Source organism: Pseudomonas sp. PAMC 29040 (assembly GCF_003994535.1).
Taxonomy (GTDB): domain Bacteria; phylum Pseudomonadota; class Gammaproteobacteria; order Pseudomonadales; family Pseudomonadaceae; genus Aquipseudomonas; species Aquipseudomonas paraversuta.
Genome location: NZ_RZAA01000005.1, coordinates 56,195 through 113,865 on the forward strand (window position 1 = coordinate 56,195; position 57,671 = coordinate 113,865).

47 protein-coding genes (2 of these 47 running past the window's edge) are annotated in these 57,671 nt (G+C 58.9%); 23 read left to right on the forward strand and 24 right to left on the reverse strand.

The features are described from left to right. The 9 genes from pilW to WG29040_RS10295 form a co-directional block, all read left to right on the forward strand. On the forward strand, positions 1–21 hold the final stretch of the coding sequence (gene pilW, locus WG29040_RS10255; RefSeq protein WP_010655613.1) for a type IV pilus biogenesis/stability protein PilW. It extends 738 nt beyond the left edge of the window; only the last 21 of its 759 coding nucleotides appear in the window; its start codon lies beyond the left edge, outside the window; the stop codon is at positions 19–21. After that, positions 21–977, forward strand: a complete 957-nt coding sequence (locus WG29040_RS10260; protein ID WP_127196107.1) for a RodZ family helix-turn-helix domain-containing protein — start codon at positions 21–23, stop codon at positions 975–977. Before pilW ends, WG29040_RS10260 begins: the two co-directional genes overlap by 1 nt. 3 nt (positions 978–980) lie before the next feature. Then, the gene (gene ispG, locus WG29040_RS10265) at positions 981–2,090 is read left to right on the forward strand and encodes a flavodoxin-dependent (E)-4-hydroxy-3-methylbut-2-enyl-diphosphate synthase (RefSeq protein WP_003443351.1); all 1,110 of its coding nucleotides are present in this window, start codon (positions 981–983) and stop codon (positions 2,088–2,090) included. Positions 2,091–2,112: 22 nt separating this feature from the next. Beyond that, on the forward strand, positions 2,113–3,402 hold the full coding sequence (gene hisS / locus WG29040_RS10270) for a histidine--tRNA ligase (protein WP_003443349.1): 1,290 nt from the start codon (positions 2,113–2,115) through the stop codon (positions 3,400–3,402). Positions 3,403–3,442: 40 nt separating this feature from the next. After that, positions 3,443–4,084, forward strand: a complete 642-nt coding sequence (locus tag WG29040_RS10275; protein ID WP_003443347.1) for a tetratricopeptide repeat protein — start codon at positions 3,443–3,445, stop codon at positions 4,082–4,084. Beyond that, entirely contained in the window at positions 4,077–5,228 is a 1,152-nt protein-coding gene (bamB, locus tag WG29040_RS10280; protein ID WP_029612229.1) for an outer membrane protein assembly factor BamB, read from the forward strand. The genes WG29040_RS10275 and bamB overlap by 8 nt, the downstream gene beginning before the upstream one ends. Positions 5,229–5,366: 138 nt before the next feature. Next, positions 5,367–6,836, forward strand: coding sequence for a ribosome biogenesis GTPase Der (gene der / locus WG29040_RS10285; RefSeq protein WP_003443342.1), 1,470 nt, complete (start codon positions 5,367–5,369; stop codon positions 6,834–6,836). A 122-nt stretch (positions 6,837–6,958) separates the two neighbouring features. Then, positions 6,959–8,107 carry a pyridoxal phosphate-dependent aminotransferase gene (locus WG29040_RS10290; protein WP_010655615.1) on the forward strand — a complete coding sequence of 383 codons (1,149 nt, stop codon included), beginning with the start codon at positions 6,959–6,961 and terminating at the stop codon, positions 8,105–8,107. Next, a complete protein-coding gene (locus tag WG29040_RS10295) occupies positions 8,095–8,886 on the forward strand; it encodes an amidohydrolase (protein ID WP_003443339.1) in 792 nt (263 codons plus the stop codon). Before WG29040_RS10290 ends, WG29040_RS10295 begins: the two co-directional genes overlap by 13 nt. Positions 8,887–9,012: 126 nt before the next feature. Here the strand turns inward: WG29040_RS10295 and leuA are convergent, their stop codons facing one another. The 3 genes from leuA to xseA all read right to left on the reverse strand — a co-directional run bounded on the left by leuA (position 9,013) and on the right by xseA (position 13,245). Then, the gene (gene leuA / locus WG29040_RS10300; protein WP_003443338.1) at positions 9,013–10,692 is read right to left on the reverse strand and encodes a 2-isopropylmalate synthase; all 1,680 of its coding nucleotides are present in this window, start codon (positions 10,690–10,692) and stop codon (positions 9,013–9,015) included. A 345-nt stretch (positions 10,693–11,037) separates the two neighbouring features. After that, entirely contained in the window at positions 11,038–11,862 is an 825-nt protein-coding gene (locus WG29040_RS10310; protein ID WP_003443337.1) for a peptidoglycan DD-metalloendopeptidase family protein, read from the reverse strand. Between the two features lie 3 nt (positions 11,863–11,865). After that, positions 11,866–13,245 (reverse strand): exodeoxyribonuclease VII large subunit, encoded by a 1,380-nt coding sequence (xseA, locus tag WG29040_RS10315; protein WP_003443336.1) that lies wholly within the window; start codon positions 13,243–13,245, stop codon positions 11,866–11,868. Positions 13,246–13,324: 79 nt separating this feature from the next. Here xseA and WG29040_RS10320 point away from each other — a divergent pair, with 79 nt between their 5' ends. From WG29040_RS10320 to tadA, 6 genes are all read left to right on the forward strand, one after another. Further along, positions 13,325–14,071 carry a sulfite exporter TauE/SafE family protein gene (locus WG29040_RS10320; RefSeq protein WP_127196108.1) on the forward strand — a complete coding sequence of 249 codons (747 nt, stop codon included), beginning with the start codon at positions 13,325–13,327 and terminating at the stop codon, positions 14,069–14,071. A gap of 177 nt (positions 14,072–14,248) precedes the next feature. Continuing rightward, complete coding sequence (locus WG29040_RS10325) at positions 14,249–14,797, forward strand: hypothetical protein (RefSeq protein ID WP_003443334.1); 549 nt, start codon at positions 14,249–14,251, stop codon at positions 14,795–14,797. A gap of 240 nt (positions 14,798–15,037) precedes the next feature. Then, positions 15,038–16,507 (forward strand): IMP dehydrogenase, encoded by a 1,470-nt coding sequence (gene guaB / locus WG29040_RS10330; RefSeq protein WP_003443333.1) that lies wholly within the window; start codon positions 15,038–15,040, stop codon positions 16,505–16,507. A 103-nt stretch (positions 16,508–16,610) separates the two neighbouring features. Next, positions 16,611–18,188, forward strand: coding sequence for a glutamine-hydrolyzing GMP synthase (gene guaA / locus WG29040_RS10335; protein ID WP_003443331.1), 1,578 nt, complete (start codon positions 16,611–16,613; stop codon positions 18,186–18,188). 220 nt (positions 18,189–18,408) lie between these two features. After that, positions 18,409–19,785, forward strand: coding sequence for a multicopper oxidase family protein (locus WG29040_RS10340; RefSeq protein ID WP_003443290.1), 1,377 nt, complete (start codon positions 18,409–18,411; stop codon positions 19,783–19,785). After that, positions 19,785–20,273 carry a tRNA adenosine(34) deaminase TadA gene (gene tadA, locus WG29040_RS10345; protein WP_127196109.1) on the forward strand — a complete coding sequence of 163 codons (489 nt, stop codon included), beginning with the start codon at positions 19,785–19,787 and terminating at the stop codon, positions 20,271–20,273. Before WG29040_RS10340 ends, tadA begins: the two co-directional genes overlap by 1 nt. A 233-nt stretch (positions 20,274–20,506) precedes the next feature. Here the strand turns inward: tadA and cmoB are convergent, their stop codons facing one another. The 8 genes from cmoB to WG29040_RS10390 all read right to left on the reverse strand — a co-directional run bounded on the left by cmoB (position 20,507) and on the right by WG29040_RS10390 (position 33,393). After that, complete coding sequence (gene cmoB / locus WG29040_RS10350) at positions 20,507–21,463, reverse strand: tRNA 5-methoxyuridine(34)/uridine 5-oxyacetic acid(34) synthase CmoB (RefSeq protein ID WP_003443286.1); 957 nt, start codon at positions 21,461–21,463, stop codon at positions 20,507–20,509. Next, the gene (gene cmoA / locus WG29040_RS10355) at positions 21,460–22,203 is read right to left on the reverse strand and encodes a carboxy-S-adenosyl-L-methionine synthase CmoA (RefSeq protein WP_127196110.1); all 744 of its coding nucleotides are present in this window, start codon (positions 22,201–22,203) and stop codon (positions 21,460–21,462) included. The genes cmoB and cmoA overlap by 4 nt, the downstream gene beginning before the upstream one ends. Before the next feature lie 113 nt (positions 22,204–22,316). Then, complete coding sequence (locus WG29040_RS10360) at positions 22,317–22,958, reverse strand: lysoplasmalogenase (RefSeq protein WP_003443283.1); 642 nt, start codon at positions 22,956–22,958, stop codon at positions 22,317–22,319. Between the two features lies 1 nt (position 22,959). Next, positions 22,960–23,352, reverse strand: a complete 393-nt coding sequence (locus WG29040_RS10365) for a protease inhibitor I42 family protein (RefSeq protein WP_003443281.1) — start codon at positions 23,350–23,352, stop codon at positions 22,960–22,962. A gap of 235 nt (positions 23,353–23,587) precedes the next feature. Continuing rightward, positions 23,588–26,017, reverse strand: coding sequence for an endopeptidase La (gene lon / locus WG29040_RS10370; protein ID WP_127196111.1), 2,430 nt, complete (start codon positions 26,015–26,017; stop codon positions 23,588–23,590). Positions 26,018–26,216: 199 nt separating this feature from the next. Beyond that, complete coding sequence (locus WG29040_RS10375) at positions 26,217–28,634, reverse strand: glucose/quinate/shikimate family membrane-bound PQQ-dependent dehydrogenase (RefSeq protein WP_010655644.1); 2,418 nt, start codon at positions 28,632–28,634, stop codon at positions 26,217–26,219. 130 nt (positions 28,635–28,764) lie between these two features. Beyond that, positions 28,765–30,147 carry a carbohydrate porin gene (locus WG29040_RS10380; RefSeq protein WP_165878352.1) on the reverse strand — a complete coding sequence of 461 codons (1,383 nt, stop codon included), beginning with the start codon at positions 30,145–30,147 and terminating at the stop codon, positions 28,765–28,767. 1,212 nt (positions 30,148–31,359) lie between these two features. Beyond that, positions 31,360–33,393, reverse strand: coding sequence for a TonB-dependent receptor (locus WG29040_RS10390; protein ID WP_127196113.1), 2,034 nt, complete (start codon positions 33,391–33,393; stop codon positions 31,360–31,362). 221 nt (positions 33,394–33,614) lie between these two features. Between WG29040_RS10390 and WG29040_RS10395 the strand changes: the two genes are divergently transcribed. Next, on the forward strand, positions 33,615–33,845 hold the full coding sequence (locus WG29040_RS10395; protein ID WP_003443274.1) for a VF530 family DNA-binding protein: 231 nt from the start codon (positions 33,615–33,617) through the stop codon (positions 33,843–33,845). Positions 33,846–33,867: 22 nt separating this feature from the next. Continuing rightward, positions 33,868–34,521 (forward strand): Pr6Pr family membrane protein, encoded by a 654-nt coding sequence (locus WG29040_RS10400; RefSeq protein WP_127196203.1) that lies wholly within the window; start codon positions 33,868–33,870, stop codon positions 34,519–34,521. A gap of 50 nt (positions 34,522–34,571) precedes the next feature. On the opposite strand, the gene WG29040_RS10405 is transcribed toward WG29040_RS10400, so the two are convergent. The 3 genes from WG29040_RS10405 to WG29040_RS10415 form a co-directional block, all read right to left on the reverse strand. Further along, the gene (locus WG29040_RS10405; protein WP_127196114.1) at positions 34,572–35,354 is read right to left on the reverse strand and encodes a siderophore-interacting protein; all 783 of its coding nucleotides are present in this window, start codon (positions 35,352–35,354) and stop codon (positions 34,572–34,574) included. Beyond that, entirely contained in the window at positions 35,351–35,920 is a 570-nt protein-coding gene (locus tag WG29040_RS10410) for a PadR family transcriptional regulator (protein WP_003443267.1), read from the reverse strand. Before WG29040_RS10410 ends, WG29040_RS10405 begins: the two co-directional genes overlap by 4 nt. A 218-nt stretch (positions 35,921–36,138) precedes the next feature. After that, positions 36,139–39,243: a transglycosylase domain-containing protein gene (locus WG29040_RS10415; RefSeq protein WP_165439590.1), complete on the reverse strand. Its 3,105-nt coding sequence runs from the start codon at positions 39,241–39,243 to the stop codon at positions 36,139–36,141. Between the two features lie 369 nt (positions 39,244–39,612). Here WG29040_RS10415 and WG29040_RS10420 point away from each other — a divergent pair, with 369 nt between their 5' ends. Further along, the gene (locus WG29040_RS10420; RefSeq protein ID WP_003443263.1) at positions 39,613–41,028 is read left to right on the forward strand and encodes an amino acid permease; all 1,416 of its coding nucleotides are present in this window, start codon (positions 39,613–39,615) and stop codon (positions 41,026–41,028) included. 208 nt (positions 41,029–41,236) lie between these two features. Here WG29040_RS10420 and WG29040_RS10425 read toward each other — a convergent pair whose 3' ends face one another. The 3 genes from WG29040_RS10425 to WG29040_RS10435 form a co-directional block, all read right to left on the reverse strand. Continuing rightward, a complete protein-coding gene (locus tag WG29040_RS10425) occupies positions 41,237–42,346 on the reverse strand; it encodes an OpgC family protein (protein WP_127196116.1) in 1,110 nt (369 codons plus the stop codon). A 151-nt stretch (positions 42,347–42,497) separates the two neighbouring features. Beyond that, positions 42,498–42,782 carry a putative quinol monooxygenase gene (locus WG29040_RS10430; RefSeq protein WP_010655648.1) on the reverse strand — a complete coding sequence of 95 codons (285 nt, stop codon included), beginning with the start codon at positions 42,780–42,782 and terminating at the stop codon, positions 42,498–42,500. Between the two features lie 15 nt (positions 42,783–42,797). Further along, positions 42,798–44,417 carry an FMN-binding glutamate synthase family protein gene (locus tag WG29040_RS10435; RefSeq protein WP_010655649.1) on the reverse strand — a complete coding sequence of 540 codons (1,620 nt, stop codon included), beginning with the start codon at positions 44,415–44,417 and terminating at the stop codon, positions 42,798–42,800. Positions 44,418–44,687: 270 nt separating this feature from the next. On the opposite strand from WG29040_RS10435, the gene WG29040_RS10440 reads away from it, so the two are divergent. The 3 genes from WG29040_RS10440 to WG29040_RS10450 are packed head-to-tail and all read left to right on the forward strand — an operon-like array spanning position 44,688 to position 46,301. Continuing rightward, the gene (locus tag WG29040_RS10440; RefSeq protein ID WP_010655650.1) at positions 44,688–45,128 is read left to right on the forward strand and encodes an NUDIX domain-containing protein; all 441 of its coding nucleotides are present in this window, start codon (positions 44,688–44,690) and stop codon (positions 45,126–45,128) included. Between the two features lie 24 nt (positions 45,129–45,152). Next, a complete protein-coding gene (locus tag WG29040_RS10445; protein WP_003443253.1) occupies positions 45,153–45,791 on the forward strand; it encodes a LysE family translocator in 639 nt (212 codons plus the stop codon). A 12-nt stretch (positions 45,792–45,803) separates the two neighbouring features. Continuing rightward, on the forward strand, positions 45,804–46,301 hold the full coding sequence (locus WG29040_RS10450) for a GNAT family N-acetyltransferase (protein WP_010655651.1): 498 nt from the start codon (positions 45,804–45,806) through the stop codon (positions 46,299–46,301). A gap of 48 nt (positions 46,302–46,349) precedes the next feature. On the opposite strand, the gene metR is transcribed toward WG29040_RS10450, so the two are convergent. Further along, on the reverse strand, positions 46,350–47,267 hold the full coding sequence (metR, locus tag WG29040_RS10455) for a transcriptional regulator MetR (protein WP_003443249.1): 918 nt from the start codon (positions 47,265–47,267) through the stop codon (positions 46,350–46,352). A gap of 107 nt (positions 47,268–47,374) precedes the next feature. On the opposite strand from metR, the gene metE reads away from it, so the two are divergent. Then, entirely contained in the window at positions 47,375–49,684 is a 2,310-nt protein-coding gene (metE, locus tag WG29040_RS10460) for a 5-methyltetrahydropteroyltriglutamate--homocysteine S-methyltransferase (protein WP_127196117.1), read from the forward strand. 91 nt (positions 49,685–49,775) lie between these two features. Here metE and WG29040_RS10465 read toward each other — a convergent pair whose 3' ends face one another. The 6 genes from WG29040_RS10465 to WG29040_RS10490 are packed head-to-tail and all read right to left on the reverse strand — an operon-like array spanning position 49,776 to position 57,010. Further along, positions 49,776–51,167, reverse strand: a complete 1,392-nt coding sequence (locus WG29040_RS10465) for a sigma-54 dependent transcriptional regulator (protein WP_127196118.1) — start codon at positions 51,165–51,167, stop codon at positions 49,776–49,778. Then, positions 51,164–52,927 (reverse strand): HAMP domain-containing sensor histidine kinase, encoded by a 1,764-nt coding sequence (locus WG29040_RS10470; protein WP_127196119.1) that lies wholly within the window; start codon positions 52,925–52,927, stop codon positions 51,164–51,166. The genes WG29040_RS10465 and WG29040_RS10470 overlap by 4 nt, the downstream gene beginning before the upstream one ends. Next, positions 52,927–54,051, reverse strand: coding sequence for a GNAT family N-acetyltransferase (locus WG29040_RS10475; RefSeq protein ID WP_003443241.1), 1,125 nt, complete (start codon positions 54,049–54,051; stop codon positions 52,927–52,929). The genes WG29040_RS10470 and WG29040_RS10475 overlap by 1 nt, the downstream gene beginning before the upstream one ends. Before the next feature lie 13 nt (positions 54,052–54,064). Continuing rightward, on the reverse strand, positions 54,065–54,931 hold the full coding sequence (locus WG29040_RS10480; protein ID WP_010655653.1) for a carboxylesterase: 867 nt from the start codon (positions 54,929–54,931) through the stop codon (positions 54,065–54,067). Continuing rightward, entirely contained in the window at positions 54,928–56,322 is a 1,395-nt protein-coding gene (locus tag WG29040_RS10485) for an aspartate aminotransferase family protein (RefSeq protein ID WP_003443236.1), read from the reverse strand. Before WG29040_RS10485 ends, WG29040_RS10480 begins: the two co-directional genes overlap by 4 nt. After that, positions 56,315–57,010 carry an MtnX-like HAD-IB family phosphatase gene (locus tag WG29040_RS10490; RefSeq protein WP_003443234.1) on the reverse strand — a complete coding sequence of 232 codons (696 nt, stop codon included), beginning with the start codon at positions 57,008–57,010 and terminating at the stop codon, positions 56,315–56,317. The genes WG29040_RS10485 and WG29040_RS10490 overlap by 8 nt, the downstream gene beginning before the upstream one ends. Before the next feature lie 226 nt (positions 57,011–57,236). Between WG29040_RS10490 and WG29040_RS10495 the strand changes: the two genes are divergently transcribed. Next, a protein-coding gene (locus WG29040_RS10495) for a MipA/OmpV family protein (RefSeq protein ID WP_127196120.1) crosses the window boundary here: on the forward strand, positions 57,237–57,671 show its 5' portion. The gene runs 330 nt beyond the window's last position; only the first 435 of its 765 coding nucleotides appear in the window; it begins with the start codon at positions 57,237–57,239; its stop codon lies off the right edge, out of view.

Consider the following 57,671-nt stretch of genomic DNA (forward strand, 5'->3'; position numbering starts at 1 on the left):
CAATACCTGTCGGAGCAATGATGAAAGCGGCGCAACCCGAAGTTCTAGCAGCGACTCGTGTCAATCCCGGTGAGACTCTGCGTCAGGCCCGTGAAAACAATGGATGGACGTTGGCTGAAGTCGCCTTGAAACTCAATCTCACGGCCAGTTCCCTGAGCAACCTTGAGACCGGGGCGTTCGACAAGCTGCCAGGCCATACTTTTGCCCGCGGTTACATCCGTGCCTATGCCAAATTGCTTGGCATGGATCAGACCAGCCTGGTCCATGAGTTTGATTTGTACACAGGGACTGATGCCAATGGCAGCAACGTGCACAGTCTTGGCCGGATTGAAGAGCCTGTGCGGGTTTCCCACACCATTTTGCGTATTGTCAGCCTGCTGTTGCTGATCGCCGTGATAGGTGGCGGTTTCATCTGGTGGCAGGACCAGACGTCCATGCGCGCCAAGGACCTGATCGGTCTGGCTCCGGAACACGTCGAAGTTGAAGGTGCTGACGGTACGACCCGGATTCACCCGCTCGACGAGCCGGAAGACCAGGCAGTGGCAGAAGCCAAGGTCGAAGGCGAGACGCCTGTGGCGACTGATCCTGCTGCGCAGCAGGCCGGGACAGATGCGCCGGCATTGCCGGTTACGCCTGTAACGCCTGCCGCTACGCCAGCCCCTGTTGCCCCGACCCCGGTTGTGCCGGCACCTGTTGCAGTCCCTGATGCGGCGGCGCCCGCGGCACCGGTTGCAGGCACTGGCAAGGTCAATCTGCAATACACCGCCGATTGCTGGACTCAAGTCACCGATGGCACCGGCAAAGTGCTGTTTGGTGGTCTGAAGCGCAAGGGCGAGAATCTTGAAGTGAGCGGCAAGCCTCCACTGACCCTGCGTCTGGGCTATGCCCGTGGCGCACAGGTGACCTACAACGGTCAGGCTGTGGATGTGGCTCCTTTCACCAGTGGCGAGACTGCTCGCCTGAAGTTAGGTCAATAAGTCATGCACGGCGAATCACCAATCAAACGTCGCGAATCGCGAAAAATCTGGGTTGGCTCGGTGCCAGTAGGTGGCGATGCCCCTATTGCCGTACAGAGCATGACCAACAGTGACACCAATGACGTGGCTGCGACTGTTGCCCAGATCAACCGGCTGGAAGCCGCAGGCGTCGATATCGTGCGCATTTCCGTGCCCGATATGGATGCAGCCGAAGCTTTTGGTCGCATCAAGCAACTGGTCAAGGTGCCCCTGGTTGCCGATATCCACTTCGATTACCGGATCGCCTTGCGCGTGGCCGAACTGGGTGTGGACTGCCTGCGGATCAACCCGGGCAACATCGGTCGCGAAGACCGTGTGCGTGCAGTGGTTGATGCTGCCCGTGATCGCGGTATTCCGATCCGTATCGGGGTCAACGCCGGTTCGCTGGAAAAAGACCTGCAAAAGAAATACGGCGAGCCGACGCCTGCTGCTCTGGTTGAGTCGGCACTGCGTCACGTTGAGCACCTCGAACGCCTGAATTTCAGGGACTTCAAGGTCAGCGTAAAGGCCTCGGACGTATTCATGGCGGTTGAGGCCTATCGTTTGCTGGCCAAGGAAATCGTCCAGCCGCTGCATTTAGGTATCACCGAAGCCGGCGGTTTGCGTTCAGGCACAGTGAAATCTGCCGTGGGCCTAGGTATGCTGCTCGCCGAAGGGATTGGCGATACTATTCGCATCTCTCTGGCGGCAGACCCGGTCGAGGAAGTAAAAGTCGGTTACGACATCCTCAAGTCCCTGCACCTGCGCTCGCGTGGCATCAACTTTATTGCCTGTCCAAGCTGCTCGCGGCAGAACTTCGACGTGGTGAAAACCATGAACGAACTCGAAGTGCGGCTTGAAGACCTGCTGGTACCGCTGGATGTGGCGGTGATCGGTTGTGTGGTCAACGGCCCCGGCGAGGCGAAAGAAGCCCATGTGGGCTTGACCGGCGGTACACCGAACCTGATTTACATCGACGGCAAGCCGTCGCAGAAGTTGACGAATGAAAATCTGGTGGATGAGCTCGAAAGGCTGATCCGGCAGAAAGCGGCCGAAAAGGTCGAAGCTGACGCAGCAGTTATCGCGCGCGGCTAATCAAACGAATAAAGGATTTTCTGTGAGCAAGTCTTTGCAAGCCATTCGTGGCATGAACGACATCCTGCCTGAGCAGACGCCTCTATGGCGCTACTTTGAGAGCACGGTCTCGCGTTTGCTGGATAACTACGGTTACAAGCAAATCCGCATGCCAATCGTTGAATTCACCGAGCTGTTCAAGCGCTCGATCGGTGAAGTGACCGATATCGTCGAAAAAGAGATGTACACCTTCGAAGACCGCAACGGCGATTCGCTGACTTTGCGTCCCGAAGGTACGGCTGCCTGCGTACGTGCGGTGCTGGAACACGGCATTACCGGTGGCGGCCAGGTTCAAAAGCTGTGGTACATCGGCCCCATGTTCCGCCACGAGCGCCCGCAAAAAGGCCGCTATCGCCAGTTCCATCAAATCGGGGTTGAAGTATTCAACCTGGATGGTCCGGATATCGATGCCGAACTGATCGTGCTCACCTGGCGCCTGTGGGGCGAACTGGGTATCCGCGATGCGGTCACGCTTGAGCTCAACAGCCTGGGCACCAGCGAAGCCCGTGCACGTTATCGTGCCGCGCTGGTCGAATACCTGTCCTCGCGTCTGAGCGAGCTTGACGAAGACAGCCAGCGTCGCTTGAAATCCAACCCGCTGCGGGTGCTCGACAGCAAGAACGCCGATACCCAGGCGGTTCTGGTTGATGCCCCGAAGCTGGTGGATTACCTGGACGAAGAGTCCCGTGTGCACTTTGAGGGCCTCAAGGCGCGCCTGGATGCTGCCGGGATTCCTTACGTGATCAACCCCAAGCTGGTTCGCGGGCTCGATTACTACAGCAAAACCGTATTTGAGTGGGTCACTGACAAACTCGGTGCCCAGGGCACCGTGTGTGCCGGTGGTCGTTATGACGGTCTGGTCGAACAGATGGGTGGCAAGCCCACCACGGGCGTCGGTTTTGCAATGGGTATCGAGCGCTTGATCCTGCTGCTCGAAACCCTTGAGCAAGTCCCGGCAGAAATCGCACGTCAGGTTGATGTTTACCTGTGTGCTTTCGGTGAGGCTGCTGAACTGGCTGCCCTGACGTTGAGCGAAGGTGTTCGTGATCAACTGCCAAACCTGCGCTTGCAGATCAATGCCGGCGCTGGCAGCTTCAAAAGCCAGTTCAAGAAGGCCGACAAGAGCGGTGCGCTGTATGCACTGATCCTGGGTGACGACGAATTGGCCCAGCAAGTAGTAGGCGTCAAACCCCTGCGTGGCCAGGGCGAACAACAAACGATTGCCTGGGATGCTCTTGCCGAGCACTTGGCCACCTGCATCGTGCAGGGTTGAAGCTGTAAAACAGCCGAATTAGCGAATAAGGAGTGTTGGGGTGTCGAGTAACGATGATGATCAGCTGGGCGAGTTGAAAGACTGGTGGCAGCGTAACGGCAAACCCCTGGTTACTGGCGCCCTGCTGGCACTGGTGGTAGTGGCTGGCTGGCAGCTTTGGCACAAATATCAGAGCAATCAGTCGCAAGGCGCGTCGATGCTCTACCAGCAATTGCTTGAGGCCACCCTCACGCCTGACGGTCAGCCCGATGTGGCCCGTGTGGCGGATCTGGCCAGCAAGTTGAAAAACGAATACGCAGGTACGGCCTACGCACAGTTTGGCGGTCTTTTTGTGGCCAAGGTTGCAGTGGACAACGGCAAGCTTGATGACGCCGCCACCGAGCTGAAAATCATTGTCGACAAACCGGCGAATTCGACCCTGGGTGAAGTGGCGCGTCAGCGTCTGGCTCAGGTTCTGGCAGCCCAGGGCAAAGTTGACGATGCCCTGAAGTTGCTCGAAGTCGATTCCGACAAGGCATTCCTGGCCAGCCGTGAAGAGCTGAAGGGCGACTTGCTGGTTCAGCAGGGTCGCACTGACGACGCACGCAGCGCCTACGAAAAAGCCAAAGCAGCGCTCTCCGATGAAGCGGCTGTCGGTGGCTTACAAATCAAGCTCGACGACCTGGCCAAAGGAGATGCGTGAAGTGATGCGTTGGAAACATGCGGCATTGCTGGCTCTGGTCATTTTGGCCGCGGGTTGCAGCAGCAACAGCAAAAAAGAACTTCCGCCAGCCGAGCTGACTGACTTCAAAGAAGAAGTCGTTCTGCAAAAGCAGTGGGATCGCTCGATCGGTGACGGTCAGGGTAAGACCTACAACATGCTGGTTCCGGCTGTTGAAGGTAATACCATCTACGCGGCTGACGTGACCGGTGTAGTGATGTCCTTGGACCGCATGAACGGCGACGTTCAGTGGAAGAAAGACCTCGAACTGCCTGTTTCTGGCGCCGTAGGTGTTGGCTATGGCCTGGTGATGCTCGGTACCTTGCAAGGTGACGTAGTAGCCCTGGACGCCAGCACGGGTGAAGAAAAATGGCGCTCTCGTGTTAACAGCGAAGTGCTTGCTCCACCACAGACCAACGGTGACATCGTCGTGGTGCAAACCCAGGACGACCATCTGGTAGGTCTGGATGCTTCAACCGGTGACCAGCGCTGGATCTACGACAGCACGCCGGGTGTTCTGACCTTGCGTGGTACCGGTGCACCGCTGGTAACCAACCACCTGGCAATTGCCGGTCTTTCGACCGGTAAAATCGTTGCCCTTGATACTCGAAACGGCGTGCCGGTGTGGGAGCAACGGGTTGCCATCCCGCAAGGCCGTTCGGAACTCGAGCGTATCGTCGATATCGACGGTGGTCTGCTGCTGTCCGGTGGCACGCTGTATGTTGCCAGCTACCAGGGCCGCATGGCAGCACTGGAGATGGAATCCGGCCGCGTGCTCTGGCAGCGTGATGCTTCCAGTTATGCAGGTGTCGCACAAGGTTTTGGTAACGTCTACGTCAGTCTGGCGTCCGGTACTGTTGAAGCCATCGATGAACGTTCGACCACTGCACTATGGAGCAACGACGCTCTGGCCCGCCGTCAATTGTCGGCTCCGGAAGTCTTCTCCAGCTATGTGGCAGTCGGTGACATGGAAGGCTATCTGCACCTGCTAAGCCAGGTCGATGGTCGTTTCGTGGGCCGTACCCGCATAGACAGTGATGGTCTTCGGGCGCGTCCGCTGGTGGTCGGTGACATGATTTACGTGTTTGGTAACAGCGGCAAACTGGAAGCCCTGACCATTCGCTAAGGCGTCTATGCTTGAGGCTCTAGGGTCTCAGGCAGCCTTGCCCTGGCAAGGCTTGCGGCACATTTGTGCTGTTCCGAACTCTGGCCGCTGCCTTGCAGCGGCTTTTGTATTTTCTGAAATAACGAAGTGGAGAGCCGCATGGTTCCCGTAATCGCCCTGGTGGGCCGACCTAACGTCGGCAAGTCCACCTTGTTCAACCGCCTGACCAGGACTCGCGACGCCATCGTCGGCGACTTGTCCGGTCTGACCCGTGATCGCCAATACGGTGAGGCCAAGTGGCAAGGGCGTTCCTACATTCTGGTCGACACCGGCGGTATCTCCGGTGACGAGCACGGTATGGACGAAAAGATGGCCGAGCAGTCGCTGCTGGCTATCGAAGAAGCTGACGTCGTTCTGTTCCTGGTAGATGCAAAAGCGGGTTTCACAGCCGCTGACCAGATGATTGGCGAACACCTTCGCAAACGTAACAAGCGCTCGTATGTTGTCGCCAACAAGGTCGACAACATCGATCCTGAATTGGCGCGTGCAGAATTTGCCCCCTTGGGTATGGGCCATGCGATTCCGATCGCCGGTGCCCATGGTCGTGGTATCACCCAGATGCTGGAAATCGCCCTGAGCGACTTCCCGAAAGATCCGGAAGAGGAAGAAGAAGGCGAAGCCGAAGTCGTTCTTGAAGGTCAGGAAGCCAAGCGCATCCCGGGCCCGAGCGAAAAAGACGGGATCAAGATCGCCATCATCGGTCGGCCTAACGTTGGTAAATCAACGCTGGTCAACCGCATGCTGGGTGAAGACCGGGTTATCGTTTATGACGAGCCGGGCACCACGCGCGACAGTATCTACATCCCGTTCGAGCGTAACGACGAGAAGTACACGCTGATCGACACCGCGGGTGTGCGCAAGCGCGGCAAGATCCACGAAGAAGTAGAAAAATTCTCCGTGGTCAAAACCCTGCAGGCCATCAAAGACGCCAACGTGGTTATTTTTGTGATGGATGCCCGCGAAGGCGTGGTCGACCACGACCTCAACCTGTTGGGCTTTGCGCTGGAGGCCGGTCGGGCTCTGGTCATCGCGATCAACAAGTGGGACGGCATGACGCCGAGCGAGCGCGAGTTCGTCAAGGTCGAATTGACCCGTCGTCTGTTCTTTGTCGACTTCGCCGACATCCACTTCATCTCGGCGCTGCACGGCACGGGCGTAGGTAACCTGTACCAGTCGGTGCAGAACTCCTTCAAGTCAGCGGTTACCCGCTGGCCGACCAACCGTCTGACCCAGATCCTGGAAGACGCAGTTGGCGAGCACGCGCCGCCGATGGTCAACAACCGCCGGATCAAGTTGCGCTATGCCCACCTGGGTGGTGCCAACCCGCCGATTATTGTGATCCACGGTAACCAGGTCGAGAAGGTTCCAAAGTCTTACGTCCGTTATCTCGAAAACACCTACCGTCGTGTCTTGAAGCTGGTCGGTACGCCGATCCGCATCGAGTTCAAAGGTGGCGAGAACCCGTACGAAGCCAACAAGAACTCGCTGACCGACCGTCAGGTCAACAAGAAGCGCCGCATGATGTCGCACCACAAGAAAGCCGAGAAGAAGCGCAAAGACAAGCGCTGATCCGCAACCTCTTGTCGCAACGAAAAAGGGCCTTGATCGGCCCTTTTTCGTGTCTGGGGTTTGGGCTATCCTCGATGGGTCCTGTGCCGTAGTCAGAGCCGGGAACATCACAGGGAACGGCCATGATTACCAGCAAGTTGCCGAATGTCGGCACCACTATTTTCACGCGCATGTCGCAGCTCGCGACTGAAACCGGCGCGCTCAACCTGTCTCAGGGGTTTCCTGACTTCGATGGCCCGCAAGCCTTGCGCGATGCGGTGGGACATCACATCGCCAGTGGCCACAATCAATACTCGCCCATGACCGGCTTGCCTGCCTTGCGGGTGCAGGTCGCGGCGAAAATTGCCCGTAGTTACGCTGTGCAAGTCGATGCCGACAGCGAGGTAACCATCACCCCCGGTGCCACCCAGGCCATCTTCTGTGCGATTCAGGCGGTGATTCACCCCGGTGACGAGGTCATTGTGTTTGACCCGTGCTACGACAGCTACGAGCCTTCGGTCGAGCTGGCCGGTGGCCGTTGTGTCCATGTGCAACTGGGGCTGGCTGATTTCTCCATCGACTGGCAGAAGCTCGAAGACGCACTGACGCCCCGCACTCGCATGATCATCCTCAACAGCCCGCATAATCCTAGCGGCGCCTTGATCAGCCGGGCCGAGCTGGACCAGTTGGCTGCGCTGATTGCGGACCGCGATATCTACATCATCAGCGATGAGGTGTATGAGCATCTGGTGTTCGATGGCGTGCCCCATGTCAGTGTTTTGTCCCATCCCGAGCTGTACCATCGGGCCTTCGTTGTCAGTTCCTTCGGCAAGACCTATCACGTCACCGGCTGGAAAACTGGCTACGTGGTGGCGCCAGCGGCCCTGACGGCAGAGTTGCGCAAGGTCCATCAGTACGTCAGCTTCTGCGGAGTTACCCCTTTGCAGTACGCACTGGCCGACTTCATGGAGGCCCACCCCGAGCATGTTGAAGAACTGCCGGCGTTTTACCAGGCAAAGCGCGACCTGTTTTGTGATCTGTTAAGCCCGTCGCGCTTTACCTTTAAGCCGGTGGCCGGGACCTATTTCCAGTTGGTGGACTATTCCCTTATTCGTCCGGACCTCAATGACGTCGACATGGCCCTATGGCTGACCCGTGAACACGGGGTGGCGTCAATTCCGGTTTCGGTGTTCTACCAGACCCCGCCCCCAGGGCAACGTCTGGTCCGCCTGTGTTTTGCCAAACGCGAGGAGACGCTGCGTGCAGCAGCAGAAAAACTATGCGTGATCTAAGTGGGTTACCCGATTTAACCGTTGCCCTGGTGCAGACCACATTGGCCTGGCACGATCGCGAGGCCAATTTTGCGCACTTTGACGAGTTGCTCGAACAGGCGCGGGGGGCAGACCTGGTGGTCTTGCCCGAGATGTTCACAACCGGCTTCAGCATGGAGTCCAAAACCCTGGCGGAGCCCGAGCACGGTCCCACCAGCAAGTGGTTGCAGGCCCGGGCCAAGGATCTCGATGCGGTGGTCACAGGCAGCGTGATTGTGCGGGCCGCTGACGGCAGCCATCGCAATCGGCTGTTGTGGGCACGCCCGGATGGCGAGGTGCTGCACTACGACAAGCGTCACTTGTTTCGCATGGCCGGTGAGCACGAGCACTTCACGCCGGGTGAGCGTCAGGTTCAATTCGAAGTGAAGGGCTGGCGTGTTCGCCCGCTGATTTGTTACGACCTGCGCTTTCCGGTGTGGAGTTGCGACCCCCACGATACCGATCTGCTGCTGTATACAGCCAGTTGGCCGGGTGCGCGACGGCTGCACTGGAACCGGTTACTGCCAGCGCGCGCCATCGAGAACCTGTGTTATGTGGCGGCGGTTAACCGGGTGGGGACAGACGGCAAGGGCATGGTTTATACCGGTGACAGCCATGTCTTTGACTTTCAGGGCGAGTCGCTGCTCAGTGCCGGCGAAGCGGACGGGGTATTTCAGGTATGCCTGACGGCGGGTGAGCTGGCGGCCTACCGCGAGCGCTTCCCGGCCTATCTGGATGCGGATACCTTCGACCTGCACTAAACGGCACCTGCAGGAGCGAGCTCTGCGCATTGAAAAGCTCGCGCCTGCAGAGGGTTGAACATCCGGCACAAAAAAGCCCCCAAGGTTTTTACACCTTGGGGGCTTTTGCGTTTCAGGCCGGCGGCTTTAAGCAGCCTTGGCTTCTGCTTCACTCAGCGAGCGGTTCAGGGCGCTGAACAGGGCCTTGAAGCTGGCGGTGGTGATGTTTTCATCAATGCCCACACCGTGCACGGCACGCTCACCATTGACTCGCAACTCGATATAGGCCGCTGCCTTGGCATTGGTGCCAGCGCCGATAGCGTGCTCGTTGTAGTCCATGATCTCGGCTTTCACCGGCAGCCCTGCCACCAGCGCTTCCAGCGCGCCGTTGCCTTTGCCGCTCCAGCGCAGGTTGGTCTCGCCAGCGCCCTTGGCAGAGATTTCAACTTCTACCGCGCTATGGCCGTTCTCTTCCTGCAGCTTGTGGCTGACCAGTGCGTAAGGGGTGTTGGCCTGCAGATATTCGCTGTGCAACAAGCTGTGGATCTGCTGGGCTGTCATCTCCAGACCCAGGCGGTCGGTTTCGCGCTGAACCACCTGGCTGAACTCGATCTGCATCCGGCGCGGCAAGCTGATGCCGTATTCCTGCTCCAGCAGGTAAGCAATACCGCCTTTGCCTGACTGGCTGTTAACCCGGATCACGGCTTCGTAGCTGCGGCCAATGTCAGCCGGATCGATCGGCAGGTATGGAACTTCCCACAAGGCATCCGGTTTTTGCTGAGAGAATCCTTTGCGAATCGCATCCTGGTGCGAGCCGGAGAACGCGGTGTGCACCAGATCGCCCACATAGGGGTGACGCGGGTGGACCGGGATCTGGTTGCACTCTTCGACGACCTTGCGCACGCCATCGATGTCCGAGAAGTCCAGCCCGGGGTTCAGACCCTGGGTGTACATGTTCAGGGCCACAGTCACCAGGTCGACGTTACCGGTACGTTCGCCATTGCCGAACAGGCAGCCTTCAACCCGATCAGCCCCGGCCATCAAGCCCAGCTCGGTAGCGGCAACGCCGGTGCCGCGGTCATTGTGGGTGTGCAGGCTGATCAGCACGCTGTCACGGCGATTGATATGACGGCCGAACCATTCGATCTGGTCGGCATAGATGTTCGGAGTGGCGCACTCAACGGTGGCAGGCAAGTTGAGGATCATCTTGTGCTCGGGCGTCGGGTTCCAGACCTCGATCACTGCGTCACAGACTTCCTTGGCGAACTCCAGTTCGGTGGCGCTGAAGGTTTCGGGCGAGTACTCGAACGTCCAGTGGGTTTCAGGCTGCTGAGCGGCATATTTGACGAACAGCTTGGCAGCGCTGACGGCGATCTCTTTGATGCCTTCCTTGTCCTGGTTGAACACGATGCGGCGGAACGCCGGGCAAGTCGCGTTGTACAAATGAACGATGGCCTTTTTCGCCCCGCGCAGGGATTCAAAGGTGCGGGCAATCAAGTCTTCACGGCCCTGGGTCAGCACCTGAATAGTGGTGTCGTCCGGGATGTGGCCGTCTTCGATCAAGCTGCGCACGAAGTCGAAGTCGGTCTGGGATGCGGCCGGGAACGAAGCCTCAATCTCTTTAACGCCAACACTGACCAGGGTCTTCCAGAAGCGCAGCTTCTTTACCGCATCCATCGGCTCGATCAGCGACTGGTTGCCGTCGCGCAGGTCGGAGCTGCACCAGATTGGCGCGCTGGTGATGGTTTTCGATGGCCAGGTACGGTCAGGCAAATCAATGACCGGGAAGGCGCGGTACTTGGAAGAAGGGTCTTTGAGCATGGTCATCAGGCAATCCTTATTTTGCTTGCCGACTATCAAGAGGCGGCCAGCCGAAGAAATACAAAGCACAAGGGCGAGGCACCGCGATTAGCTTTGCAGTCGTGCGCTGACGAGGCAAAGGCTGCGGTGTTGACGAAGCAGAATGAGGGTGTGAGAGGTTTTCATGACTTCAACCCTAACCATTGGGCTGGAAGATGGCAAGCGACGAAAAAACATTGAGAGAACTGCTCGAATATGGTCAATATTCGAGCATTTATTGCGGTTATTTATCGCTGCGGTAATTATTATTGCGCTGGTTGGCGACTGTAAGGCGTCTGATGCTGCGAGCAGCCGCCTCTTGCAAGAGCCGGATCAGGGTTGGAACGCACCAATGAAAATCGCCGGATCGACCCGGGCATCGTTCAGGCTGACATTCCAGTGCATGTGCGGACCGGTAGCACGTCCGGTCGAGCCCACTTTGCCCACCACATCACCCCGTGCCAATTGCTGGCCAACCTTGGTGTCGATCTTCGACATATGGCAGAACATGCTGATAAACCCCTGGCCATGGTCAACAAAGACGGTGTTGCCGTTGAAGAAGTAATTGCCGATCAGAATCACTTTGCCAGCGGCAGGGGTCTTGATCGGGGTGCCCGCGGGCACAGCGAAGTCCAGTCCTGCATGGGGATTGCGTTCTTCGCCGTTGAAGAAGCGACGCACGCCGAACTTGCTCGACAGCGGCCCGTTGACCGGTTTGTCCAGCAACAGGTTGCTCGGAGTATTGGGGCTGAACGTGCGGTACGCCTTGAGCTGCACTGCCAGTTCGTTGTCGATACGCTTGATGTCATCCGGGTTCGGATTGACCTGGCGCTTGTTCTTCAGGGTAATGCGCTGTTCAGGGTATTTCTTGCTGCCGACCGTGAAACTCAGGTCACGTCCGGCGGAGCTGATCTGCTGGGGGCCGGGCTTTACGGTCAAGGGGATACCGACGATCGCTCGCCATGTGTCTTGCTCCTTGACCACCAGCACCGGCTTGCCTTGATAGCTGGCCTTGGGGGGCTGGGCGCCGGTGCCCAGTTCAATGACGGCAACTCCGCCCGGTACCGGCTTGTTCAGCAAGCGGGTGATGTAGCTGTCGGCTGCGTGAGCGTTACAGGTCAGACACAGCAGCAATAGTGCAGAGAGAAAACGCGGCATCGATCAATCCAGTAATGAAAGGGTGACAGGCGTGAGGTGGTTGTCCTCCACGCGTACAAGCAACTGGCCTTCGCCCAGCCTGGCCTGCAAGCGCTGGCCGGGACGGGTTTGTGTGGCGCTGCGGATGGCGTTGCCGCGTTCATCCAGCAAGATGCTGTAACCCCGGCCCAGGGTGGCCAGCGGGCTCACCACATGCAAGGTCTGGATCTGGCTTTGCAGTTGCAGGCGCCGGCTTTTGAGGCCTTCCCCCATGGCCCGTTGCAAGCGCTCGGCCAGGCTGTCCAGGCGCTGGCGCAACAGGGCCAGTTGCCGGCCTGGATGCTGCGCTGCCAGCCGCGTTTCGAGCCGGATCAAGCGTTCGCGACGGGTATTGAGGCTGCGCTCAAAGGCGCGGCGCATGCGCATGTCCAGGTCATCCAGGCGCTGGGCCTGCTGGCGCAGCCGCTCGCCCGGGTGGCGCAGGCGGCGGGCCAGACCATCCAGGCGCAGGCGGTCACGCATCAAGCGGTCGCGGATACGCATCACCAGACGTCGATGCAGGCTGTCGATACGCCGTTGCAGGTCGCTGGAGTCCGGGGCCAGCAACTCCGCGGCAGCCGATGGCGTTGGCGCGCGCACGTCGGCGACAAAGTCGCTGATCGAAACATCGGTTTCGTGCCCGATCGCACTGACGATAGGGGTGACGCAGGCATCCACGGCGCGGGCCACGGCTTCTTCGTTAAAGCACCACAGGTCTTCCAGCGAGCCGCCGCCACGGGCCAGGATCAGCGCGTCGAACCCCCGGGCATCGGCTAACTTGAGTGCCCGGACAATTTGCGCCGTGGCTTCTCGGCCCTGTACCGCGGTGGGAATCAGGGTCAGCTCAACTTGCGGCGCGCGGCGGCGGAACACGCTGATGATGTCGCGAATCACCGCTCCGGTAGGTGAGCTGATAATTCCGATCCGTTGCGGATGAGCCGGCAAGGGCACCTTGCGCTCGGCACTGAACAGGCCTTCGGCGCCGAGTTTTTCTTTCAGTGCATCGAAGGCCAGTCGCAGCGCGCCATCGCCAGCCGGCTCAACCGTATCGAGGATCAACTGGTAATCACCGCGGCCTTCAAACAGCGAAACCTTGCCGCGCACCTTTACTGCCAGGCCATCCTTGAGTGCCTGGCGCACCCGGGCTGCGTTATTGCGAAACAGTGCACAGCGCACTTGGGCGCCGCTGTCTTTGAGGGTGAAGTAAACATGGCCGGAGGCCGGGCGGGCGAGGTTGGAGATTTCGCCCTCTACCCAGATGTTGCTGAACACGTCTTCGAGCAAGACCCGCGCCCGGCCATTGAGCTGGCTGACAGTCAGGACTTCTCGGTCGAGGTTGAGTCGTGCAAAAGGATCTTTAATCATGCGCGCCATCATAAGGGTGGATTGTTATCACTGCACCTGTCTGGTTAAAGTCGCGCCACTAAAACAAGGATGAAAAGCCATGGACTTGCCTTTTACCGGTGCCGAGTGGGTGTTGATCGAGCTGGGCATTGCTCTGGCCTATATCGTGTTCGGAGTCGCGGGGTTTGGCACGGCGTTGGTGGCCGGACCGATTTTGATCCTGTGCCTGCCGTTATCGAAAATCATCCCGTTGCTGGTACTGCTGGATTTTGTCGCGGCCTTTGGCAACTGGCTGCCCGCGCGACGTGAAGTAGCCCGCCCCGAATTGTTGCGATTGTTGCCGTGCATGGCGCTGGGCTGCACGGTCGGGGTAGTGTTTTTGCTCAATCTGAAGTCAGATCTGTTGTTGCTGTTGATGGGTATTTTCATTACCGCCTATGCGATTTATAGCCTGGCAGTGACGGTGCGCCCGGGTCGGGTAGCTGCAGGCTGGGCGATTCCCACCGGTATTACGGGCGGTCTGTTTGGTGCGTTGTTTGGCAGTGGCGGCTTTCTATACGCGCTGTATCTGAATGCGCGCTTGCCCAAGGATGCTGCGCGGGCAACGCAAAGTGCGTTGATCAGTTGCAGCACAATGGTGCGCCTGGGCCTGTTTGTAATTGCTGGCGTCTATGCCGATGGTGCGCTGCTGTTGCTTGCCGCTTGTCTGTTACCGGCGATGGCGCTGGGCTTGTGGATCGGTCGCCGATTGACCCGCAAATTGTCTCGCGAAGCCTTTGTGCGGCTGGTCACATGGCTGGTACTGGCCAGCGGGATTGCGTTGATTGCGCGTTATCTGAGTGCTTGACCTGCCACGGTGAGGCATTAAGCTGCGCACCAAACGCTATCTCCTGTGGGAGCTGGCTTGCCGGCGATGCAAAAAATTGCCCGGTTTATGGCTTGAGCGCGATGGTGCCATCGCGGGCTAGCCCGGCTCCCGCAGGTTATGTGTGCTGCTTCCATCTCACGTACATGTGCCGTACCCATGAATTCGCAAAGCATCATCGTTCCCAGAATATCCACCTTGCCGGTTCACGAACCCCGGGCCCGGGCCATCGTGCGCTGGCTGGTGCGCAAGAACATCATTGAGCAAGAGCTGAGCACCTGTGGCCGCGGCGGCAGCCGTATGGCCTACGCCATCGCGCCGGGCGCCGCCAGTGTGGTGCTGCACCCTGAAGCGCTGCCGTTCGGTCAGCCGGTCAATGGTCTGGAAATCATCACCAAGCGTTGCATCTACACCCCGGCCAAGGGGTTTCTCGAAGAGGCAGGCTGTGCCGAATGCCGCAAGGAAGTCGGTGAAGCGCTGTTCGAAAGCCTGGAAGAGTGGATGCCGGGCCGAACCGACAACTTCATTTGTCCGCTGTGCGCCCATGAAGATGACATCAACGGTTTTCTGTTCCTGCAGCCGTGCGCATTCTCCAATCTGGGCTTCATTTTCAACAACTGGGCCGAGGCGGGCTTCAAGCAGAGCTTCCTCGACGAATTCGCCGACTGGCTCGACCAGCCGGTGGCATGGGTCAAGGTCGAGCTCTGAAGCTGTGGGAGCTGACTTGCCAGCGATAGCATCGCTGAGCTGGCTCTGCCCGCCGGGCCGTCTGAATCGCCGGCAACCCGGCTCCAGCAGGAATCAAGGCCGCACTATCATCTGGAATCTGCCCTGGGAGTCAATAAATCATGGCCTTTAGCGCAAAACTCTCTAAAGGTTTCCGTTGAGAGATGAAGGTGTTTTGAGTACAATAACGCGCTTCCATTTTCCCGCTCGGGAGCCCCAGCGATGCTGCGTATCAGCCAAGAAGCACTCACATTCGATGACATCCTTCTCGTCCCCGGTTATTCCGAGGTTCTCCCGAACGAAGTCAGCCTTAAGACTCGTTTGACCCGTGGCATTGAACTGAATATTCCTCTGGTTTCCGCTGCAATGGACACCGTGACTGAAGCCCGTCTGGCAATCGCCATGGCTCAGGAAGGCGGTATCGGCATCATCCACAAGAACATGACCATCGAGCAGCAAGCTCACGAAGTGCGCAAAGTGAAGCGCTACGAAGCCGGTGTGGTTAAAGAACCCATCACTATCGAAGCCGATGCCACTGTTCGCGAACTGTTCGAACTGACCCGCCTGCACAACATCTCCGGCGTTCCTGTACTGCACAATGGCGACCTGGTCGGCATCGTGACGTCCCGTGACGTGCGTTTCGAAAACCGTCTGGAAGCCACCGTTCGTGAAGTGATGACGCCTAAAGAGCGTCTGGTCACGGTCAAGGAAGGCGCCGACAAGAACGAAGCCCGCGAGCTGTTGCACAAGCACCGCATCGAGCGCGTACTGATCGTCGACGACAAATTTGCCCTTAAAGGCATGATGACCGTCAACGACATCGAAAAAGCCAAGGCTTACCCGCTGGCCAGCAAGGACGACCAGGGTCGTCTGCGTGTAGGCGCGGCAGTGGGAACCGGCAAAGACACCGCCGACCGTGTTGCCGCCCTCGTGGCTGCAGGCGTTGACGTGGTGGTTGTCGACACCGCGCACGGCCACTCCAAAGGCGTGATCGACCGTGTTCGCTGGGTCAAGCAAACCTTTCCTGAAGTACAGGTAATTGGCGGCAACATCGCCACTGGCGCTGCTGCCCTGGCCCTGGCTGAAGCCGGTGCCGATGCGGTCAAGGTCGGTATCGGTCCTGGTTCGATCTGCACCACCCGTATCGTAGCCGGTGTCGGCGTGCCGCAAATCAGTGCCATTGCCAATGTAGCCGCAGCCCTTGAAGGCAGCGGTGTACCATTGATCGCCGACGGCGGCATCCGCTTCTCGGGTGACCTGTCCAAGGCCATCGTCGCCGGTGCATCCTGCGTGATGATGGGTTCGATGTTTGCCGGTACTGAAGAAGCACCAGGCGAAATCGAGCTGTACCAGGGCCGTTCTTACAAGGCCTACCGCGGTATGGGTTCGCTGGGTGCGATGTCGCAATCCCAGGGTTCCTCCGACCGTTACTTCCAGGACTCCTCTGCGGGTGCCGAGAAGCTGGTGCCGGAAGGCATCGAAGGTCGCGTGGCGTACAAAGGTTCTTTGACCGCAATCGTGCACCAACTGATGGGCGGTCTGCGTTCTTCGATGGGTTACACCGGCTGTGCCGACATCGAACAAATGCGCACCAAGCCCGAGTTTGTACGCATCACCGGCGCCGGTATGGCTGAATCCCACGTCCACGACGTGCAGATCACCAAGGAAGCGCCAAACTATCGCGTAAGTTGATAGTGATCGCATCCGGGTCAAAACCCGGGTGCGATACGAATTAAGTCACCGGGGCTGTTTGATTCAGCCCCGTGTCGTTTCTGAAATTAATCGAGATTTTGTCATGGCCCTCGACATTCACGCTCACCGTATCCTGATTCTGGACTTCGGTTCCCAGTACACCCAGCTGATCGCCCGTCGCGTGCGCGAAATCGGCGTTTACTGCGAACTGCACCCGTTCGACATGGATGACGCAGCGATCCGCGAATTCGCACCTAAAGGCATCATCCTTGCCGGTGGCCCGGAATCCGTGCACGAAGCCGACAGCCCGCGCGCACCACAAGCCGTGTTTGACCTGGGCGTACCGGTTTTCGGTATCTGCTACGGCATGCAGACCATGGCCGAGCAACTGGGCGGCAAGGTTGAAGGTTCCGAGCTGCGCGAGTTCGGTTATGCCCGCGTAGACGTAGTCGGCAAAAGCCGCCTGCTCGACGGCATTGAAGACCACATCGACGCTGACGGCCTGTTCGGTCTGGATGTGTGGATGAGCCACGGTGACAAGGTCACCAGAATGCCATCCGACTTCCACATTCTGGCCAGCACCCCGAGCTGCCCGATTGCCGGCATGTTCAACGATGCCCGCGGCTACTACGGCGTGCAGTTCCACCCGGAAGTGACCCACACCAAGCAAGGCGGCCGCATCCTGTCGCGCTTTATCCTCGACATCTGCGGCTGCGAAGCCCTGTGGACGCCGTCGAAAATCGCTGAAGACGCAATCGCCAACATCCGCGCCCAGGTCGGCACTGACAACGTATTGCTCGGCCTGTCCGGCGGCGTTGACTCTTCGGTGGTGGCGGCATTGCTGCACAAGGCGATCGGCGATCAGCTGACCTGCGTATTCGTGGACAACGGCTTGCTGCGTTTGCACGAAGGTGAGCAGGTAATGGCCATGTTCGCCGAGAACATGGGCGTTAAAGTGATCCGCGCCAACGCGGCGGACCAGTTCCTGAACAACCTGGCTGGCGAAAGCGATCCGGAGAAAAAGCGCAAGATCATCGGCCGTACCTTCATCGACGTGTTCGATGCCGAATCCTGCAAACTGGACAACATCAAGTACCTGGCCCAGGGCACCATCTACCCGGACGTGATCGAGTCGGCTGGCGCCAAAAGCGGCAAGGCTCACGTCATCAAGTCGCACCACAACGTGGGCGGCCTGCCGGACGAGATGAACCTCAAGCTGGTCGAGCCTCTGCGCGAACTGTTCAAGGACGAAGTCCGCCGTCTGGGTCTGGAACTCGGCCTGCCGTACGACATGGTCTACCGTCACCCGTTCCCGGGCCCGGGTCTGGGCGTGCGCATCCTGGGTGAAGTGAAGAAGGAATACGCCGACATTCTGCGTCGTGCTGACCACATCTTCATCGAAGAGCTGCGCAAGGCCGACTGGTATCACAAAGTCAGCCAGGCATTCGTGGTGTTCCAGCCGGTGAAATCGGTTGGCGTGGTAGGTGATGGCCGTCGTTACGCCTGGGTTGTAGCCCTGCGTGCCGTTGAAACCATCGACTTCATGACCGCGCGTTGGGCACACCTGCCTTACGAGCTGCTTGAAACCGTCAGCGGTCGCATCATCAACGAAATCGAAGGCATCTCCCGCGTTACTTACGACGTGTCGAGCAAGCCGCCGGCAACGATTGAGTGGGAATAAGTCCGGCCGGGTAACCGGTCTGATTTGAAAAGGGCGGTCAACACTGGGTGTTGACCGCCCTTTTTTTATTTCTGTACCCCCAACCTGTAGGAGCGAGCTTTTCAACAGCTCGCTCCGACAGAAGCAGGATGCAGCCCTTACTGTTTCGCAATTGCAGGTGTATCGTATTCGCCTTTTGCGGGCTGCACGCCCGCGCCGGATACGAGAGGTAGTTGAATCAATGTCCTTTACCCGTCGACAAATACTCGGTGGTCTGGCCGGCCTGGTAGTGGTGGGTGTTGGCGCAGGAGGCGCTTCGCGTTACTGGCTGGGCAAGATGGCCGATGCCGAGGCTGGCCACGACTATGAGCTGATTGCCGCGCCGCTGGATGTGGAACTGGTGCCCGGTCATCAAACCGAAGCCTGGGCCTTCGGTCCGTCGGCGCCCGGCACCGAGCTGCGGGTGCGACAGGGGGAGTGGCTGCGGGTGCGCTTTATCAACCATCTTCCGGTAGCCACTACCATTCACTGGCACGGTATCCGACTGCCGCTGGAAATGGACGGTGTGCCTTATGTTTCGCAATTGCCGGTATTGCCCGGTGAATACTTCGACTACAAGTTCCGTGTGCCGGATGCCGGCAGTTTCTGGTACCACCCCCACGTCAACAGCAGCGAAGAACTGGGCCGTGGTCTGGTCGGGCCGCTGATTGTCGAGGAGCGCGAGCCCACCGGTTTCCAGCACGAGCGTACCCTGAGCATTAAAAACTGGCACGTGGATGAAGAGGGCGGTTTTCTGCCGTTCAGCATTACCCGTGAAGCCGCCCGTGGCGGCACCCCGGGACGCCTGTCGACGATTAATGGCAGCCACGTGCCGACCATTGATTTGCCAGCCGGACAGATCACCCGGGTGCGCATCCTCAACCTCGACAATACCCTGACCTATCGTCTGAACATCCCGGGTATCGAAGCCAGAATTTATGCCCTGGATGGCAACCCCGTCGAGCCACGGCCTTTGGGCAAGGAATACTGGCTGGGCCCCGGCATGCGTATTTGCCTGGCGATCAAGGCTCCGGCGGCAGGGCAAGAGTTGTCACTGCGAGACGGTCCCGTACGTTTGGGCACGCTGCGCTCGGTTGCCAGCAACGCTGCGGCGGTGGAGTGGCCACCGGCGTTGCCCGCCAACCCGATTGCCGAGCCCGATGTGGCGAACGCTGAAAAGATCAACTTCAACTTTGAATGGGTCGGCTCGGTTTCCGAGAACCTGGGCCCTGACCAGCCGCCCAGCCTGTGGCAGATCAACGGCGTGGCCTGGGACATCAAGGACAAGACCTGCGCCGATCGGCCGATAGCCAAACTCAAGCTGGGTCAGAGCTATATCTTCGAATTGAAGAACATGACCCAGTACCAGCACCCGATCCATCTGCACGGCATGAGCTTCAAGGTGCTGGCGTCCAATCGCAAAAAAATCATTCCCTACTTCACCGATACCTACCTGCTGGGTAAAAACGAACGTGCCCGCGTGGCACTGGTGGCGGATAATCCCGGCGTGTGGATGTTCCACTGCCATGTGATTGACCACATGGAAACCGGCCTTATGGCCGCAATTGAGGTTTCCTGATGCGACAAGGGCGTCAACCGCAAATCATCGATCGCAGCCGCGATCAGGACTACATGCGTGAAGCGCTGGCGCTGGCGGCTCAGGGCGCGGCCCTGGGCGAAGTGCCGGTGGGCGCGGTGCTGGTGCAAAACGGTGAAATTATCGGCCGCGGGTTTAACTGCCCGATCAGCGGCAGCGACCCCAGCGCCCATGCTGAAATGGTTGCCATCCGTGCAGCCGCAGCGGCGGTCAGCAACTACCGGCTGCCCGGCAGCACCCTGTACGTGACCCTGGAGCCGTGCAGCATGTGCGCGGGCCTGATCGTCCACTCCCGGGTGGCTCGGGTGGTGTACGGCGCGCTGGAGCCCAAGGCGGGAATTGTGCAAAGTCAGGGGCAGTTCTTCAGCCAGGGCTTTCTGAATCACCGGGTGCTGTTCGAAGGCGGGGTCTTGGCCGAAGAGTGCGGAGCTATCCTCAGCGAATTCTTCAAGGCCCGTCGGGCCAAATAACGCCCCTCTGCCTCTGTAGGAGCGAGCTTGCCTCGCGACAGGCTCAACGCAGATTCATGGAGGGACCGCGTAGCCTGCATCGCGAGGCAAGCTCGCTCCTACGGGGGCGTGGGCTTTGCGCTTCGGCTGCCGGGCACATGAATTAACTGTAGGAGCGAGCTTGCTCGCGAGCTGTTCGTGGTGCATCGGAAAAGCTCGCGAGGCAAGCTCGCTCCTACAGCGTTTCGGGTTTCTTATTTCCTGGCGATGATCACTGCGCGCATCGGCGCCGGCAGGCCTTCGACGGTTTTGCCGGGGTCGTTCGGGTCCAGGTAGTCGCTCAGGGACTGGAACTTCATCCACTCAGTCGCCCGTTGTTCTTCTACGGTGGTGGTGCTTACGTCCACGCAGCGTACGTCGCTGAAACCGGCACGGCGCAGCCAGCGCTCCAGCGCCGGGATCGACGGCAGGAACCACACGTTGCGCATTTGCGCATAGCGGTCTTCAGGCACCAGCACCTGATTGACGTCGCCTTCAATGACCAGGGTTTCCAGCACCAGTTCGCCACCCTTGACCAGGCAATCCTTGAGGGCCAGCAAGTGTTCGATCGGCGAGCGGCGGTGGTAAAACACGCCCATGGAAAACACGGTGTCGAAACCTTCCAGGTTCGGCGGCAGGTCTTCGAACGGGAAGGGCAGGTGCCAGGCAGCTTCTTGTTGCAGGAAGCGCTGCACGGCCTGGAACTGGCAGAAGAACAACCAGTTCGGATCAACCCCGATCACGCTATGGGCGCCGGCGCCGAGCATGCGCCACATGTAGTAACCGTTGCCGCAACCGACATCGAGGATGCGTTTGTGCTTGAGGTTGATATGCGGTGCGACCCGTGACCACTTCCAGTCCGAGTGCCATTCGGTGTCGACGTGTACGCCGAACAGGTCGAACGGTCCTTTGCGCCACGGCGACAGGCCCATCAGTGCCTGACGCATTTGCGTGCGGGTTGCATCGTCGCAGTCGGTGTCCAGGGTCAGGCCGTTGAGCAGGTCGATCTCGGTCGGCTTCACGTCGGGCAAGGCATCCAGCGCGCTTTGCCAGCGCTCCAGGTCGCCGTGGCCTTTCTCCATTTTGACGTCGAGCTGCGCTTGCAGAGTGTTGGCCCATGCAGCCAGTGGAGTGCCGGCCAGACGCCGGGCGAGGGGGGAAAGATCAATCATGGCAAGGCAATCAACGAGGCAAAGTTAAGACACTGGAACCACGGCACGACTTTCGAGAACCCGGCCGCCAGCAGGCGCTCGCGGTGTTCTTCGAGGCTGTCGGGCTTCATGACGTTTTCGATGGCGCTGCGCTTTTGCGCGATTTCCAGATCGCTGTAGCCATTGGCACGCTTGAAGGCAACGTGCAAATCGGTGAGCAGGGCGTGTTCCTCGGGATCATTGAAGCGCAGCTTCTCCGAGAGGATCAGTGCGCCGCCGGGCAGCAATGACTGGCGAATCCGTGCGAGCAGGGCCAGGCGCTGTTCGGGGGCGATAAATTGCAGGGTGAAGTTCAATGCCACCACCGAGGCGGGCTTGAACTCCAGCGCCAGGATGTCGCCTTCAATCACATCAACCGGCAGCAACTCCTGGAACATCGAGTTCTGGGCGTTGAGGTATTCGCGGCAGCGCTCGACCATGGCTGACGAGTTATCCACCGCAATCACCTGGCAACCTTCACTGCGTACATGTCGGCGCAGGGCCTGGGTGACGGCACCCAACGAGCAGCCCAGGTCGTACAGGACACTGTCGGGCTGAGCGAACTGGGCAGCAAGCACACCAAGGTTTTCGACAATGGTCGGGTAGCCCGGCACCGAGCGCTTGATCATGTCCGGGAACACCCGCACCACGTCCTCGTTAAAGGCGAAGTCCGGCACCTGGGCCAGGGGCTGGGCGAAAATACGGTCAGGTTCTTTGCTCACGACGGTTCCGGCGCTGGAATATTTGAAGGGCGCGCATTTTAGCCAAGTTGGCGCCGGGATGCGCGGTCTGTCTGATAAACCGCGCATCTTCAACGCGCCGGGGCGCCAGCCTGTCAGTGATCGCGTTTGCTCTGGCTAAACGCCGAGGCGGCAATACCCCATTGCCCGAGCCAGTAAGTGAGAATGATCAGGTAGGGCGCAGCATCGAACGACAGCACAAAACGGTTGATCCCGATCATGCTGTCGGAGGCGACGAATGCCAGCGCCCCGGCCGCTGCCAGCCACGCCGAGCGCCCGGGTACGCCACTGCCCAGCCGGGCCAGCGCGCGCCAGAGCATGGCGCTGATGGTCAGGGCGTAAATGCAGACCGGGATCAACAAGTCCCCCAATCCCTTGGCTGCCATCACGCTCAGCAGACTGATGCCTGCCAGTAACGCCAATGCCAGTGCCGGCAGCGCCGGGCGGCGGCAGTCCACCAGGTAGGCCTTGAGGTAAGCCAGGTGGGCAAACAAAAACGCGCCCAGGCCATATACAAACAGGTCCACCGGCCAGGCCAGCAGTATGTCGCCGAGCAGGGAAAACATCAGGCCGATGCTGATCCAGCGCCGATAGGCACTGGGCGGTGCATCCTGCAGCCAGCCGAGCAGGGCCAGCACCGGGACGGCTTTGCTGATCAGACACAGGAGCGTGGCGTGCATGCTCAGGCCGTACAGGTACGCGCCGGCACCCATGACCGCGAGAATCAGCCATGGCATGTCAGTTCACCGTGATCTGGCAATCGAATGTTTGCGCGGGTTCGGCTTCTGGCTCCCAGGGCTGCTGAGAGGTCAGGCGCAGGCGCCCGTTGCCGGTGGCAAATGCCTGAAAGCGCCAGGTCGATTGCCCGCCGCTTCCCAGTAACTGGCCGTTGTCGGTGCTGCTGTAAACCTCAGGGCTCAGGCTGCGCAGAATGCCCCCGGCAGAGTCCTGAATCGCCCAGCGGTAACCCGTGGTGGGATTGCTTGGCAGCGACAGGGTCAAATTTTGCCCGTTGTGCAGTTGTATCGGACAGTCGCTTTGATCTTCAACGGTGAGGTTGTTCGCAGGCGGGTGCGCACAGGCTGTCAGCAGGCTGAGGCTGAGCAGTGAGAGGATACGTGCATGGGGCATTGATGGCTCCGGTCAGACGAATACAAGGGCGCAGCATAACCCATGATTCCCGTAGCTTCCTGTAGTCGCTGACGAGGCACGGGGCTTCAGTCAGGGGGGGCTTGCTGCGCCGTCTATCGCAGCCCCGTACCTCGTCAGCGACGCCACGGCGTTCGGGTGTTGTAACGACCCGATTGCCGTAGCCGCTGGCGAGTGAAACGAGCCTGCAGCAAGGGCCGGAAAATTCTCCCTTGTTTCAGAACAGTACTTTGGCCACATCGGCAAAGCGCTTGGCGAAATGCACGGTGATACCCTCTTTCAGGTAGTCCGGCAGCTCCTCAAAGTTGCCCCGGTTAGGTTCGGGCAGAATCAACTCGTGAATTTTCTGCCTGCGTGCCGCAATCACTTTTTCACGCACGCCGCCAATCGGTAACACGTACCCGGTCAGCGTCAGCTCGCCGGTCATGGCGATGCCTTTTTTCGGTGCCTGATTGCGGGCCAGCGATAACAAGGCACTGGCCATGGTCACACCGGCACTCGGACCGTCCTTGGGCGTCGCACCTTCCGGCACGTGCAAGTGCACAAAGGCTTCATCGAAGAAGCGCGGGTCGCCGCCAAATTTCTGCAGATTGGCGCTGATGTAGCTGTAGGCAATTTCGGCCGACTCTTTCATCACATCCCCCAGCTGTCCGGTCAGCTTGAAGCCGCGATTGAGGGTGTGGATGCGGGTTGCCTCGATCGGCAGGGTGGCGCCGCCCATGCTGGTCCAGGCCAGACCGGTAATGACTCCGGTGCCGCTGATGACCTGCTCGTTACGAAACGGCGGCATGCCCAGCGAAGCTTCGAGATCCCTGGGCCCGATCTTGATCACCGCCGCGGGATCATCCAGCAACTTGACCACCGCTTTGCGTACCAGCTTGCCCAGCTGTTTTTCCAGCTGGCGCACCCCGGCTTCACGGGCGTAGCCGTCGATCACGGCACGCAGGGCGCTGTCGCTGATGCTCAGGCTGTTTTTTGATACCCCGGCTTTCTCCAGTTGCTTGGGCCACAGGTGGCGCTTGGCAATGGCGATCTTTTCTTCGGTGATGTAACCGGAGAGGCGAATCACTTCCATACGGTCGAGCAATGGCCCAGGGATCGAGTCCAGGGTGTTGGCGGTACACACGAACAGCACTTTGGACAGGTCCAGGCGCAGGTCCAGATAGTGGTCGAGGAAATCGACGTTTTGCTCCGGATCAAGGGTTTCGAGCAACGCCGAGGCCGGGTCGCCCTGGAAGCTCTGGCCCATCTTGTCAATCTCGTCGAGCATGATCACCGGGTTCATCACTTCAACGTCTTTCAGTGCCTGTACCAGCTTGCCCGGCTGGGCGCCGATATAGGTGCGCCGGTGGCCCTTGATCTCGGCTTCATCGCGCATGCCGCCAACGCTGAAGCGATAGAACGGGCGCCCCAGGGATTCGGCAATGGATTTGCCGACGCTGGTTTTACCCACCCCGGGAGGGCCGACCAACAGCACGATCGAGCCGCTGACCGAGCCTTTGTAGGCACCTACGGCCAGAAACTCGAGGATACGGTTTTTAATATCATCGAGCCCGGCATGGTGGGCATCGAGCACTTTTCGCGCGTGCTTGAGGTCGAGCTTGTCCTGACCGAACACGCCCCACGGCACCGCTGTCGCCCAGTCCAGATAATTGCGGGTCACCGCGTATTCGGGCGATCCGGTTTCCAGAATCGACAGCTTGTTCATTTCTTCGTCGATGCGTTTTTGTGCCTGGGGGGGCAGGGTCTTGCCCTCAAGACGTTGCTTGAACTGCTCGATATCGGCGCTGCGATCATCCTTGGTCAGTCCCAGTTCCTGCTGGATCACCTTGAGCTGTTCCTTGAGGAAGAACTCGCGTTGATGCTCGCCGATCTTGAGATTGACCTCGGCCGAAATTTCTTTTTGCAGCCGCGCGACTTCGACTTCCTTGCGCAGCATCGGCAGGACTTTTTCCATGCGCTTGAGTATCGGTACGCAATCGAGCACTTCTTGCAGCTCGTTGCCGGTGGCCGAGGTCAATGCTGCGGCAAAGTCGGTAAGCGGCGACGGGTCATTCGGACTGAAGCGATTGAGATAGTTTTTCAGCTCTTCGCTGTACAGCGGGTTGAGCGGCAGCAACTCCTTGATCGCGTTGATCAGCGCCATGCCGTACGCCTTCACCTCGTCGGTGGGGGCGGTATTTTCTTTCGGGTATTCAACCTCCACCAGATACGGTGGACGGTGGTGCTTGAGCCACATGCTGATGCGTACGCGGGTCAGGCCCTGGGCCACGAACTGCAGTTTGCCGTTTTCGCGGCTGGCGTGATGCACCTTCACCAGCGTGCCGTATTCCGGGAGGCTGGAGGTGTCGAAGTGGCGGGGATCATCGGGAGGGGTGTCGACAAAAAACAGCGCCAGCGAATGATGCGGCGACTTGCTGACCAGCTCCAGGGTTTCGGCCCAGGGCTCTTCATTGACGATGACCGGCAACACTTGCGCCGGGAAGAACGGCCGATTGTGAATCGGGATGATGTAAACCTTGTCCGGCAGATTCTGCCCCGGCAAGGCCAGCTCAGTACCTGCAGCGTGTTCGGTTGATTCGGTCTCGGTGTGCTCTACATCGGTGTACTCAGTTGTATTGTCCGGGAATTCTTGCTGGTCGCTCATGGGGCACCTGCGCAATTGGGTATGTGTCTTAGATGGGGCGTATTGCCAGTGGTTTCAAGGTGAAGGGTTTTTCATCATCAGGGGCATGGGCCGGTGGCAGCCCCGGGCCCCGGGATTGCCATGGTTCCAGGCGGATTCGCAGGCACAAAAAAAGGCGGCCATCTCGCGATGGCCGCCTTTCCCGGAACCGGCTGTAAGCTTACTCAGCCAGTTTAAACGCTACCACGTAGTCACCTTGCTTGGTGCCCAGCGAGCCGTGGCCGCCAGCGACAACGAGCACATACTGGGTGCCGTCCTTGCCGGTGTAGGTCATCGGTGTGGCTTGACCGCCAGCAGGCAGGCGACCTTCCCACAGCAGCTTGCCGTTGCTTACATCGTAAGCGCGCAAGTACTGGTCAAGGGTACCGCTGAGGAAGGCTACACCACCGGCAGTGGTGAAGGTCCCGCCCAGGCTTGGAACACCCATTGGCAGTGGCAGTGGAACTGGCGAGCTGTCACGCACGGTGCCGTTTTTGTGTTTCCAGATCAGCTGGTTGTTGGTCAGGTCGACTGCAGCCACATAACCCCAGGACGGAGCCTGGCAAGGCAAGCCCAGTGGCGACAGCAGCGGCTCGAGGATGACCCCGTACGGAGCGCCCTCGTTAGGTTGCACGCCTTCGGTTTCACTGACACGCGGACCCAGTGCAGCAATTTCTTCACGGGGGATCAGCTTGGAAGTGAACGCCATGTAGCTCGGGTTCAGGAAGGCGATCTGGCGAACCGGATCGACCGAGATGCCGCCCCAGTCAAACACGCCGAAGTTGCCTGGATACACGATGGAACCTTGCAGCGATGGCGGGGTGTACATGCCGTCATAACGCAGGGATTTGAAGTTGATCCGGCACAGCATCTGGTCGAACGGGGTAACGCCCCACATGTCGCGCTCGGTCAGATCCGGCGGGCTCAGGTTCAGGTCCGAGCGAGGCTGGGTTGGCGAGGTGTGGTCACCCTTGACCGCATCGCCAGGTGCCGGCACTTCGTGGATCGGTACGATGTCTTCGCCAGTGCGACGGTCCAGCACGTAGATGCTGCCTTGCTTGGTCGAAGCCAGCAGTGCCGGTTTCACGCCATCGGCTGTTTTCATGTCCATCAGGGTCGGTTGACCACCAACGTCCATGTCCCACAGGTCATGGTGAGTGAACTGACGGGTCCAGCGAACTTTACCGGTATTGATGTCCAGAGCAGTCACGCCTGCGCTGTACTTCTCGGAGTCCTCGGTACGGTCGCCGCCATATTGGTCAGGCATCTGGTTGCCCATCGGCAGGTAAAGCATGCCGAGGTTTTCGTCCACTGCGAACATCGACCACATGTTGGGCGAGTTGCGAGTGTAGGTTTTGCCTTCAGCAATCGGCGTGGTGTCGTCCGGGTTGCCGCTGTCCCAGTTCCATACCAGTTTGCCGGTACGTACGTCGTACGCGCGGATCACGCCGGATGGCTCGTTGGTGGACAGGTTATCGGTTACGTGACCACCAATCACAACCAGGTCTTTGGTCACGGCAGGTGGCGAGGTGGAGTAGTAGCCACCCGGAGTGAAGTCACCGATGTTGTGGCGCAGGTCAACCTGGCCATGGTCACCGAAGTCTTCACACATTTTACCGGTGTCGGCATTGATGGCGATCAGACGGGTGTCGGCAGTCGGCACGAACAGACGACGCGGGCACGAGTTGCTCGCAGTAGCGGCCGCAGGCTCGGCAGGGCTTTGTTCAGTGCCGGCTTTGGCGTAGGCCGCTTCGTCGTGATAGCTCACGCCACGGCAAGTCATGTGCGCCCAACCTTTGAAGTTGGCCTCGTTCATGGTGCTGATCTTCGGATCGAAGCGCCAGATTTCCTTGCCGGTATCCGGGTCAAGGGCAATCACCTGGCTGTGTGGGGTACACACGTACAGCATGCCGTTGACTTTCAGCGGAGTGTTTTCGGCAGTGGTTTCGCCGGGATCGCCAGCGCCAGGAATGTCACCGGTGCGGTATGTCCAGGCTGGAACCAGCTTGTGGGCATTCTGCGGGGTGATTTCTTTCAGCGGCGAGTAGCGGTCACCATGGGCAGTACGCCCATAGGACTGCCAGTCACCATCGGGCATGGCCGGAGCGGTGTTGGTCATGCCAGGTACGGCATCACGGTCCAGCTGGCCTTTGATTTCACCCGGGCTGGTGAACTGGCTGGCCAGTGCAGCGGCACCGGCAAGCACTACGGCAACGCCCAGCGCGCCGGTAGCAACCGGAGCTGGCTGACCGCGCAGCAGTGGACGACGAAACCATGGCAGCAGCAACACGATGCCGATGGCAAACCACAGCGCCAGACGCGGCACTAACTGCCACCAGTCCAGACCGACTTCCATCAGCGCCCAGACGGTGCTTGCAAACAGCACCAGCGCGTACAGACCCAGCGCCGCGCGGCGCCCGGCAATCAGCAGCGCGCCGGACAAGCCAAAGCCGATACCGGCCAGCAGGTAATAACTCGACCCGCCGAGCGTCAACAGCTTGATACCCCCGACCAACATGGCCAGGCCCATTAGCAGCAGCAAGATACCGAGTAGGCTTGGTAGCAAGCGGCCTCGACTGAAAGCACCATCAGTGCTCATAGTGTGGTTCTCCGTTACGTTAGAGGTGTTCCCGCGCAGGCTGCCTTTGAAGGACGATTCGAGGCGGGGATGATTCATCGAAATAGGTTCTTTGTTGCTCGTTTCAAACACGGTACTTGCAGCTCGTTCCTCAGAACGAGCTTTGAATTTTCAAACCGCCGATCAGGGCGTCATCTACCTTGCTGACGCCGCCGGGGTGGCGGATGTACTGCAGGTTCGGTCGAACGGTCAGCCAATTGGTGACATGCACGCCGTAATAAAGCTCGGCGCTGTACTCGGTATCCTGGGGCGGCAGGTAGTCCGGGTTATCGAAATCGTAGAGGGCGCGGGCCTGATTGGTGGCCTGGGCATTTTTGCGGTAGGCCGGGTTGACATGCACCCGGGCCATGGCGAAACCGATGTCGTCTTTGGGGCGCGCATCGAGCACGCCTTTGTAGATGAGACCTGCCTGAACATAGTTGTCCACGGCGTTGGTTTTCTTGTCGTGAGCGGTGGCATTGGCAAAAACACTCAACCCCCTTGACTGGTCGCTGGCGCGGGAAGTGAGCTGTTGTTGCACGCCCAGCCACATCCCGTTTTTGCTTGAACTGCTGCGATATGCTTGGCCGGTTAACGCGGCCGGTTGGCCATTTACATCTTTGTAAACATTTGTTGCCTTGGCATTACTGTAGTAGTAACCCGCCCGATATTCCCCTGGAAGGCCATTAATTTTTGGCGTCCACACCAGTTCGATCGGCAGCACCGCGCCTTGTGTACCGCTGCCGCTGAGCTTGAAGCCATTGCCGCGATCCAGGTTCGAAGGGTTCTGCTCATAGGCGCCGACCTGTGCATACAACTCGGGCGTCAGGTGGTATTTGACCCGCAGCGCCCACTGGCTGACCGGCCAGTTGTACCAGATGCTGCCGGCCCAGTTACCGACCTGGGAGCCGCAGAAAGCCAGGTTCTGGAAGTCGCAGGGGAAGGTGTTGAAGTCTTCGCCTTGACCGAAACGACCGACCTTGATGTCGAGTTTCTGATCGAAAAATTTCTGCTGGTACCACATCTGCGTCAGGCGGGTGGTCTGGCCACGGCCCCAGACTTCCTGGGCCGAAGTGAAACCGCCCACACGCGGATCGTTGATCCGGTCATTACTGATGTTGTTACCGCTGCGTTGGGTAATGGTCAGCTGAAATTCAGCGTCGTTCCAGCCCAGAATCTTCTGCAAGTCCAGATGCGTGCCCAGGCCGAACTGATCGCTGTAGCGCGCAGTGCGGTCATGGTCATAGCCGCCATGCAGGTTCGAACCCACTTCGCCGACATAGTCCAGGGAGAACGCATAGCCCTGTTTTTCAAGCTCGCTTCGCGTGCCGCCCCAGTCGCCGAGCATCCATTTGGAGTCGCTGTCGAAAGCCGGGGCCGCCTGTACGCTGGAGGCAAGGCCCAAAACAGCCAGGGAACCGAGTAGGCTCAGGGCCTTTTGCCCGGCAATAGGGCGTCGTGCGCCGGGTTTGCGCAAAATCTGAAATGTAGACATGGTCGAGATGTAGGTCTTTATAAATACGGCTATGGCAGTGGGTAGCGCTGTCTTTGGAGGCAGGATTAGCACTTGGAGATTTGAAGGCAGAGTGAATCGATTCAGCCTTCGATGGGGAAATGATAAAGCCCCGAAACGTTTAGAAACAGCACTTTAAGTGACATGGATCATTTCTGATTCGGTAACAGTGTGCTGCGACCGTTCGTCCCAGAGGCTTTTTGCCTCATGTTTGAGGCGGATAGCGGTATATGCGGACCAGATTTTTATTGAGAAGCGTCGAAATAATAAGGCCCCGGGCGGGGCGCAAATGGATATTTAAGGGTGGGAGCTGGCTTGGGCACTGGTGACATGGATCATTTCTGATTCAGTAACAGTGCGCTGCAATCGTTCGGCCCAGAGGCTTTTTGCTTCATGTTTGAATGTGGGAGCTGGCTTGCCAGCGATGCAGGCGACCCTGTTTCCCTGCATAAGCGCAGTACAGCCATCGCCGGCAAGCCGGCTCCCACAGGATTGGCACTAAGTGGCATGGATCATTTTCGGTATTAGTGAGCTGCGCCCGCTCGGCCCAGGGGCTTTTTGCCCCATGTTTGAATGGTGGGAGCTGGCTTGCCAGCGATGCAGGCGACGCTGTTTCCCTGCACAAGCGCAGTGCAGCCATCGCCGGCAAGCCGGCTCCCACAGGATTGGGCACTAAGTGGCATGGATCATTTTCGGTATCAGTGCGCTGCGCCCGCTCGGCCTAGGGGCTTTGTGCTTCATGTTTGAATGGTGGGAGCTGGCTTGCCAGCGATGCAGGCGATGCTGTTTCCCTGCACAGGCGCAGTGCAGTCATCGCCGGCAAGCCGGCTCCCACAGGAGATTGGGCATTGAGTGGCATGGATCATTTTCGGTATCAGTGCGCTGCGCCCGCTCGGCCCAGGGGCTTTTTGCCTCATGTTTGAATGGTGGGAGCTGGCTTGCCAGCGATGCAGGCGACGCTGTTTCCCTGCACAGGCGCAGTACAGCCATCGCCGGCAAGCCGGCTCCCACAGGAGATTGGGCATTAAGTGGCATGGATCATTTTCGGTATCAGTACGCTGCGCCCGTTCGGCCCAGGGGCTTTTTGCCTCATGTTTGAATGGTGGGAGCTGGCTTGCCAGCGATGCAGGTGACCCTAGTACAGCCATCGCCGGCAAGCCGGCTCCCACAAGATTGGGTACAGAGGCGAGAGCGCTAGAAGGTGGTACGCAGGCCGACCTCTATCCCTCGCCCCGGAGCAGGGGCAATATCACGCAAAATCGAGCTGGCATAACGCACTGTCTGGTTGGTCAGGTTGTCGCCTTTGACGAACGCCAGCCATTGGCTGCTGCCCACATCAAAGTGATAGCCGGCACTGGCGCCCAGGGTGGTGTAGCCGTCGGTACCGGACTCATTGGCCGGAACTCGTCCCTGATTGCTGGCATGTTCGACATCGATCCGTGCCTGCCAGCGATCCAGCTCCCACAGCAGGCCACTGCTCAGGCGCAGCGGGGCGATTCGTGGCAAGGCTTCACCGGTGTCGAGGTTGGTGGCGCGGGTGTAGTCACCCGACAGTTCAAGTGCGAACTTGCCGTAGGCACTTTCCCCAAGCGTCCAATGATCCTTGGCTTCGAAACCTGTGAAACGAGCCCGTACTCCGGAGTAGGTGTACTCCGGTATGCCGTCCGCATCGGGCTGACCTTCGTCGTTCAGGGTGCGACCTGTACCCAGCAGGCCGATGTAATTGGAGAAGTGGCTGTAAAACACGCCGAAGCTGCCTTTGTGGGTGCCGTTGTCAAAGCGCAGGGCCAGGTCGCTGGACACGGCTTTTTCTTTGGACAAACTGGCGTTGCCCACCTCATAGGTGCCGGTGGCAACGTGGGCACCGTTGGCGTAAAGCTCGTAGAAGGTCGGTGCGCGTTCGGTGTAGCCGAGGGTGGCGGCCAGCGACCAGATGGGGGTGAGGGTAAACACGGCGCCTGACGACAGGCTGGCGGCGGTGAAGCTTTTGGAACTGTCAGCGGCAGAAAAACGCTCGTTACCCTTGGCATCCGGGTCCACCACGGTATGTTCCAGGCGCCCGCCGAGGCTGAGTTTCAGCCTGTCAGTGGCCTGCAGTTCTTCTAGAATAAACAGCGCGCCGCTGTTGGTGTCGGTCTGCGGCACGAAAGCTTCCTCGCCCAGCGCCGAGAATTCGTTGCGATTGACCTGCGCGCCGATCACCCCGTTCAACGGCCCGAGCGGCAGGTGACGGGCTTCGACCCGGGCTTCGTAGCCCTTGTTCTTGAAGGTGGTACCCACTTCACCCCCTTCGATTTCGCGATGCTCGTAATCGGTGTACCCGGCATTCAGTTTCAGGGAGCTGAACGGCCCTTGCAGGTTGCGTATTTCCGAGGCGAAAGCGTAATGGTCCTGCTTCATGCGGATGCGTACGTCCTGCTCTGCAGGCGAGCCGTAATTGGCGTCGTAAGTGCTGTAGGACAACCCGGCGTAACCGTCATCCCAGGTGTAGGAACCGCCCAAGGCACCGCCATCCTGACGACCGTTACTGTTACCCAGGCGGCCCCTTTTACTATCGTCGTCACTTTGCGGGGCGTGCCGGCTGCGGGCCTCGCCCGGGATTTTCAGGTCATTGAACTCGCGGGCGTTGGCATCCAGGTGCAAGGCGAAAGTGCCATCGCCAGCTTCCAGTTTGCCTGCACTGCTGCGGGTGGTTGCGGCGCCGCCATAACGCAGTTCACCGGCGCCATGAATTCCGTCGATGGCTTCAGTCGGGATGCGGTTGTCGAAGGTGTTGACCACGCCGCCGATGGCATTGCCGCCATAGAGCAGAGCCGCCGGGCCACGGACGATTTCGATCCGCTCAACATTGACCGGGTCCAGTGGCACCGCGTGGTCGTATGACAGCGACGAGGCATCCAGCGCGCCGACACCATTGCGCAGGATGCGGATCCGGTCGCCATCCAGTCCGCGAATGATTGGTCGGCTGGCGCCCGGGCCGAAGTAGGACGAAGACACGCCGGGCTGTTTGTTCAGGGTTTCCCCCAGGCTGCCTTGCTGTTGCAGGGTCAGGTCGTCGCCCTCCAGCACCGTGGTCGGCGAGGCCAGCTGGCTGCTACCCAGAGGATTGCCGGTAATCACTTGGGGTTGCAGTTCGAGGGCATAGGCCGGGGAGGCGATGAGCAGTGCGGTGGCCAGCGGCGTCAGGCGCAGGCGTCGCAGGTTACGTGGGAAAGCAGGGGCGGACATTGCAGGTTCCTTGGCAAGGGACTGGGGAGGACAGGGGGCGCTGAGCGCTCTTTGAGTGGCAAGTTATAGTTACAATATAACATTGCTTTAATGGTCGCCAAGCGGAACTTTCATTTGGCCGTCAGGTCACCGCTAGACTGGCTGCATAGCGAATGCTCTTCCCCCTGAGCAGGTGCTCGGCTAAGGTGCGCGACTTTCCTCTATTGCTTAAAAGGCTCGGCATGACTGAACCCAACAACAACCCATTGCACGGCGTGACGCTGGAACAGATCCTCACTGCGCTGGTGGCGCATTACGAGTGGGAAGGGCTGGCCGAGCGCATTGATATTCGCTGCTTCAAGAGCGACCCGAGCATCAAGTCGAGTCTGACCTTCTTGCGTAAAACCCCCTGGGCGCGGGAAAAGGTCGAAAAGCTGTATGTGAAATACGCCCGTACCAAACGCGAACTTTGACAGACCCATGAACGCAACCGCGATGGGATTGAGCGAAGCCCGGCAGCGCATGCTATGCAGACTGGTGGCGATACTGGGATGGACCGGGCTGGCCATTCAGCTTGATCTGGTGCTGTTTGCGCGCTGGACATCGGGAGCGAGTCTGGTGGGGGGGCTGGTGGCCTACTTCAGTTTTTTCACCATCCTCAGCAACACCCTGGCCGCGACAGTGTTGACCTTTGCCGCTGGCACGCGAAATGCCACAGGCAAGGGGTTTTTCCTGCAGCCCTGGGTCAGCAGCGGCATTGCCGTGAGCATTATCGTGGTGGGTGTGGCGTATAGCCTGCTGCTGCGCCAGCTCTGGCAACCGCAGGGCCTGCAATGGCTGGCCAATGAAGTGCTGCACGACATAATGCCGGTGCTGTTCACGTTGTACTGGTGGTTCTGCGTACCCAAAGGGTCGCTGCGCCTGAGCCATATCGGGCTATGGGTTTTGTACCCTGCGCTGTATTTCGCCTACATCCTGTTGCGCGGCGACTTGCTGGGTACGTACCCGTATCCGTTTGTTGACGTTGAAACCCTTGGTTATGCACAGGTGTTCGTAAATGCCTGCGGGATTCTGGCGGGGTTTGTGCTGGTGGCGCTGGTTGTCGTGGGGCTGGATCGCTGGCGCGGCCGAACAACCCTGTTGTTGTAGGAGCGAGCTGATTGTGCCTGGAAGCGCTCGCTCCTGCAGGTCAGGCAGGGCTATTCTTCTGAACTGCTGTCCAGCCGCCAGTAACCTGCAGCCTTGACGAATTCTTCATCCAGCCCGTGGCTATCCAGCAACACTCTGCGCACTTTGCGCGACAACGCCGTTTCGGTAGCGACCCAGGCATAGAGCTTGCCTTGTGGAACGCTCAGTCCTTCGACGATCTCCAGCAAGTTGTTTGAGCCGTCGCGGTGAACCCAGATCACTTCCACTGAGGCTGCGCTGTTCAAAGCCTGCTCTTCCGCGGCGTTCTCCACCTCGACCACCACCAGGGCGCGACGATTGGCGGGCAGTTCTTCCAGGCGCCTGGCAATTGCTGGCAACGCGGTTTCGTCGCCGATCAGCAAGTAGCTGTCGAACATGTCCGGTACTACCATCGAGCCCCGCGGACCCCCGATATACAACGATTGCCCCGGGCTGGCCTGAGCCGCCCAGGTGGCCGCCGGGCCGTCACCGTGCAAAACAAAATCGATGTCCAGCTCAAGTGTGTCCAGGTCATAGCGACGCGGGGTGTAGTCGCGCATCGGTGGCATGGTCTTGCTCTTCATGCCTGCACTCAATTCCAGATTTTCCAGGGTCGCCAGTTCCTCGGCGGTCTGCGGGAAAAACAGTTTGACGTGGTCGTCGCTGCCCAGGCTGATAAAGCCTGTGAGCTCAGGGCCACCCAGGGTGATGCGGCGCATGCGCGGGGTCAGGTCGACCACCCGCAGCACTTCAAGTTTACGACGTTTGATTTCGTGGGTGACCCGGTGAATGGTCTGGGTATCAGCGGTATTCATTGAGCATCCTCCTGTGCAGTAACAGGGCCGTCGACTATGGCTTTGGCAGTGTTGTTGAGCAAATCGCGGACCCGCACAATTTCTGCCGGGCTCCAGCGACCGTGATGCATTTGCAGGGCGTGGCGCAGGTTGTGCACCGCTTCGTGGATTTCTGCCGGACGATCATGGCCGCGCAGTGAGCGCTTGCTGACCTCGATGCGCATACGCACGCCATCCAGGGCAATGGCCTGATCCGTCAGGGACTGGCGACCCAGGTCGGTCACGCAATAGCGTTTTTTCCCGCCCTCAGCATCGCCCTGGATCATTTCGCTTTCTTCAAGGAAGGTCAGGGTCGGGTAGATCACACCGGGGCTGGGGCTATAGGCGCCGTCGAACATGGTTTCGATCTGGCGGATCAGGTCGTAGCCGTGGCAAGGCTGCTCGGCAATCAGGGCCAGCAGCAGCAATTTCAAATCGCCAGGTGCAAATACCCGTGGGCCGCGGCCACCGCGTTCGCGGCCTGAGCGTTTTTCGAAACTGTCCGGGCCCGCGCCATGGTCGCGGTGATGGGGATGATGTTCTCTCATTTCTCTTAGTCCTCTCTGCAAGTTAGATACAACTTAAGATATATCTTAAGAAGAGCGCAAGCGCAGTAGACGAACGGTAATGATTCTCAACACTCGCGCCCCGGTGGCGAGCCGGCTACGAATTGATGATGAACTGCAGGAGCGAGCTTGCTCGCGAGCTTTGCGCGATCTTGCAGAAGAGCTCGCGAGCAAGCTCGCTCCTACAGGAGAAGAGGGGGTCAGAGGGTTTGTGCGGGTTTCGGGATCTGGCACAGGGTGTGGGTGCCGGGTTGCAGGTAAGGCGTGAGAATGGGCGCCATGCCCTTGAGCACTTGCACCGGCAATGCCGAGGTGAACTTGAAGGCTTCGGCCGAGCGCCCGGGTACGAAGGCGGTCAAGGTGCCGAAATGATGGTCGCCGATGTAAAACACGAAAGTGGCGGTGCGGTTGATTGATTTGGAACTGAGGATGCGTCCGCCAGCCCCCATGCTTTCGATCCGGTTGTCACCGGTACCGGTTTTGCCGCCCATGGCCAGCGGGGTGCCATTGTCCAGTTTGAAACTGCCCGATACGCGTCGCGCCGTACCTGCATCCACCACTTGGGACAGGGCATCGCGCAGTGCGCTGGCAACTTCGCTGGGCATCACCCGGACCCCTTTGTCGGGATCGTTCACCAGGCGGGTTTCGTACGGCGTATCTGCGGCGAAATGCAGGGTATCAATACGCAACACCGGCAAACGGACGCCATCGTTAAGGATGATCCCCATCAGCTCCGAGAGCGCTGCCGGACGGTCACCGGAACTGCCCAGCGCTGTGGCGAGGGACGGTACCAGATGGTCGAACGGGTAGCCCACCTGTTGCCAGCGCTGGTGAATATCAAGGAAGGCTTCGATTTCCAGCATGGTGCGAATCCGGCTGTCCCGGGCGCTTCTGTGCTTGCTTTTAAACAGCCAGCTGTAGACTTCCTGGCGCTCGAATTCACTGGCGGCTATTGCTTGCTGGAAGGTGGCCTGGGGATTGTTCAGCAGATAGCCCAGCAGCCACAGATCCAGTGGATGGACTTTGGCAATGTAGCCCTGGTCCGGCAGGTCGTAGGTGCCGGGGCCATAGCTTTGGTAAAGCCTGGCCAGACGTTCGTCGGTGATCTTGTCGCTGCTGAGGTGCGAACGTACGAACCTGTTGAACGTGGCCTGCTCAGCATGGGGGAACAGATAGCGGTGCACCGCGGACATGCGAATGGCGGTGGGGTGCATGCTGTCGAGAAAGGTCTCCAGGCGCGCCTTGGAATCCTTGCCTTTGTATTTTTTCCAGAACTTGAGCATGTAGGTCGTACCTTCGCGGTCGGCGAAGCGGCTCAGGTATTCCTGCCGGCGCGGGTTCTGGTCATCGCGAAGCAATTCGGCATTGTTGCTGGGTGCCTGGTAAGAGGTGTAGCGCACCACATCGCGCATAAGGCGCACGAACGGCAGGTTGATCGATTCCCGTATCGCGTCCCGCAGGGAGGGGCTGCGGTTGTTGTCCTGATTGCGGAAGTTGTGGAAGTGATGCATGCCGCCCCCGGTAAAGAAACCTTCCCCGGGGTTGGCTGAATACTGCCGGTCCAGAGCCGCATCGAGCATTTTGGCGAGGCTGGCGCCGGGGTTCTGGATCATGTAGGCCAGGGCCCAGCGAGTCAGAGGGTCTTGATCGGTAATCTGGATTTTTTTCAGGTCGGCGCTCGACTGGCTGGCATAACGCTCATGCAGCTCGGAAATGATTTGCAGGTAGGTGGTCATGACCCGCAGTTTGGCGGTTGAACCCAGTTCCAGCTTGCTGCCTTCATTGATATCAAAGGGTTGGTCGGTGCTGTCGGTCTGCACCCGCGCGCGCGCGCCATCGGGGGTGAGTTCAAACAGAGTGAAGCTGTAACGCACTTGCGCGGTACTGGTTGGCGTCAGCAAGCTCGGGCCCAACAGACCCAGCTTGCCGGCAAACACGGGGTCAGCCAGTTTGCGCAGGTAGTCACTGGCCTGCTGCTGCAAATCACCCTGCAAGGTGCTGGTGGCTGACAGGTCAAGGCGATCGAGATCATAGAGCGGGCGCTTGAGCAGGACCGATAGCCGACTGCGGGCGAGGCTGATGCCCTTGTTGGTTTCGACGGGTTGAATCGTCGGCGCCTGTTGCCAGTCGCGGTAGGTCACGCGGCTGGCCAGGGCGGCGGTTGTCAGTGCGGGATCGATCACATTGCTCTGCGCAAGCAATCGTATGTGGCTGTCGGTCAGTTGCGCCAGTTCATCGCGGCCCTTGGTCAAATAATGTGACGGGCGACGCTGGGCAATCATCAGCGACAGCACCTCGCGCAGCGCCAGGCCTTTATCTGCCAGGCTTTTTGGGTCAGTAGCGGGGCTGCTCAACTGTTGATTGACCTGATTGAAGTCGGCGCCGTACCACACGCGCAGACCCTCAGCCATGCCATGCACTTCGCCGTGGCCGGGTACCGCGGAAAGCGGCACGCTGTTGAGGTAGTCGCGTACCACTTTCTGGCGTGCTTCCAGTGTTTGCGGACCACCCTGGTAAGCCCGCACGCTGGCTGAAATCATTTGCCGCAGCTTTTCGCCACCGGACAACGTCAAACCATCCGGAGAGTGGCGGTATTTTTCGAGTTGTGTGGCCAGGGTGCTGCCCCCTGCCGACTGGCCGGGCAAGTGCAACAGTTTGGCCACTTGAGAGTATGCCGCCATGGCGAAACGCGGCCAGTCGACCGCAGGGTTGGCCATTGGCAGTTTTGGGTCCAGCAGGTCGCGGTTTTCAATAAACAGCAGGCTGTGAACCATCAGTGGCGGAATACTCGCAAAGCTGGAGTACAGATGCTGCGGGTAATCGTACTGGTACAGGGGGCTGCCGGCACAGTCGGTGATAGACAGCCCGGCCTGGATTTTTTCGGCGTAGGGCACGAAAAATCCTTTCTCGCTGTAGCTGAGGAGCTCAGGGGAGAAGCGGGTTTGCTCAGCGATTATGTAGTCACGCTTTAACAGACGCGGCAGGAAATCACCCAGGGCGCTGTAGCCCAGGCGCTGGTCGAAAGGGCCTGTTCCGGGATAGCGGATCGAGTCTGTGGGACCTGCATGCATCGAGTAGCTCAGGGACGCAGCAAAACGGCTGAACTCCCGGGCCTGGAGTTTTGAAGTGCGCACTTCGTTGGCAATGGCAAACCCGCAGACGATCAGTGTGATTAACACCAGGAGCCAGAATAAACCCCAGCCATAGCGCCCCGATTTGCCCTTTTCTGGTTGGGGCACAGGTTCCGCCATTGTCGTTGATGGCTCTGCGGTTTTATTGGAATTGGAATGCCACAGTACGCCCATAGTTTGCAGATCCAGATGCGCATATTGGCTGCGCTTGAATGAAGCGTAGACGCTGACGCAAGCAGGCGAAAAGATTTGTGCCGTGGAAGTGAACAGAATTTTGCGACCCTGGCCGTTACCCAAGTGTTAAGTGGTATTAGTCCTAAAGTGCAGGACTAGAGCCTTCAAGCAGCAAAACAGGTCTTGGAACGGGGCATGACTGTGCACCAGCCCTATGCAATACTCGCCGCCGATCTCAACAGGGCATTTCCCTTTTGGTCCATCGACCTACAAGGTCAGGGCCGATCAAGAGGCAAGCCAGGTCACTCACCCGGTTTGGTCGAGCGCTCAGTTGATGCACATCCAAAAACAATACGAGGTTGTACTTTTATGCCAGTCGGCAACCACCAGCCCCACGGTGAAACCGCACAAGGCGGTCCGCTCAAGCGCGAGCTGGGCGAACGCCACATTCGCCTGATGGCCCTTGGCGCCTGCATCGGTGTCGGCCTGTTTCTGGGCTCGGCCAAAGCAATTGAAATGGCCGGCCCGGCCATCATGCTGTCTTACATCATCGGTGGCCTGGCCATTCTGGTGATCATGCGCGCACTCGGCGAAATGGCCGTGCACAACCCGGTAGCCGGCTCGTTCAGTCGCTACGCCCAGGATTACCTGGGGCCATTGGCCGGATTTCTGACCGGCTGGAACTACTGGTTCCTGTGGCTGGTGACCTGCGTTGCCGAAATCACCGCGGTGGCGGTGTACATGGGTGTCTGGTTTCCCGATGTCCCGCGCTGGATCTGGGCGCTGGCTGCGCTGATCAGCATGGGCTCGATCAACCTGATTGCAGTCAAAGCCTTCGGCGAGTTTGAATTCTGGTTTGCTCTGATCAAGATCGTCACCATCATTGCGATGGTGATCGGCGGCATCGGCATTATCGCGTTCGGCTTTGGCAACAATGGCGTAGCGTTGGGTATTTCCAATCTCTGGACCCATGGCGGCTTCTTGCCCAATGGCATCCAGGGCGTGCTGATGTCCCTGCAAATGGTGATGTTCGCCTACCTTGGTGTGGAAATGATCGGCCTGACTGCCGGTGAAGCCAAGAACCCGCAAAAGACTATCCCGAGCGCGATCGGTTCGGTGTTCTGGCGCATTTTGCTGTTCTACGTCGGCGCGCTGTTTGTGATTCTGTCGATCTACCCGTGGAACGAAATCGGCACCTCGGGCAGCCCGTTTGTGATGACCTTCGAGCGTCTGGGTATCAAGACAGCGGCAGGCATCATCAACTTCGTGGTGATTACGGCAGCACTGTCATCGTGCAACGGCGGTATTTTCAGCACGGGCCGCATGCTCTACAGCCTCGCGCAAAACGGTCAGGCCCCGGCCAACTTCGGCACCACCTCGAAAAATGGTGTGCCGCGTCAGGCATTGCTGTTGTCGATTGCGGTGTTGCTGATGGGCGTATTGCTTAACTACCTGGCGCCCGGACAAGTGTTCGTGTGGGTGACTGCGATTGCGACCTTTGGTGCGATCTGGACCTGGCTGATGATCCTGCTGGCTCAACTGCGCTTCCGTAAAAGTCTGAGCCCTGAAGAAGCCGCCGGCCTGAAGTACCGCATGTGGCTGTACCCTTACAGTTCATACGCCGCTTTGGGATTCTTGCTGATGGTTGTAGGGCTGATGGCCTACTTCGAGGAAACCCGGATCGCCCTGTTCGTGGGCCCGGCGTTCCTGATTCTGCTGACGGTGCTGTTCTACGTGTTCAAGCTGCAGCCGACCCAGACAACATCGCCAGCGGTCCGTAGTTAACTCCCCCTGCACCGCTCATTCTGCAGTAGCGAGCTTGCTCGCGCTGCAATCACCTCGGTCAATCCGTTAAACCGAAGTGATTGCATCGCTGGCAAGCCAGCTCCCACAGTGCTGCTTACCTGGCAAGCCAGCTCCCACAGTGCTGCTTATCTGCCAAGCCAGCTCCCACAGTGCTGCTTACCTGACAAGCCAGCTCCCACAGTGCTGCTTACTTGGCAGGTCGGGCCAGGCGCTTGTTCCAGTCCAGCCATGCGGCCAGCACGGCCATGATTCCCACGCCCATCAGGGCGCTGAAAATCTGCATCACCATGATGTCCCCCCCCAGTGCATTCAGCATGTCGGCCAGCGGCGCCAGAATCACCCCCAGACAAAACACTTCCAGAGAGTAGCGACCCATGCGGCAGGTTTGCCGGGCGAACCAGTTGTTCAGCCAGCCACTGTGGGGCACCAACCTGGCAACCACGTAAGCCAGCGCCAGAAAGTGCAGCAAGCGAACCGGCGAGAGATTGGTCTTGCTGATCGGGTACAGGTATTCCCCCAGCCATGGCGGCATGACCGCGTCGTGCAACTGAGGCCACTTCCATGACAACGCCAGCAGACCTGTGAGCAACAGGTACACCACGGCCGTCATAAACAGGGGTTGATGCGACAACGCTCGAGTTTCAGGCGCCTTGCCTTGTTGCCCGTGAAGCGCAGCCGCGCCCCCCAGAATGAACAGGAATTGCCAGGCCATCGGGTTAAAGAACCACACGCCGCCTTCCTGGGCCGCGAAGTTCCACACCGGTGCCAGCAAGTACAGCGCGAACGACACGGCCAACACGTATCGGGCTTTGCGCAGCAACATCGGCAGCACCAGCGGCAAGCCCAGCAACAGCACGATATACAGCGGCAGCGGGTCCATCAGGTTGGGTTTGAAACGCAGGAGCAGCTCGTCGGTCAGTGCCTGTTGCGGGTTGCTCAGGAAGTACTGCAAGCCCATCTCTTGCACCAGATCCCGGGTCTCTACATGGCTGTTGGCAAAGAACACGATGCCCATCAGCACCGCGAGCAAGAAAATATGCACCACATACAGCACCCAGGCGCGGCGCAGGATTTTTACTCCGGCGATCAGCAGGCCGTCACGCTGTGCGATTTTTCCGTAGGCCAGTACCGCGGCATAACCGGCCAGGAAGACAAAGATTTCTGCAGCATCACTGAGGCCGAAATTACGCACGGTCAGTTCGGCCAACGGGTTGTGCGGGATGTGATCCCAGAAGATAAAGATCAGCGCCAGCCCGCGAAAGAAATCGATGCGGTGGTCGCGTCCGTTAATCGTCACGGTGAGTACTCAAACGAAAGGTTGAATTAAGACCGGCGCGCGTAACAGATGATGCGCGCCGTACATCGGCGGCGCGCAGGGTGCGGGTATTGGTAGCTAATTGCAAAGGTTGGATATTGCAGAATATCTCAAGGGCCACAGGTTGGTGTCGTCAAAAGGCATTCATGAACATAAACCTGCATTCCTGCGACTGGCATGCATTGATCTGCGGCACCAACCGCCTGAAATGCTCACTTTGGCAGTGAGCATCCAGAGCGGCCTGATCGGGCCATTGCTCGACAAAAATAAAATGCCCCGGATCCTGGTGATCCACATACAAGTCGTAAGCGATGCAGTCAGGCTCCAGGCGGGTTTTTTCCACCAGCTCGGCGTACCACGGGCGCACAGTTTCAAGGTGTTCGTGCTTGATGAAGTCTTCGGCAATCACTTTCAACATGTTGATCAGTCCTGGTCAGGCTGCGGCAATTTCATTGGGTTCAAAGCTGTCGGCCCGGGCCATTTGCCACATGCGCGAATAGAACTCGCCATTGATCTCGCCGGTCAGCAACTCGCCGGGTTTGAGGAACACGTGCAGTTGCGAGAACAGTTTGATTTCGGTGGCCGAGACACGGCGCACCAGGTGTTTGGCCGAGAGTTGTGCCGGGTGTTCCAGGCCTGCTGCCGCGAGCATTTCGGCCAGTGCCTTGAGGGTGTTGGTGTGGAACTGCAACACCCGCTGCGCCTTGTCCGGTACCACCAGCGCACGCTGGCGCAGAGGGTCCTGAGTGGCGACGCCGGTCGGGCATTTGTTGGTGTGGCACGATTGCGACTGAATGCAGCCGACGGCAAACATGAAGCCCCGGGCCGAGTTGGCCCAGTCGGCGCCAATGGCCAGCACGCTGGCAATGTCGAAGGCGCTGACAATCTTGCCGCTGGCTCCCAGCTTGATTTTGTCCCGCAGGTTCAAGCCCACCAAGGTGTTGTGGACGAACAGCAAGCCTTCGCGCATCGGCGCGCCGATGTGGTCGGTGAACTCCACCGGGGCGGCGCCGGTACCGCCTTCCTTGCCATCGATGACGATAAAGTCGGGGAGGATGCCGGTTTCAAGCATGGCCTTGGCAATCCCCATGAACTCCCACGGATGGCCCAGGCAGAACTTGAAGCCGACAGGCTTGCCGCCGGATAGCTCACGTAACTGGGCGATGAATTGCATCAGTTCCAGTGGTGTTGAAAATGCACTGTGGCGCGAAGGCGAGATGCAATCTTCGCCCATGGGTACGCCGCGGGTTTCGGCAATTTCCGGGGTGACCTTGTGCTTGGGCAGAATACCGCCATGGCCTGGTTTGGCACCCTGGCTCATTTTGATTTCGATCATCCGTACTTGCGGGGTGCGGGCCTGTTCGGCAAAGCGCTCGGGATCGAATCGACCGTCAGAGGTACGGCAGCCGAAGTAGCCGCTGCCCAGTTCCCAGGTCAGGTCACCGCCGTTTTCACGGTGATAGGAACTGATGCTGCCTTCGCCGGTATCGTGGGCAAAGTTACCGAGCTTGGCGCCCTGGTTCAACGCGCGAATGGCATTGGCACTCAGCGAGCCAAAACTCATCGCCGAAATATTGAAGATGGAGGCTGAGTACGGCTGGGTGCATTGCGGGCCACCGATGATGATGCGGAAGCTGCCGGGGTCGGTGAGCGGTGCCGGGCGCATGGAGTGGCCGATAAATTCGAAGCCGGGCTGGTACACGTCAACCAGGGTGCCAAAAGGTTTGTCGGCGCTTTCGTTCTTGGCGCGGGAATAGACCAGGGAGCGTTGCGCCCGCGAGAAGGGCAGTGCGTCGCTGTCGGACTCCAGCAGGTACTGGCGGATCTCCGGGCGGATAGCCTCCACCAGATAGCGGATATTGCCAAGGATCGGATAGTTACGGCGCACCGCGTGGGGGCTTTGCAGCAGGTCGAAAATCCCCAGCACGCTCAAGATAAGGGTCACGGTGGTGAATGGCCATAACCACTCGTAGTGCATAAATGGCAGGCTGGCGAGAGTGAAAATCACGCAGAAGGCAAAAAACGCATAGCGGCTTAGCAGTGACAGGCTCATAGGGTTTCCTGTTTCAGGCTTGTCTGTTCAGGCGGGCGTCGAACAGAAAAAACGGGGCGGTAAACCCCCGGCGATACAGCTGTAGCAGTCGGCTCCCTCTCTGGACTGGAGGTTTGCTGACAAGGCATCTTACCCATTGAACGGGGCTTAGTGTCTTAAAGACGGCAAATGTCCATACAGAGGGTTCGGTTATGCGCGGCATCTGTGTCTTTGCATGGGCGCCAAGCCATGTGATCCTTCGCGCTCTTTCTACGCTGCTGGCCGATTCTTGTGACGTCTTCTGAACGCTGCACCGCAACCCCTGACATCATCCGTATTGCTGCTGCTCTGCTGATCGGTCCCGATGGCCGAACCCTGCTGGTGCGCAAGCGCGGCACCCTGGCGTTTATGCAGCCGGGTGGCAAGATCGAACCCCACGAGCAGCCGATCACTGCCCTGGCCCGTGAACTGGAAGAAGAGCTGGCATTAAAGATTGATCCGGCCAATGCCACCTACCTGGGCCACTTTTCGGCACCGGCGGTCAATGAGCCGGGATTTGAAGTGCAGGCCGAGCTGTTTCTGCTGCATATCCAGCAGTCAGTGGCGCCCGCCGCCGAGATTGAAGAAGTGCAGTGGATCGATCCGCAGGGTGATGGCGGGCTGATATTGGCTCCCTTGACCCGAGACCTGATCCTGCCGTTTTATCGCGACACCATGCTGACCTCAGCCTGATTCCTTTTCTGACAAGGACTGACCATGATTCCTGCTCAAGACCTGCTGATTTTCGCTGCGGCGTGTTTGCTGATGGTTTTGACGCCGGGGCCAAATATGATTTACCTGATTTCGCGCTCGATCTGTCAGGGGCGAAAAGCGGGGGTGACCTCATTGGTCGGTGTGGTCGCAGGTTTTTTGGTGCACATGTTTGCCGCCGCAGCCGGGCTGACAGCGGTATTTTTAGCAGTACCAATGGCCTATGAGGTCTTGAAGTGGGCGGGGGCCCTGTATCTGCTGTGGATGGCGTGGCAGGCGCTCAAGCCGGGTGCCCGCTCGCCTTTTGAAGCGCAGGAGCTGGCGCCGGACTCATCGCCAAAACTGGTGCTGATGGGGTTTATGACCAGCGTCCTGAACCCCAAGGTCGCGGTGTTTTACCTGTCGGTGTTCCCGCAATTCATCAGCCCCGAGCATGGTTCGATGTTTACCCAGAGCCTGCTGTTGGGCCTGACCCAGATCAGCGTCAGTTTCACCGTGAACCTGTTGATTGCGCTGTTTGCATCAGGCATTGCCTTCTGGTTTGTGCGTAATCCGCTGTGGCTGGCTGTCCAGCGTTATGTCATGGGCTTTGTACTGGCCGGTCTGGCGGTAAAATTGATGCTGGAACAACGTAAAACCCTATGATTGGGACCCGATATGGCTATAGAACTGCTTGATCCCTCACACGCCAGTGCGTATCGCCAGTTACTGCTGGAGGCCTACGCGCTGCACCCCGAGGCTTTTGTTTCCAGCCTGTCAAACCGTGAAAAGTTGCCACTGAGTTGGTGGCAAGCACAGCTGGATGATGAATTGAGCGCGCTGTTCGGCGCCTTTGTCGATGACCGGCTGGTGGGGGTAGTGGGTCTGGCTTTCGAGCCGTGGGAAGACGCCCGGCATCAGGCCACGCTGTTCGGCTTGTACGTATCCGGGGGCTTTCGCGGGCAGGGGCTGGGCGAGCACCTGGTGCAGGCAGTGTTGTCCATGGCAGAGCAGGAGCCCGAAATAAAAGTGCTGCAACTGAGCGTGAGCGCCAACAGTCCAGCGGCGCTGGCCTTGTATCGCCGCTGCGGGTTTGAACAGTCGGGGCTTGAAGATTGCGCGATCCGGGTGGGGGAGGAGTATTACGACCGGGTGCATATGCGCCGGCTGGTATAAGCGACCCGCCCCTGCAGGAGTGAGCTTGCTCCCGCAGGTTGTACAGGTTCAGCGAACGGCACTCACCCCGTCCAGGGTCGAGAAGGATGTGTCTTTGGCCGTCAGCAAAAAGTCGCGCATATAAGGGGCGTCGAGCATATCGGCACGTACCGCCGCGTAGAGCGTGGCAAACAACCCTTTCTCACCGAGGCGCTTGGCTTTCACGTAGCCGCGCGAGCTGTATTCATGCAAGGCCCAGTGCGGCATCCCGCATACACCACGGCCACTGGCTACGAGCTGCATCATCATGACGGTCAGCTCGGAGGTGCGCACTTGTGCCGGTTCAACGTCTGCCGGCTCTAAAAAGCGGGTGAAAATATCGAGCCGGTCGCGCTCCACCGGGTAGGTAATCAGAGTCTCAGTGCTCAAATCTTCCGGCACGATAAACGGCTTGCTGGCCAGAGCATGCTGATTGGCAACGGCCAACATGGCTTCGTAGGTAAACAGCGGCACATACGTCAGACCTGCAATCTCTTGCGGGTCAGAAGTAACCACCAGATCCAGATCGCCCCGGGCCAGTGCAGGCAAGGGGGCGAAGGCAAAGCCCGAAGCCAGGTCCAGTTCGACCTCGGGCCAGGCGTCGCGGAACTGATCGATGGTGGGCATCAGCCACTGGAAGCAACTGTGGCACTCAATCGCCATGTGCAAACGTCCGGCCGTACCGCCGACCAAACGGGCGATATCGCGCTCGGCGCCGCGCAGCAGCGGGAGCATGGCATCGGCCAGTTGCAGCAGGCGCAACCCGCCGCTGGTGAAACGGACCGGTTTGGTTTTGCGCACAAACAGCGGCATGCCCATGCGTTCTTCCAGCTCTTTGAACTGGTGGGATAAAGCAGATTGTGTCAGGTGCAGCCGTTCAGCCGCTTCGACCAGGCTGTCGGACTCGCGTAATGCGTGCAGGGTTTTGAGGTGACGAATTTCCAGCACGGTGACTCCATGAGTAAATTTGATGATCAACACGAAAACGTTGAGTTTGTCTCATGTTGCAGTGCGTGTCGATAATTGTGCCATTACTTACACGAAGGAATGTCGTTATGGCCCTGGCACACAATCTTGGTTTCCCGCGTATCGGTGCGGATCGTGAACTGAAAAAAGCACTCGAAGCGTACTGGAAGGGCGATATTGACCAGGCTGCCCTGCAAGCTGTGGGGCGTGAACTGCGCGCCAGCCACTGGCAACTGCAAAAAGACGCCGGGATCGACTTACTGCCGGTGGGTGACTTTGCCTGGTACGACCAGGTGCTGAGCCACTCGCTGACCTTCGGTGCCATTCCCGAGCGGTTCGCCAGTACCCTGGACGCCCAGGGCCGTCCAACCCTGAATACCCTGTTCGGCATGGCCCGTGGTGCGAGCCAGAGTTGCTGCGGCGAACACGGCAACGGCCAGTACGCTCAAGAACTGACCAAATGGTTTGATACCAACTATCACTACCTGGTGCCGGAGTTCAGTCAGGATCAGCGTTTTGAACTGAGCTGGAATCAGCTGTTTGAAGAAACTGCCGAGGCCCTGGCCCTGGGCCACAAGGTCAAGCCGGTGATCATAGGACCGCTGACTTTCCTGTGGCTGGGCAAGACCAAGGGTAATGAGTTCAACAAACTCGATCTGCTGGAAAACCTGTTGCCGGTATACGCCGCTATTCTTTCCCGTCTGGCTGAACAAGGTGTGGAATGGGTGCAGATTGACGAACCGATTCTGTCGCTTGACCTGCCCCAGGAGTGGAAAAACGCCTTTGAGCGTGCTTACCACATCCTTCAGTACTCACCTCTGAAGAAGCTGGTAGCCACTTACTTCAGCGGTCTGGAAGACAATCTGGGGCTGGCTGTCAGCCTGCCGGTGGAAGGTTTGCACGTTGACCTAGTGCGTGCCCCTGACCAGTTGCATGCCATTCTGGATCGCCTGCCGACCTATAAAGTGTTGTCGCTGGGTCTGGTGAACGGTCGCAACGTCTGGCGCTGTGATCTGGAAAACGCCCTGGCCCAATTGCAGGAAGCCGAAGAACGCTTTGGTGACAATCTGTGGGTTGCCGGCTCTTGCTCGCTGTTGCATAGCCCGGTTGATCTGGACCGCGAAACCCGGCTGGATGCCGAGCTTAAAAGCTGGCTGGCCTTTGCCCGGCAAAAGTGCGACGAAATTGCCGTACTGCGCGATGCGCTGAATATCCCCCAGGATGCCAAAGTGCAGCAGGCGCTGGCCCAAAGCCGTGCGGTGCAGGCCAGCCGCGCCAACTCGCCACGAATTCACAAGCCTGCGGTGCAAGCACGTACCGCAGCGATCACCGCTGCGGACAGCCAGCGTCAGTCACCGTTTGCCACCCGTATCCAGTTGCAGCGCGCGCGCCTGAATCTGCCGGCATTTCCTACGACCACTATTGGATCGTTTCCGCAGACAGCATCGATTCGGCTGGCGCGGCAGTCTTACAAACAGGGCAAATTGTCGGTCAGTGAGTACACCGACGCCATGCACAGCGAAATTCGCAACGCCGTACAAACCCAGGAGCGTTTGGGGCTGGACGTGTTGGTCCACGGCGAAGCCGAACGTAACGATATGGTCGAGTACTTTGCCGAACAGCTGGATGGCTACGTGTTTACGCAATATGGCTGGGTGCAGAGCTACGGTTCGCGCTGTGTGAAGCCGGCGATCATTTTCGGCGACCTGAGCCGTCTTCAAGCCATGACCGTGGACTGGATCAAATACGCTCAGGGCCTGACCGACAAGGTAATGAAGGGCATGTTGACCGGCCCGGTGACCATGCTGATGTGGTCATTCCCCCGCGAAGATGTATCGCGCAAAGTGCAGGCGCAGCAACTGGCGCTGGCGATTCGTGACGAGGTGATCGATCTGGAAAAAGCCGGGATCAAGATTGTGCAGATTGACGAAGCGGCTTTGCGTGAAGGCCTGCCGTTGCGTCGGGCGCAGTGGCAGGAATACCTGGACTGGGCAGTGGAGGCTTTTCGCCTGTGTGCTTCGGGAGTCGGGGACGAAACACAGATTCATACCCACATGTGCTACAGCGAGTTCAACGATGTGATCAAGTCGATTGCCGAGATGGACGCTGACGTCATCACCATCGAAACCTCGCGTTCGGATATGGAACTGCTGGATGCGTTTGAAGCATTCGATTACCCGAACGACATTGGCCCGGGGGTGTATGACATCCACTCGCCACGGGTTCCGGACACGGCCGAGATGGTCAAGTTGCTGAGCAAGGCGGCCCAACGTATTCCGGCAGAGCGGCTGTGGGTAAACCCCGATTGCGGCCTCAAAACCCGCGCCTGGGCCGAGACCGAAGCGGCACTGATCAACATGGTGGCGGCGGCGCGGCAGTTGCGGGCGCAGGTTGCCTGAACCCGGCGCAGCACCTGTAGGAGCGAGCTTGCTCGCGAGCATTGGAGCTTGAAAGCTCGCGAGCATTTGATGTTGAAACAGGGGGTTGGCTTTATCTGATGATTTTGTCGACGTGTATATCGAGCTTTTTCAGGCGGTACCAGAAGCTGCGTTCTGATATGCCAATCAACTGCGCTGCACCAGCCTGGACTCCGTGGGCTTGTTGCAGCGCCGCCAGGATGTAGGCTTTTTCCACTTCAGCCAGCGCCGCTTCCAGATCGGGCGGTACGCTCGGGCCCGGGCTCGGCAGGGCGCTGGTCTGGCTCGGCTGGGCACTGAACAGGTACGGCGGCAGGTCACTGTCCTGGATTGTGCTGCTGGTGGCCACAATGGTGGCGCGCTCGACGCAGTTCTGCAGTTCGCGAATGTTGCCGGGCCAGCTGTATTCGGCCATTGCCCGCAAGGCACTGGGGCTGAAACCGCTGATCCGTTTGCCAGCAGTAGCTCCCAGATTGTGGGCGAAGTGCCGCGCCAGCGCAGCGATGTCTTCAACCCGCTCGCGCAAGGCAGGCAGGGGAATCGGGAATACATTCAGGCGGTAGTACAGATCCTCGCGAAACTCTTTGTTGGCCACGGCTTCCAGCAGGTTTTTATTGGTGGCTGCAATGACCCGGACATCGACCTTGCGCTCGCGGGGATCTCCAACGGGCTCAATGACTCGCTCTTGCAGCGCGCGCAAGATCTTGGCCTGCAGGGCCAGGGGCATATCACCCACTTCATCGAGAAACAAAGTGCCTTTGTCCGCTTGCATGAAGCGCCCGATACGATCAGCGACGGCACCGGTAAAGGCGCCTTTGCGATGACCGAACATCTCGCTTTCCAGCAGCCCTTCAGGAATCGCCGCACAATTGACCGCGACAAAGGGTTTGTCGGCCCGGCTACCGTGGTTGTGGATGGCACGGGCGACCATCTCTTTGCCGGTACCGCTTTCACCGGTCAGCAGGATGGTGGCGTTGCTGTCACGCACCGAGTCGATGGCCTGCAACACCCGGCGAAAACTCGGGCTGTCACCTATCAGGCTCTCGATATGCCAGTGCTCGTCGAGTTCGGCGCGCATGCGTGCGTTATCGCGCAGGATGTCGCGAAACTGCAGGGCTTTGCTGACGGTGATGTCCAGTTCGTCGATATCGAAGGGTTTGGCAATGTAGTCGTAGGCGCCATCGCGCATCGACTGTACGGCGTTTTTCACCGTGCTGTAGGCCGTCATCACAATGACTGGCAGATGCGGGTAACGCACCTTGACCTCGGCCAGTAACTGCGAGCCGTCCATGCCGGGCATGCGCCAGTCGCTGATGATCAGGTCGATGTCTTCCTGTTCCAGAATGGCCAGTGCGTGCAGGCCGTTGCCTGCGGTAAATACCTGCACCTCGTTCTGGCTCAGCGCGGAACTGAGCAGGTCGCAAAGTTTCGGCTCGTCGTCGACCACCAGGATGTTGTGACTCATGACTCATCCCCTCCGTGGGCCGGAATATACAGGTTGAAGGTGGTTCCGGCGTTTTTCTCGCTGATGCATTCAATCCGGCCGTCGTGGTTCTCCATAATGGAGAACACTTTGGGCAGACCCAGGCCCGTACCCGATGCCTTGGTGGTTACAAAAGGCGTGAAAATTCGCTCGATCATGTCAGGTTCAATACCTTGGCCGTTATCGATAATGCTGATCACGGTGTCATTGTTGGTGTCACGGGCAATGCGCAATGTCAGGTGCCCTCCGTCAGGCATTGCGTCTATGGCATTGATGGTCAGGTTCAGGCAGGCCTGTTTCAGTTGCCGGGTGTCCGCGTAAATGGTTGCCCCGGGGGCTTTGTCGTCTATTTCGGTTTTGATGTTGTGGCTGTCCAGTTCGGGCTTGCAGAAGCCCAGAATATCTTCGACCAGAAGTCGTGCCGGCTGGACTGAACGCACCGGTGCACTGGGTTTGGCAAAGTCCAGAAAGTCGGTAATGAGCTCGTTGATTCGCGATACCTCGCTGACCACGTACTCCAGATGGCGCTTGTCGGTTTCGTCCAGATTGGCCCGCCGGTGCAGCAGTTGGGTGGCGGTTTTGATAATGCCCAGCGGATTGCGGATTTCGTGGGCCAGGCCCATGGCGACCTCGCCCAGGGCATGCAGGCGATCACGCCGGCGCAACTGGGCCTCTAGATGATGCAACTGGGCCAGGCGTACGGTCATGTGGTTGAAGGTGCTGCTCAACTCAGCCAGTTCGTCCCGGCCAGACACCGTGACCAGTTGTGTGTAATCCCCGGCAATCACGGCCCGTACACCTTCAGACAGACCGCGCAGTGGCCGGGTCAGGCGCTCGGAAACCAGCCAGCCAACGCTTAGCGAAAGTATCGAGCCGACCAGGAAAATCAGTGCAAACAGGTTGCTCTGATTGACCAGGCCGACAAGACTGGTATGGCGTAGCAAACCACTGTAAATCACGCCTTGCAGTTCACCGGTACCGTTGAGGATTGGCCAGTACAGTCCGCTGTAGCGAGTGGTGAATTGCTCGCTGGGCTGTTTGGTCTCGCGCAGTATTTGCTCGATGGCAGTCGGCACCTGAAGCTCACGGTCATCAAAGTGCTGACTGGAGAAAATTTCGGAATAGCCATTACCACTGGCCAGGTACAGGCGCAGGTCCAGGGAGTGGACGTCAGCGACGCTGGTCAAAAAGCTGTTGTCCATGTAAGTGGCAACCAGTAATTGATACGCCTCGCCATCCTGGGTGGTAGGAAAGGTCGAAACCACTGTGCCGGTGGGCACGCCGCCCACGTCGATGGTTTGCAGCACGGCATTGGGCGCCATGCTGATCTGGTCAACGATGGCTTCACTGGCCGTGCTGAATACCACTTTGTGGTCACTGCTGCGAATCAGCGCCACCACGTTAATGTCCATTGCACTGGCAATGTCGGCGGTCAACTTGTCGTGGCGCAGGGCTGTATGGGAGGTAGGCGGGTGGGTATAGCGCAGGAACAATTGCGCCGCGCGGGCATTGTCTTGAACGATTTCGCCGATTTCGTCTTTGACGATTTCGGTCGATTCCTGCAGCCAGACGCGCACGTTGTTGTCGAAAATATGCGACAGCGTGGTGGCGGCCAGTTCGGCGGCGATCATGGTGGGGATGACGCTGACCAGCCAGAAGGCCAGTACCAGTTTGCGCTGAACCGTCCAGCGCGAGACCTTGAACGCTGGAGCATTGCGCTTTGATTCAGAGGTGATTGGCATTAATGCTCGCTTATCGCTGCCGCAAGGGCGGGGTCATGACGGTCTGGGCGGACGAATAGTTTGACTAACTTGAGCATGTTATTGACCAACCCGTTGCGATGGCGGAAGAACAGCGTATTGCTCTGGAAGGTGCAGCCCAGGCGAACTTTGCTGGCGTATCCGGCCTGGCCACATTCGTATAGCGCAATTCTGTTACGGATGCAGTAGTCGACGTTCTCCATCCAGCTTCTGAAATACAAGCTGTACTCACGTGTCAGTTCAAGGTCGTGACCGAAAAATTTGTCCACCAGCCGATGTTCGTCGATCAGTAGCAGATTGAACGCTACCAGTTGATCATCGAGCCAATACAGCACGCAGAGCGCCCTGTCTCCCAGTTGCTGGAGGATACCCGTGAAATAAGCGGGCGGTAAGCGTTCGAATTGCAGGTCGCTGCGGCCCAGGCTGGCTTCGTACAAACGCATGATGTCGGGCAGGACATCGTCAATGCTGCTGCGCCATTCCACCCTGGGTCCGGGTGAGCGCAATTTGCGGCGCATGTCTTTGCGGGTGGATTTACCCAGGGAGCCGAGGTAGCAGTCAACCGAGCCAAAAGGTACGGGCAGCACGGCCCTGGGCAGGCTGGGCATGGACTGATAGCCCGCCGCCTTGCAGCTATGGGACCAGTCATCGTCATGGCTGGGGACGTCCTTGACCGCTATCAGGCCGATATCCAGCTGGCGGGCGTCGTGCTGCGCCAGAAGCAGCAGGCGTGCCAGCAGGGCCGGGCGCTGGTCAGGCGGAATATGGCTGGCGGTGCCCGCGTTGCATTGTTCGGTCACCGGGGAGCCGATGGCGTATAGAGGCAACTGCACCAGCCCCGGCAAAATATGGTTCAGCTTTTCGGTAAATCGTTTACCGATCCCCTGAACCGTGGTGTCGAGGCGATAAGAGGTGGTGAATGCGGTGGCGGCGGCAATCAGGGTCGAGCCTCTGTACAGCGTCAGGTAACGCCACTCGAAGCCCTCAATGCCGGCGTTTTCCACTGCCACGATGTAGTCCCAATCCTCCAGAGAATCTGGGAAGCAGTCATTCCAGGCCTCGCGTTCGATGGCCTGGATTGATGAAAAGGCTTGGGCTGTAATCATGGATCTTCCTTGGTCAGGCTTGCTGCAGGTACTCGACAGTGCCCTGGGCAACGGTGCTGTGGTGCTTGATGAAAGCGTCACTCAGTTCAATCACGCGGCGGTATTGCAGGTCGACGGTGATCATGTGGTAACAGTTATCGAGCAGCACTTTGGTCACCGGGCCGCCCAGATGGCGCTCTACGTAATCGGCATTCCAGCGGCTGGTGATGTCGTCTTCGATGGAGTGCAGTACCAGTGCCGGGGTGGTGATCGACGGCATGCGTTTTTTCACCACGGCGTTCATCCGGTGCAGCTCGCGCACGGTGATGCCTTCCATTGTCAGTAACCCGGCATTGCTGCTTTCACCGGCTTTCATCTGTCGTTCAACGATCGCTCGCAGGCGCTCGTTCTTGATCCCGTAGGGCGGTTTCTCCTCGAAACTGCACAGGTGCACGCCGAACGGAATGGCCATCAGCAAGGGTGTCAGGAACGCCAGTTTATGAATGCTCCAGCCGTCGTAGCGCAAGGTGGTGGAGTACATCAACAGGCCCGCCACTTGCCCCGGGTGTTCGGAGGCCAGGTACATCGACATCACTGCACCCATCGACAGACCGCCGACGAAAACCCGGGCATGGCGCTGGCGGACATCGACGAAGGTTTTACGCACCCCTTCGTACCAGTCTTGCCAGCCGGTGGCCTGCAGGTCGCTGTTGTCACCGCAGTGGCCGGCCAGGGTGGGTACGTACACTGTGCATGTACCGTCCTTGGCCAGCCCCTGGGCCACCCGCCGCAACTCCGTCGGGGTGCCGGTGAGGCCGTGGATCAACAGGATCCCGACCTCACCCGTGCCGAGAACGAAACCGGCGTCGCCTTCGCCCAGGTCGATCTCTGACCGCTTCACCGCTTCATGGCCCGATGCAACAGGCGATCGAGCAGGGCGATGCCAAGGTCGATTTCGGCGTAGCTGATTTCCAGCGATGGAGCCAGGGTGATGACGTTTTTGTAGTAGCCGCCGACGTCCAGAATCAGACCCAGACGCTTGCCGTCGATTTCGATATCGCCCTTCATGCCTTCTTCAACCATGTAGTCCAGGGTTGCCTTGTCCGGGGTAAAGCCGTCCGGACCGCAGATTTCGCAGCGCAGGGCCAGGCCCAGGCCGTCGACATCGCCGATGATCGGGTAGCGTTTTTGCAGGTCCTGCAGGCCTGCCAGAAAGTATTTGCCTTTCTCCATGACCATCGCGCCGTAGTCGATTTCGCTGGTCATTTTGAACATTTCCAGACCCACCGCAGTGCCTAGCGGGTTGGAGGCGAAGGTGGAGTGGGTCGAGCCTGGCGGGAAGATTTTCGGGTTGATCAGCTCTTCACGGGCCCAGATGCCGCCCAGCGGGTTGAGGCCGTTGGTCAGCGCCTTGCCGAACACGATCACGTCGGGTTTGACGTCGAAGTGCTCGATCGACCATAGCTTGCCGGTGCGCCAGAAGCCCATCTGGATTTCATCGACCACCATCAAAATGCCGTGTTGATCCAGAACCTGCTTGAGTTCGCTGTAGAAGTTCATGGGGGGAATCACATAGCCGCCGGTGCCCTGGATCGGCTCGACGTAAAACGCGGCATATTCGCTCTGGCCGACTTTAGGGTCCCATACACCGTTGTATTCAGTTTCAAACAAACGGGCGAATTGCTGTACGCAGTGGCTGCCATATTCTTCTTTAGTCATGCCTTTTGGGCCGCGGAAGTGATACGGAAACGGGATGAAATTGGCGCGCTCACCGAAGTGGCCATAGCGACGGCGGTAGCGGTAGCTGGAGGTGATCGACGAAGCACCTAGCGTACGACCGTGGTAGCCGCCTTCGAAGGCAAACATCAGGCTTTTGCCGTTGGTGGCGTTACGGACCACTTTCAACGAGTCTTCGATGGACTGTGAACCGCCAACGTTGAAGTGCACGCGTCCGTCGAGACCGAACTTGTTTTTGGCGTCGACCGCGATGCGCTCCGACAACTCGATCTTGCCTTTGTGCAGGTATTGGCTGGCAATCTGCGGCAGGGTATCGATCTGTTGTTTCAGGGCGTTGTTCAAGCGCGGATTGGAGTAACCGAAGTTAACCGCCGAGTACCACATTTGCAGATCGAGATAAGCCTGGTCACTGGTGTCCCATACATAAGAGCCTTCGCAGCGGCTGAAAATGCGCGGTGGTTCGATGTAGTGGACAGTGTCGCCGTACGAGCAGTACTTGGCTTCTTTTTCCAGAAGAATCTGGTCTTCAGGTGAGGCGATCCGGATATCAGACATGATTGAAAAGCTCCTGTTGTTCACGAGAATAGTGGGGGGCGTTGGCGGCGTTGCTTGGCAATTTGGCCAGCAGGGCCGCAAGTTCAGAGAATGTGTCGAAGCGTGCGTACGGGATGCCGTTGCGCTCGCAGTGTTCAGCCAGACTGTCTTTGGCGAATACGAAGTCGGCGCTTGCGGCCACACACATGTCGGAGCGCCCGTCGCCAATCACCAGCACGCGTTTGCCGCCAGGCGTGGATTTGCATTTGCAGTTGCCTGAAGCCGCATGGCAGGCGTCGCTGGCATGGGGGAAGTCGATGCGCCAACGGTTGTGGTCGACCTGGCGCAGGCGGTTGGCGAGGATCGGCAACAGGCTCACATAGTTGCGGGCCAGGATGCGCGCGATGCCCTGTTCGATGCCGTCACTGACCACTTCGATAGAAGCACCGAGGCCGATGACGTGATCAACGAAATCCGGAAAGTCCGGGTCAATCTCAACGGTATCGAAATAGGCCAGCAGTTCGGCTGGGGAGGCTTTAACCAGCGACAGCTGGCGGCTGAGGCATTCACGCGAACCAATCTCACCTTGCACCCATTGTTCTTCGATCGCTTCCCAGCTGGGGTCGGCGAAACGTTGAAGAATGTTGTCGATGACGTCGGTGCGGGTGATGGTTCCGTCGAAATCACACACGATATGCCATTGCATCATCTGCATTGTCCTGTTGTGGAGACGCGCACTTTGCGCATGTACAGGACAGAGCACGGACTGTGCCAAGTTGCCAAAGCCCCGTGGGCCGGGGCTTTGGCCGTTGCCCGCGGTGAGAATCCCCGAGCAGGCTACAATTTTTGTAGCTTGCTACAAACAACATCAGTGCTTGCGTCGAATTCTCAAAAAAGCGACTTATGCGCGCATGAATTCATATGGAACCTCTGTCATGAAAACCTGCGCTCCTGTTTTTTTGCTGCTCTCATTGTTGGGTGTCGGGGTCGTGGCGCGTGCTGCCGACGGCCCCAGTGGCGAAGTGGGGGTCGGGATTGGCTATCAGCCTTACGACCCCAGTGGCAGCCGCTATCAGACAGTACCGCTGCCGTACTTCGATGTGGACTGGGGCGATGTCAGTCTGGATACCGACAATGGCCTGACCTGGAGCAGCTTCAAAGCTGATGGCTGGAGCGCCGGGCCATTTATCAATTACTTGTCGGGGCGTAACGCCAACGGTTCGCTGCGCGGGCTGCGGGATGTTTCGGACATGGCGCAACTGGGCGGCTTCGTTCAATACAGTCCGGCCGAGTTCTGGCGCGTGTATGCGCAACTGGGCCAGGCGGTGGGCGGTGCTGGCGGGCAGGGAGGGTTATTGGGGCAAGTGGGC

What these genes read in the sequence shown, in the direction of transcription:
- WG29040_RS10260 (WP_127196107.1), top strand. Translation starts at nt 21, where the DNA reads ATGAAAGCGGCGCAACCCGAAGTTCTAGCAGCGACTCGTGTCAATCCC.
- ispG (WP_003443351.1), top strand. Translation starts at nt 981, where the DNA reads ATGCACGGCGAATCACCAATCAAACGTCGCGAATCGCGAAAAATCTGG.
- bamB (WP_029612229.1), top strand. Translation starts at nt 4,077, where the DNA reads ATGCGTGAAGTGATGCGTTGGAAACATGCGGCATTGCTGGCTCTGGTC.
- der (WP_003443342.1), top strand. Translation starts at nt 5,367, where the DNA reads ATGGTTCCCGTAATCGCCCTGGTGGGCCGACCTAACGTCGGCAAGTCC.
- WG29040_RS10290 (WP_010655615.1), top strand. Translation starts at nt 6,959, where the DNA reads ATGATTACCAGCAAGTTGCCGAATGTCGGCACCACTATTTTCACGCGC.
- WG29040_RS10295 (WP_003443339.1), top strand. Translation starts at nt 8,095, where the DNA reads ATGCGTGATCTAAGTGGGTTACCCGATTTAACCGTTGCCCTGGTGCAG.
- leuA (WP_003443338.1), bottom strand. Translation starts at nt 10,692, where the DNA reads ATGACCATGCTCAAAGACCCTTCTTCCAAGTACCGCGCCTTCCCGGTC.
- WG29040_RS10310 (WP_003443337.1), bottom strand. Translation starts at nt 11,862, where the DNA reads ATGCCGCGTTTTCTCTCTGCACTATTGCTGCTGTGTCTGACCTGTAAC.
- xseA (WP_003443336.1), bottom strand. Translation starts at nt 13,245, where the DNA reads ATGATTAAAGATCCTTTTGCACGACTCAACCTCGACCGAGAAGTCCTG.
- WG29040_RS10320 (WP_127196108.1), top strand. Translation starts at nt 13,325, where the DNA reads ATGGACTTGCCTTTTACCGGTGCCGAGTGGGTGTTGATCGAGCTGGGC.
- WG29040_RS10325 (WP_003443334.1), top strand. Translation starts at nt 14,249, where the DNA reads ATGAATTCGCAAAGCATCATCGTTCCCAGAATATCCACCTTGCCGGTT.
- guaB (WP_003443333.1), top strand. Translation starts at nt 15,038, where the DNA reads ATGCTGCGTATCAGCCAAGAAGCACTCACATTCGATGACATCCTTCTC.
- guaA (WP_003443331.1), top strand. Translation starts at nt 16,611, where the DNA reads ATGGCCCTCGACATTCACGCTCACCGTATCCTGATTCTGGACTTCGGT.
- WG29040_RS10340 (WP_003443290.1), top strand. Translation starts at nt 18,409, where the DNA reads ATGTCCTTTACCCGTCGACAAATACTCGGTGGTCTGGCCGGCCTGGTA.
- tadA (WP_127196109.1), top strand. Translation starts at nt 19,785, where the DNA reads ATGCGACAAGGGCGTCAACCGCAAATCATCGATCGCAGCCGCGATCAG.
- cmoB (WP_003443286.1), bottom strand. Translation starts at nt 21,463, where the DNA reads ATGATTGATCTTTCCCCCCTCGCCCGGCGTCTGGCCGGCACTCCACTG.
- WG29040_RS10360 (WP_003443283.1), bottom strand. Translation starts at nt 22,958, where the DNA reads ATGCCATGGCTGATTCTCGCGGTCATGGGTGCCGGCGCGTACCTGTAC.
- WG29040_RS10365 (WP_003443281.1), bottom strand. Translation starts at nt 23,352, where the DNA reads ATGCCCCATGCACGTATCCTCTCACTGCTCAGCCTCAGCCTGCTGACA.
- lon (WP_127196111.1), bottom strand. Translation starts at nt 26,017, where the DNA reads ATGAGCGACCAGCAAGAATTCCCGGACAATACAACTGAGTACACCGAT.
- WG29040_RS10375 (WP_010655644.1), bottom strand. Translation starts at nt 28,634, where the DNA reads ATGAGCACTGATGGTGCTTTCAGTCGAGGCCGCTTGCTACCAAGCCTA.
- WG29040_RS10380 (WP_165878352.1), bottom strand. Translation starts at nt 30,147, where the DNA reads ATGTCTACATTTCAGATTTTGCGCAAACCCGGCGCACGACGCCCTATT.
- WG29040_RS10390 (WP_127196113.1), bottom strand. Translation starts at nt 33,393, where the DNA reads ATGTCCGCCCCTGCTTTCCCACGTAACCTGCGACGCCTGCGCCTGACG.
- WG29040_RS10395 (WP_003443274.1), top strand. Translation starts at nt 33,615, where the DNA reads ATGACTGAACCCAACAACAACCCATTGCACGGCGTGACGCTGGAACAG.
- WG29040_RS10400 (WP_127196203.1), top strand. Translation starts at nt 33,868, where the DNA reads ATGGGATTGAGCGAAGCCCGGCAGCGCATGCTATGCAGACTGGTGGCG.
- WG29040_RS10405 (WP_127196114.1), bottom strand. Translation starts at nt 35,354, where the DNA reads ATGAATACCGCTGATACCCAGACCATTCACCGGGTCACCCACGAAATC.
- WG29040_RS10410 (WP_003443267.1), bottom strand. Translation starts at nt 35,920, where the DNA reads ATGAGAGAACATCATCCCCATCACCGCGACCATGGCGCGGGCCCGGAC.
- WG29040_RS10415 (WP_165439590.1), bottom strand. Translation starts at nt 39,243, where the DNA reads ATGGGCGTACTGTGGCATTCCAATTCCAATAAAACCGCAGAGCCATCA.
- WG29040_RS10420 (WP_003443263.1), top strand. Translation starts at nt 39,613, where the DNA reads ATGCCAGTCGGCAACCACCAGCCCCACGGTGAAACCGCACAAGGCGGT.
- WG29040_RS10430 (WP_010655648.1), bottom strand. Translation starts at nt 42,782, where the DNA reads ATGTTGAAAGTGATTGCCGAAGACTTCATCAAGCACGAACACCTTGAA.
- WG29040_RS10435 (WP_010655649.1), bottom strand. Translation starts at nt 44,417, where the DNA reads ATGAGCCTGTCACTGCTAAGCCGCTATGCGTTTTTTGCCTTCTGCGTG.
- WG29040_RS10445 (WP_003443253.1), top strand. Translation starts at nt 45,153, where the DNA reads ATGATTCCTGCTCAAGACCTGCTGATTTTCGCTGCGGCGTGTTTGCTG.
- WG29040_RS10450 (WP_010655651.1), top strand. Translation starts at nt 45,804, where the DNA reads ATGGCTATAGAACTGCTTGATCCCTCACACGCCAGTGCGTATCGCCAG.
- metE (WP_127196117.1), top strand. Translation starts at nt 47,375, where the DNA reads ATGGCCCTGGCACACAATCTTGGTTTCCCGCGTATCGGTGCGGATCGT.
- WG29040_RS10465 (WP_127196118.1), bottom strand. Translation starts at nt 51,167, where the DNA reads ATGAGTCACAACATCCTGGTGGTCGACGACGAGCCGAAACTTTGCGAC.
- WG29040_RS10470 (WP_127196119.1), bottom strand. Translation starts at nt 52,927, where the DNA reads ATGCCAATCACCTCTGAATCAAAGCGCAATGCTCCAGCGTTCAAGGTC.
- WG29040_RS10475 (WP_003443241.1), bottom strand. Translation starts at nt 54,051, where the DNA reads ATGATTACAGCCCAAGCCTTTTCATCAATCCAGGCCATCGAACGCGAG.
- WG29040_RS10485 (WP_003443236.1), bottom strand. Translation starts at nt 56,322, where the DNA reads ATGTCTGATATCCGGATCGCCTCACCTGAAGACCAGATTCTTCTGGAA.
- WG29040_RS10490 (WP_003443234.1), bottom strand. Translation starts at nt 57,010, where the DNA reads ATGATGCAATGGCATATCGTGTGTGATTTCGACGGAACCATCACCCGC.